At 62.1% G+C, this 57,671-nt stretch carries 46 protein-coding genes and 2 riboswitches (2 of these 48 running past the window's edge); of the genes, 35 read left to right on the top strand and 11 right to left on the bottom strand.

The annotated features are described in order from the left end of the window. The 16 genes from DSOUD_RS14340 to DSOUD_RS14265 form a co-directional block, all read left to right on the top strand. Positions 1 to 1,317 carry the 3' portion of a UDP-N-acetylmuramoyl-tripeptide--D-alanyl-D-alanine ligase gene (locus tag DSOUD_RS14340; protein WP_053551652.1) on the top strand. It extends 78 nt beyond the left edge of the window, so the window shows 1,317 of its 1,395 coding nt (coding positions 79–1,395); its start codon lies off the left edge, out of view; its stop codon occupies positions 1,315 to 1,317. A gap of 9 nt (positions 1,318 to 1,326) precedes the next feature. Then, complete coding sequence (mraY, locus tag DSOUD_RS14335) at positions 1,327 to 2,403, top strand: phospho-N-acetylmuramoyl-pentapeptide-transferase (protein WP_053551651.1); 1,077 nt, start codon at positions 1,327 to 1,329, stop codon at positions 2,401 to 2,403. Position 2,404: 1 nt separating this feature from the next. Continuing rightward, entirely contained in the window at positions 2,405 to 3,769 is a 1,365-nt protein-coding gene (murD, locus tag DSOUD_RS14330) for a UDP-N-acetylmuramoyl-L-alanine--D-glutamate ligase (RefSeq protein WP_053551650.1), read from the top strand. Next, positions 3,769 to 4,875: a putative lipid II flippase FtsW gene (gene ftsW / locus DSOUD_RS14325; RefSeq protein ID WP_053551649.1), complete on the top strand. Its 1,107-nt coding sequence runs from the start codon at positions 3,769 to 3,771 to the stop codon at positions 4,873 to 4,875. Before murD ends, ftsW begins: the two co-directional genes overlap by 1 nt. After that, positions 4,872 to 5,948: an undecaprenyldiphospho-muramoylpentapeptide beta-N-acetylglucosaminyltransferase gene (gene murG / locus DSOUD_RS14320; protein WP_053551648.1), complete on the top strand. Its 1,077-nt coding sequence runs from the start codon at positions 4,872 to 4,874 to the stop codon at positions 5,946 to 5,948. The genes ftsW and murG overlap by 4 nt, the downstream gene beginning before the upstream one ends. Before the next feature lie 196 nt (positions 5,949 to 6,144). Continuing rightward, on the top strand, positions 6,145 to 7,521 hold the full coding sequence (gene murC / locus DSOUD_RS14315; RefSeq protein WP_053551647.1) for a UDP-N-acetylmuramate--L-alanine ligase: 1,377 nt from the start codon (positions 6,145 to 6,147) through the stop codon (positions 7,519 to 7,521). Then, a complete protein-coding gene (gene murB, locus DSOUD_RS14310; RefSeq protein ID WP_053551646.1) occupies positions 7,522 to 8,421 on the top strand; it encodes a UDP-N-acetylmuramate dehydrogenase in 900 nt (299 codons plus the stop codon). It begins immediately after the preceding gene. Between the two features lie 194 nt (positions 8,422 to 8,615). Next, complete coding sequence (locus DSOUD_RS14305) at positions 8,616 to 9,542, top strand: D-alanine--D-alanine ligase (RefSeq protein ID WP_053551645.1); 927 nt, start codon at positions 8,616 to 8,618, stop codon at positions 9,540 to 9,542. Between the two features lie 44 nt (positions 9,543 to 9,586). Beyond that, positions 9,587 to 10,423 (top strand): cell division protein FtsQ/DivIB, encoded by an 837-nt coding sequence (locus DSOUD_RS14300; RefSeq protein WP_053551644.1) that lies wholly within the window; start codon positions 9,587 to 9,589, stop codon positions 10,421 to 10,423. Between the two features lie 66 nt (positions 10,424 to 10,489). Next, the gene (gene ftsA / locus DSOUD_RS14295; protein ID WP_053551643.1) at positions 10,490 to 11,719 is read left to right on the top strand and encodes a cell division protein FtsA; all 1,230 of its coding nucleotides are present in this window, start codon (positions 10,490 to 10,492) and stop codon (positions 11,717 to 11,719) included. A gap of 86 nt (positions 11,720 to 11,805) precedes the next feature. After that, entirely contained in the window at positions 11,806 to 12,954 is a 1,149-nt protein-coding gene (gene ftsZ, locus DSOUD_RS14290) for a cell division protein FtsZ (RefSeq protein WP_053551642.1), read from the top strand. Between the two features lie 278 nt (positions 12,955 to 13,232). Beyond that, complete coding sequence (locus DSOUD_RS14285; protein ID WP_053551641.1) at positions 13,233 to 14,957, top strand: radical SAM protein; 1,725 nt, start codon at positions 13,233 to 13,235, stop codon at positions 14,955 to 14,957. 144 nt (positions 14,958 to 15,101) lie between these two features. Continuing rightward, positions 15,102 to 16,550: a hypothetical protein gene (locus DSOUD_RS14280; RefSeq protein ID WP_053551640.1), complete on the top strand. Its 1,449-nt coding sequence runs from the start codon at positions 15,102 to 15,104 to the stop codon at positions 16,548 to 16,550. Positions 16,551 to 16,815: 265 nt separating this feature from the next. Next, complete coding sequence (locus DSOUD_RS14275; protein WP_053551639.1) at positions 16,816 to 18,123, top strand: hypothetical protein; 1,308 nt, start codon at positions 16,816 to 16,818, stop codon at positions 18,121 to 18,123. Positions 18,124 to 18,161: 38 nt separating this feature from the next. Beyond that, positions 18,162 to 18,632, top strand: a complete 471-nt coding sequence (locus tag DSOUD_RS14270; RefSeq protein WP_053551638.1) for a hypothetical protein — start codon at positions 18,162 to 18,164, stop codon at positions 18,630 to 18,632. A 26-nt stretch (positions 18,633 to 18,658) separates the two neighbouring features. Beyond that, the gene (locus DSOUD_RS14265; RefSeq protein WP_053551637.1) at positions 18,659 to 22,096 is read left to right on the top strand and encodes a hypothetical protein; all 3,438 of its coding nucleotides are present in this window, start codon (positions 18,659 to 18,661) and stop codon (positions 22,094 to 22,096) included. 215 nt (positions 22,097 to 22,311) lie between these two features. On the opposite strand, the gene DSOUD_RS14260 is transcribed toward DSOUD_RS14265, so the two are convergent. Beyond that, positions 22,312 to 23,079, bottom strand: coding sequence for a cytochrome c3 family protein (locus DSOUD_RS14260; protein ID WP_053551636.1), 768 nt, complete (start codon positions 23,077 to 23,079; stop codon positions 22,312 to 22,314). Between the two features lie 174 nt (positions 23,080 to 23,253). Between DSOUD_RS14260 and tpx the strand changes: the two genes are divergently transcribed. Beyond that, positions 23,254 to 23,772: a thiol peroxidase gene (tpx, locus tag DSOUD_RS14255; protein WP_053551635.1), complete on the top strand. Its 519-nt coding sequence runs from the start codon at positions 23,254 to 23,256 to the stop codon at positions 23,770 to 23,772. Positions 23,773 to 23,858: 86 nt separating this feature from the next. Here the strand turns inward: tpx and DSOUD_RS14250 are convergent, their stop codons facing one another. The 6 genes from DSOUD_RS14250 to selA all read right to left on the bottom strand — a co-directional run bounded on the left by DSOUD_RS14250 (position 23,859) and on the right by selA (position 32,845). After that, positions 23,859 to 25,907 carry a TolC family outer membrane protein gene (locus DSOUD_RS14250; RefSeq protein ID WP_232426548.1) on the bottom strand — a complete coding sequence of 683 codons (2,049 nt, stop codon included), beginning with the start codon at positions 25,905 to 25,907 and terminating at the stop codon, positions 23,859 to 23,861. Positions 25,908 to 26,338: 431 nt separating this feature from the next. Beyond that, positions 26,339 to 27,319, bottom strand: a complete 981-nt coding sequence (locus tag DSOUD_RS19015; protein ID WP_198300322.1) for a c-type cytochrome — start codon at positions 27,317 to 27,319, stop codon at positions 26,339 to 26,341. Positions 27,320 to 27,508: 189 nt separating this feature from the next. Then, positions 27,509 to 27,585: riboswitch (cyclic di-GMP riboswitch) on the bottom strand. A 67-nt stretch (positions 27,586 to 27,652) separates the two neighbouring features. Beyond that, positions 27,653 to 27,729: riboswitch (cyclic di-GMP riboswitch) on the bottom strand. Between the two features lie 230 nt (positions 27,730 to 27,959). Further along, positions 27,960 to 28,151: a Sec-independent protein translocase subunit TatA/TatB gene (locus tag DSOUD_RS14240; RefSeq protein WP_053551633.1), complete on the bottom strand. Its 192-nt coding sequence runs from the start codon at positions 28,149 to 28,151 to the stop codon at positions 27,960 to 27,962. 86 nt (positions 28,152 to 28,237) lie between these two features. Continuing rightward, on the bottom strand, positions 28,238 to 29,275 hold the full coding sequence (selD, locus tag DSOUD_RS14235) for a selenide, water dikinase SelD (RefSeq protein WP_082351293.1): 1,038 nt from the start codon (positions 29,273 to 29,275) through the stop codon (positions 28,238 to 28,240). Between the two features lie 172 nt (positions 29,276 to 29,447). Next, positions 29,448 to 31,367, bottom strand: a complete 1,920-nt coding sequence (gene selB, locus DSOUD_RS14230) for a selenocysteine-specific translation elongation factor (RefSeq protein ID WP_053551631.1) — start codon at positions 31,365 to 31,367, stop codon at positions 29,448 to 29,450. Further along, positions 31,364 to 32,845 carry an L-seryl-tRNA(Sec) selenium transferase gene (gene selA, locus DSOUD_RS14225; RefSeq protein ID WP_232426452.1) on the bottom strand — a complete coding sequence of 494 codons (1,482 nt, stop codon included), beginning with the start codon at positions 32,843 to 32,845 and terminating at the stop codon, positions 31,364 to 31,366. Before selA ends, selB begins: the two co-directional genes overlap by 4 nt. A 92-nt stretch (positions 32,846 to 32,937) precedes the next feature. Here selA and DSOUD_RS18555 point away from each other — a divergent pair, with 92 nt between their 5' ends. The 8 genes from DSOUD_RS18555 to DSOUD_RS14185 all read left to right on the top strand — a co-directional run bounded on the left by DSOUD_RS18555 (position 32,938) and on the right by DSOUD_RS14185 (position 43,868). After that, positions 32,938 to 33,378, top strand: a complete 441-nt coding sequence (locus DSOUD_RS18555) for a hypothetical protein (RefSeq protein WP_157671884.1) — start codon at positions 32,938 to 32,940, stop codon at positions 33,376 to 33,378. Between the two features lie 242 nt (positions 33,379 to 33,620). Beyond that, positions 33,621 to 34,871, top strand: coding sequence for a TolC family protein (locus tag DSOUD_RS14215; RefSeq protein WP_053551629.1), 1,251 nt, complete (start codon positions 33,621 to 33,623; stop codon positions 34,869 to 34,871). Beyond that, positions 34,868 to 36,289, top strand: coding sequence for an efflux RND transporter periplasmic adaptor subunit (locus tag DSOUD_RS14210; RefSeq protein WP_053551628.1), 1,422 nt, complete (start codon positions 34,868 to 34,870; stop codon positions 36,287 to 36,289). Before DSOUD_RS14215 ends, DSOUD_RS14210 begins: the two co-directional genes overlap by 4 nt. Before the next feature lie 9 nt (positions 36,290 to 36,298). Next, the gene (locus DSOUD_RS14205; protein ID WP_053551627.1) at positions 36,299 to 39,388 is read left to right on the top strand and encodes an efflux RND transporter permease subunit; all 3,090 of its coding nucleotides are present in this window, start codon (positions 36,299 to 36,301) and stop codon (positions 39,386 to 39,388) included. Positions 39,389 to 39,578: 190 nt separating this feature from the next. Next, on the top strand, positions 39,579 to 40,676 hold the full coding sequence (locus DSOUD_RS14200; protein ID WP_053551626.1) for a Glu/Leu/Phe/Val family dehydrogenase: 1,098 nt from the start codon (positions 39,579 to 39,581) through the stop codon (positions 40,674 to 40,676). Between the two features lie 135 nt (positions 40,677 to 40,811). After that, positions 40,812 to 41,966 (top strand): acyl-CoA dehydrogenase family protein, encoded by a 1,155-nt coding sequence (locus DSOUD_RS14195; RefSeq protein ID WP_053551625.1) that lies wholly within the window; start codon positions 40,812 to 40,814, stop codon positions 41,964 to 41,966. A 1-nt stretch (position 41,967) separates the two neighbouring features. Continuing rightward, the gene (locus DSOUD_RS14190) at positions 41,968 to 43,260 is read left to right on the top strand and encodes a thiolase C-terminal domain-containing protein (RefSeq protein WP_053551624.1); all 1,293 of its coding nucleotides are present in this window, start codon (positions 41,968 to 41,970) and stop codon (positions 43,258 to 43,260) included. 128 nt (positions 43,261 to 43,388) lie between these two features. Further along, the gene (locus DSOUD_RS14185) at positions 43,389 to 43,868 is read left to right on the top strand and encodes a Zn-ribbon domain-containing OB-fold protein (RefSeq protein WP_053551623.1); all 480 of its coding nucleotides are present in this window, start codon (positions 43,389 to 43,391) and stop codon (positions 43,866 to 43,868) included. A 41-nt stretch (positions 43,869 to 43,909) separates the two neighbouring features. Here the strand turns inward: DSOUD_RS14185 and DSOUD_RS14180 are convergent, their stop codons facing one another. Genes DSOUD_RS14180 through pdhA form a run of 3 tightly spaced genes read right to left on the bottom strand, consistent with a single transcriptional unit; the run spans position 43,910 to position 47,179 of the window. Next, positions 43,910 to 45,085, bottom strand: a complete 1,176-nt coding sequence (locus DSOUD_RS14180; RefSeq protein ID WP_053551622.1) for a dihydrolipoamide acetyltransferase family protein — start codon at positions 45,083 to 45,085, stop codon at positions 43,910 to 43,912. Positions 45,086 to 45,123: 38 nt separating this feature from the next. Further along, positions 45,124 to 46,101, bottom strand: coding sequence for an alpha-ketoacid dehydrogenase subunit beta (locus DSOUD_RS14175; protein ID WP_053551621.1), 978 nt, complete (start codon positions 46,099 to 46,101; stop codon positions 45,124 to 45,126). Between the two features lies 1 nt (position 46,102). Further along, a complete protein-coding gene (gene pdhA, locus DSOUD_RS14170; RefSeq protein ID WP_053551620.1) occupies positions 46,103 to 47,179 on the bottom strand; it encodes a pyruvate dehydrogenase (acetyl-transferring) E1 component subunit alpha in 1,077 nt (358 codons plus the stop codon). A gap of 119 nt (positions 47,180 to 47,298) precedes the next feature. Between pdhA and DSOUD_RS14165 the strand changes: the two genes are divergently transcribed. The 8 genes from DSOUD_RS14165 to DSOUD_RS14130 all read left to right on the top strand — a co-directional run bounded on the left by DSOUD_RS14165 (position 47,299) and on the right by DSOUD_RS14130 (position 55,055). After that, positions 47,299 to 47,874 carry a four helix bundle suffix domain-containing protein gene (locus tag DSOUD_RS14165; protein ID WP_053551619.1) on the top strand — a complete coding sequence of 192 codons (576 nt, stop codon included), beginning with the start codon at positions 47,299 to 47,301 and terminating at the stop codon, positions 47,872 to 47,874. Positions 47,875 to 48,300: 426 nt separating this feature from the next. Further along, on the top strand, positions 48,301 to 48,948 hold the full coding sequence (locus tag DSOUD_RS14160) for an isochorismatase family protein (protein WP_053551618.1): 648 nt from the start codon (positions 48,301 to 48,303) through the stop codon (positions 48,946 to 48,948). 37 nt (positions 48,949 to 48,985) lie between these two features. Next, positions 48,986 to 50,179 (top strand): nicotinate phosphoribosyltransferase, encoded by a 1,194-nt coding sequence (gene pncB, locus DSOUD_RS14155; protein WP_053551617.1) that lies wholly within the window; start codon positions 48,986 to 48,988, stop codon positions 50,177 to 50,179. A gap of 17 nt (positions 50,180 to 50,196) precedes the next feature. Continuing rightward, positions 50,197 to 51,924, top strand: a complete 1,728-nt coding sequence (locus DSOUD_RS14150) for an NAD+ synthase (protein WP_053551616.1) — start codon at positions 50,197 to 50,199, stop codon at positions 51,922 to 51,924. 2 nt (positions 51,925 to 51,926) lie between these two features. After that, a complete protein-coding gene (locus tag DSOUD_RS14145) occupies positions 51,927 to 52,535 on the top strand; it encodes an NUDIX domain-containing protein (RefSeq protein WP_053551615.1) in 609 nt (202 codons plus the stop codon). A gap of 86 nt (positions 52,536 to 52,621) precedes the next feature. Continuing rightward, positions 52,622 to 53,032, top strand: a complete 411-nt coding sequence (locus DSOUD_RS14140) for a hypothetical protein (protein ID WP_157671883.1) — start codon at positions 52,622 to 52,624, stop codon at positions 53,030 to 53,032. A gap of 105 nt (positions 53,033 to 53,137) precedes the next feature. After that, on the top strand, positions 53,138 to 54,484 hold the full coding sequence (locus DSOUD_RS14135; protein WP_053551338.1) for an IS1380 family transposase: 1,347 nt from the start codon (positions 53,138 to 53,140) through the stop codon (positions 54,482 to 54,484). Between the two features lie 232 nt (positions 54,485 to 54,716). Beyond that, a complete protein-coding gene (locus tag DSOUD_RS14130) occupies positions 54,717 to 55,055 on the top strand; it encodes a DUF4261 domain-containing protein (protein ID WP_053551613.1) in 339 nt (112 codons plus the stop codon). 147 nt (positions 55,056 to 55,202) lie between these two features. Here DSOUD_RS14130 and DSOUD_RS14125 read toward each other — a convergent pair whose 3' ends face one another. Then, positions 55,203 to 55,943 (bottom strand): NrtR DNA-binding winged helix domain-containing protein, encoded by a 741-nt coding sequence (locus tag DSOUD_RS14125; RefSeq protein ID WP_053551612.1) that lies wholly within the window; start codon positions 55,941 to 55,943, stop codon positions 55,203 to 55,205. A 267-nt stretch (positions 55,944 to 56,210) separates the two neighbouring features. Between DSOUD_RS14125 and DSOUD_RS14120 the strand changes: the two genes are divergently transcribed. Both DSOUD_RS14120 and DSOUD_RS14115 read left to right on the top strand, forming a co-directional pair. After that, positions 56,211 to 56,984: a protein phosphatase 2C domain-containing protein gene (locus DSOUD_RS14120; protein WP_053551611.1), complete on the top strand. Its 774-nt coding sequence runs from the start codon at positions 56,211 to 56,213 to the stop codon at positions 56,982 to 56,984. Between the two features lie 2 nt (positions 56,985 to 56,986). Further along, a protein-coding gene (locus DSOUD_RS14115; RefSeq protein ID WP_053551610.1) for a protein kinase domain-containing protein crosses the window boundary here: on the top strand, positions 56,987 to 57,671 show its beginning. 1,001 nt of this gene lie beyond the right edge of the window; only the first 685 of its 1,686 coding nucleotides appear in the window; the start codon lies at positions 56,987 to 56,989; the stop codon falls past the right edge of the window.

Genomic DNA, 57,671 nt, shown 5'->3' with positions numbered 1-57,671 from the left:
GGCATCTCCACCGACAGTCGGAGTGTGGGAGCCGGGGACCTCTTTGTCGCACTGCGCGGCGGCAATTTCGACGGTCATGATTTCCTGATCCAGGCGGCGCGGCGTGGCGCCGCGGCCTGCCTCTGCGAAGAGGTCGTGGCAGGTTTTCCCCTGCCGGTAGTGCGGGTCGCCGACACCCTGACCGCCCTCGGCGACCTGGCTGCCGGGGTCCGGACCGCCCTGACGGGACCGCTGGCCGCCGTCACCGGCTCCTCGGGGAAGACCACCACCAAGGAGATGCTGGCTGCAATCCTCGCCCTCACCGGGCCGGGTCTCAAAACCGAAGGGAACTTCAATAATCTGATCGGTCTCCCCCTCACCCTGTTGCGCCTCGAACCCGCGCACGGCTGGGCCGTGTTGGAGATGGGGATGAGCGCCCGGGGAGAAATCGCCCGCCTGGCCGCCATCGCCCAACCGACCATCGGGATCATCACCAACGTCGGCGAGGCCCATCTCGAGACCCTTCACGGCCTCGACGGCGTCGCCCGGGCCAAGGGAGAGCTCTTTGCGGCCCTCCCCGCCGGCGGAACCGCGGTGATCAATGCCGATGACCAGCGGGTGGCGGGACTCCCCGTGGCCAACGGCGCGCGGCGGATCCTCTTCGGCGTCTCCAAAGACGCCGAAGTGCGCGCCGAGGCCATCGAAGTCGGCGGCAAAGCGGTTTCCTTTCGGCTGATTCTCCCCGAGGGAACCTACGCGGTCCGGCTGCCGGTGACCGGACGCCACAATGTCAGCAACGCCCTGGCCGCCGCCGCTGCCGCCCTGGCCATCGGCGTCGCCGGGGAGATCATCGCCCGCGGGCTCGGCTCCTTTTGCCCCTGTCAGGGTCGGATGGAGCTGGTTTCCCTGCCTGGCGACGTCAGGATGATCGAGGACACCTACAACGCCAATCCCCTCTCGGTCAAGGCCGCCCTGCAGACCCTCGACGAGATGGGAGGAGCGGGACGGCGCATCGCCGTTCTCGGCGATATGCTCGAACTCGGCAGCGCCGCCGCCGACCTCCACTGCGAAGTCGGGGCGGAGGCCGCCCGCCGCTGCGACCTGCTCATTCTTCTCGGCTCTCACGCCGCCGACGTGGCCCGGGGCGCCCTCAAGGGGGGTCTGGATGCGAAGAAGGTCTTCCTGGCAACAAACCACGGCGAGGCGGTGGCCCTGGTGCGGGGGATGCTGCAGCCCGGCGACCGGATTCTGGTCAAAGGGTCCCGGGGCATGAAAATGGAAACCGTCTGTGCCGCTCTGCGCGGCGACGACGGGCAACTGGCAGCGAACCATTCTTAGGGAGCGACGATGCTGTATCATCTGCTCTATCCGTTGCACACAGATTTTTCCGTCCTGTACGTCTTCAGGTTCATCACCTTCAGGGCGATCTATGCGACGATAACGGCATTGGTGATCTCCTTTGTCCTCGGCCCCTGGCTCATCGCCAAGCTCTCCAGGCTGCAGATCGGCCAGACGATCCGCAAGGTCGGACCCGAGTCCCACTTCAAGAAGGAAGGGACGCCGACCATGGGGGGGATGCTCATTGTCCTCGCCATCGTTCTGCCGACGCTCCTCTGGGCCGACCTCCGCAACCTCTACGTCTGGGTCACCCTTTTCGTGACCGTCGGCTTCGGCGCCGTCGGTTTCGTCGACGATTACCGCAAGGTCAAGAAAAAAAACAGTGAAGGCCTCTCGGCACGGAAGAAGATGCTGTGGCTGGTCCTCATCTCTCTGGTGGCCGGGGTCGTTCTCTACCTCTATCCGCCCTTTCAGACCACCCTGTCGGTCCCTTTCTTCAAGGGGGTGCGTCCGGCGCTGGGGATGCTCTATGTCCCCTTCGCCATGCTGGTGATCGTCGGCGCCGGAAATGCCGTCAATCTCACCGACGGCCTCGACGGCCTGGCCATCGGTCCGATGATCATCGCCTCGGGGACCTACCTCGTCTTCGCCTACCTGGCCGGCAACGCCCGCCTCTCCGAGTACCTGCAGATCAGCAGCGTCCAGGGAGCCGGCGAGTTGGCGGTGCTCTGCGGGGCGATGATCGGGGCGGGGCTCGGTTTTCTCTGGTTCAACTCCTACCCGGCCCAGGTCTTCATGGGGGATGTGGGGAGTCTCTCTCTCGGCGGGGCCCTCGGGACGATCGCGGTGGTCACCAAGCAGGAAATCGTTCTGATCATCGTCGGCGGCATCTTCGTCGTCGAGGCCCTGTCGGTCATTTTCCAGGTGACCTCCTTTCGCCTCTACGGCAAGAGGATTTTTCGCATGGCGCCGATCCACCATCATTTCGAACTCAAGGGATGGCCGGAGCCGAAGATCATCGTACGCTTCTGGATCATCAGTATCATTCTGGCCCTGGTGGCCCTGTCGACGCTTAAATTGAGGTAGCATGCAACGGGACTGGTCGGGAAAAAGGATCGTGGTGGTGGGGGCCGGCAAGACCGGTCTGGCGCTCTGCGCCTACTTTTCCGACCGCGGCGCTCTCGTCACCCTCTCCGACCGGCGCGCCGCCGCCGACATTCCCGGCCTCTCACCCCTGGTCTCCCGGGGGGTGGTCCTCGACTGCGGGCGCCACAACGCGGCACTCTTCACCGCCGCCGACGCCGTCGTGATCAGCCCCGGAGTGTCTCTTGAGGTGCAGGCCCTGGTCGCGGCCCGAAAGGCCGGAGTTCCGATCCTCGGCGAGATCGAGGTCGCTTCTTACGAGATCGAGGCCCCCCTGGTGGCGATCACCGGGACCAATGGCAAATCGACCACCACCACAGTGATGGGGGAGGTCTTCAAAGCCTGGGGGCGTCGGACCTTCGTCGGCGGCAACCTCGGCACGCCGCTGATCGAGGCCGTGCAGGAATCCGATTGGGATTATCTGGTGGCCGAACTCTCCTCCTTCCAGCTTGAGGCGATTGAAACCTTCCGCCCCCGCTACGCGCTCCTTCTCAACCTCAGCGAGGACCATCTCGACCGCTATCCCGACATGCAGAGCTATGTCGCGGCCAAGATGAGGGTCTTCGAGAACATGACGGCCGACGACGTCGCCGTACTCAACGCCGGCGACACCCTTGTGATGGCGGCAGCGGCACCCCTCCGTTTACGCCAGGTCCTCTTCTCCTCCGCTGAGGTTCTCGCCGAGGGGATGGGGTTCGACGGCGATTCCATCGTCTGGCGCATGGCGGGAGAGGAAGAGCGCTTTGCCGTTGCCGAACTGCAGCTGCGCGGCCGGCACAACGTCGAGAACGTCATGGCGGCCCTGATCCCCCCCCTCCTCGAAGGTTGCCCGCCGCACCTTGCCTGGGAGGCCGCCTGCGCCTTTCCCGGGCTCGATCACCGGATGGTGCAGGTCCGGGTTCTCGACGCGGTGACCTGGTACAACGACTCCAAGGGGACCAACGTCGGCTCCGTCGTCAAGAGCCTCGAGGGGCTCGCCTCTCCGGTGACCCTCATCGCCGGCGGTCGCGACAAGGGGGGGGATTACGGTCCTCTGGCCGCTGCCGTGCGGGAAAAGGTCGCCCATCTCATTCTCATCGGCGAGGCCGCCGAGCGGATGGCGGCCGATCTCGGCGCCCTCACCGATACGGTCCGGGCCCCCTCCCTGGAGGAGGCGGTGGTGCTGGCCAGGGATCTGACCCCGCCGGGGGGCTCGGTCCTGTTGTCGCCGGGATGCTCGAGTTTTGACATGTTTTCCAGCTACGCCGAACGCGGCGAGGTCTTCGTCCGCGCCGTGCGCGCGCTGCCGGTGCGGACAACGGGGGAGTGATGGAAGTGCGCAAGGGGTTCGATACCACGATTCTGCTCCTGGCGGTGGTTCTCACCTGCTTCGGCGTGGTCATGGTCTATTCCTCTTCCTCGATCATGGCGACCAGGAGCCACGCGGACGGTTTCTACTTTCTCAAGCGCCAGGGGACCTTCGCCGTTGCCGGGTTCCTGGTGATGGCCATGGCCATGCACTTCGATTATCACCACCTGCGCCGCATCGCCGTCCCCTTCCTCCTCTTCTGCGGGGCGCTGCTGGTCCTGGTGCTGCTGCCGGGCGTCGGCAGCCATGCCGGGGGGGCCGACCGCTGGATCCGCATGCCGGGATTTTCCGTTCAGCCCTCGGAGCTGGCCAAGCTCGGGCTGGTGCTCTACATGGCCCATTCCCTGGCCAAAAAAAAGGAGAAGATCAAAACCTTCAAGCTCGGCTTCATCCCCTACATGGCGGTTCTGGCCTTCCTGCTCGTATTGCTGCTGATGCAGCCCGACCTGGGGAGTGCCATGACCCTGGGGCTGGTGGCCATGGTCATGCTCCTGATTGCGGGAACGCGCCTCTCCTACCTCTGTTCGGTGGTGATCCTGGCGCTCCCCTTCCTCTATTTTCTGGTGATGAACGTCGATTACCGTCGGCGGCGGATCCTCACCTATCTCAATCCCTGGGAAGACCCCATGGATGCCGGCTTCCAGATCATCCAGAGCTGGATCGCCTTCGGCACCGGCGGCTTTTTCGGCAACGGCCTCGGCGAGGGGAAGCAGAAGCTTTTCTTTCTCCCCGAGGCGCATACCGACTTCATCTTCTCCGTCGTCGGCGAAGAGCTCGGCTTTGCCGGTGTTCTGGTCGTGACGGCGATGTTTCTGATGCTGGTGATGCGGGGGATTCGTACCTCCCTCGCCGCTCCCGACGACTTCGGACGTTACCTGGCCTTCGGCGTGACCCTGCTCATCGGGCTGCAGGCGTTCGTCAACGTGGCGGTGGTCATGGGACTTCTGCCGACCAAGGGCCTGGCCCTGCCCTTTTTATCCTACGGCGGAACCAGTCTTCTCACGACGCTTTTGGCGGTGGGGATTCTCCTCAACATCTCCCGTCACGGGGAAGGAGAAGTGCAATGAGGATGCTTTTGGCCGGCGGCGGAACCGGCGGACATCTCTTCCCGGCCGTGGCCCTGGCGCAGCGGCTGCAGGAGATCGAACCCGATTCGGAGATCCTCTTCGTCGGCACGGCGCGGGGGATCGAGGCCCGGGTCCTCCCCGATCTCGGGCTGCCGTTGAAAACCATCGACATCAAGGGGCTGGTCGGGCGCGGCTGGGCGGGGAAGGCGGCGATGCTCCCCCAGATGGTCAAGAGCGTCTTCCAGTCGCTAGCCATTCTCGGCGAGTTCCGCCCGGAGGTGGTGGTCGGGGTCGGCGGTTATGCCGCCGGGCCGGTCCTCCTGGCGGCACGGATCAAGGGGATCCCTTTTCTGATTCACGAGCAGAATGCCTGGCCCGGCCTCACCAACAGGATGCTGGCCCGCTGGGCCGCGCGGATCTGCCTCTCCTTTGCCGACGCCGACCGGGCCTTTCACTTTGGACGCACCATCCTCACCGGAAACCCCCTTCGCGCCGGCATGGAGGATTGCCCTCCGATCCCCGAAGGGAAGGAGACGCTGCTCGTCTTCGGCGGCAGCCGCGGCGCCCGGGCGATCAACGACGCCCTGGTTGCGGCCCTGCCGTTTCTCGAAGAATTCAAGGGGACGCTGGAGATTTTGCACCAGACGGGGAGCGAGGACCTGGAGAGGATTCGCCAGGGCTACCGGGAGGCCGGTTGGGATCCGGAGAGCGTCGTCCCCTTCATTCAGGACATGGCCGGGGCCTATGCCCGGGCCCACCTAGTGGTCTGCCGGGCCGGGGCGACGACCCTGGCCGAACTGACCGCCTGCGGGCGGCCGGCGATCATGATCCCCTACCCCGAGGCCGCCGCCGATCACCAGACCGTCAATGCCCGGGCCCTGGCGCGGCGCGGCGCCGCCCTCCTGCTGCCGCAGCAGGAACTCACCGCCGAGCGTCTCGGGCGCCTGATCAACGATCTGCTCCACGATCGGGCTCTCCTCCTCTCCATGGGGGGGCTGGCCCGCTCCCTCGGGCGGCCGGGGGCGGCGGACCGCATCCTCGAGCAGTGCCGGGCCATCGTCGGGGAGAGCTGACGTTGCGTTTTGGATTGAGGACCAAGGTCACAATATTGACGCAGAGGCGCTGAGACGCCGAGACGCAGAAAAAAAATAGAGGAATAGCGAGAGCTTCAAGGTCGTGGTCTCCTCTCCACCTCCGCGACTCAGCGTTGAAAAAATTTTTCGACCTGAAGAGCCAGGATTTAGGGTTTTTATAACAAAGTGGGGATTTATGTACGGACGCATCCGCAAAATACATTTTGTCGGCATCGGCGGTATCGGCATGAGCGGCATCGCCGAGGTCCTGCTCAACCTGGGGTACGGGGTCTCCGGTTCCGACCTGCGCGAAACGGAGATCACCCGGCGTCTGGAAAGCTTCGGCGGCCAGATTGCCTACGGCCATCGCGCCGAGAACGTGGAAGGGGTCGATGTGGTCGTCACCTCGACGGCGGTGAAGGCCGACAACCCCGAGGTCCTCGAAGCCCATCGTAAGTTGATCCCGGTCATCCCCCGGGCCGAGATGCTGGCCGAACTGATGCGTATGAAGTACGGAATCGCCGTCGCCGGCACCCACGGCAAGACCACCACCACCAGCATGGTGGCGACCGTCCTTTCCCACGGGGGGATCGATCCGACGGTGGTCATCGGGGGCCGACTCGATTCCATCGGCTCCAACGCCAAACTCGGCCAGGGGAAATTCCTCGTCGCCGAGGCCGACGAATCGGACGGGTCGTTTCTCAAGCTCTCTCCGACCATCGCCGTGGTGACAAACGTCGATGCCGACCATCTCGACTTTTACCGCGATCTCCAACATATCAAGGAGACCTTCGTCGACTTCATCAACAAGGTCCCCTTCTTCGGCCTGGCCGTCCTCTGTCTCGACGATCCCAACATCCAGGCCTTCATCCCCGAGGTCCGCAAGCGATTCGTCACCTATGGGCTTGCCGCCCAGGCCGACTTTCACGCCACCGAGATTGCCCACAGCCAGGGGCACACGGCCTTCACCGTCCATCACCAGGGGACCGTTCTCGGCCGCATCACCATCGGGATGCCGGGACAGCACAATGTGCTCAACGCCCTGGCCGCCGTGGCCGTCGCCATGGAACTGGGACTTCCCTTTGCGACCATCGCCGAAGGATTCCAGGATTTCGGCGGCGTGAACCGCCGCTTTCAAATCAAATACGACGAAGGCGAGATCATGGTCGTCGACGACTACGGCCATCACCCCGCCGAAATCAAGGCGACCCTCGCCGCGGCCCGGGCCGGCTGGGACCGGCGGGTGGTGGCGATCTTCCAGCCTCATCGTTACAGCCGCACTGCGGCGCTCTTCGACGAGTTTCTCACCGCCTTCTATCAGGCCGATCACCTGGTGGTCATGGATATCTACGCCGCCGGCGAGGAACCGATCCCCGGGGCGGACGCCCAGGCCCTCGCCGAAGGTGTCACCGGACACGGGCACAAGGACGTGCATTACATCGCCGAGCGCGATGCAGTTGTCGCTCATCTGACGGCGCAGTTGCGACCCGGCGATATCGTCATCACCCTCGGCGCCGGCAACGTCTGGCAGGTAGGGGAAGCGCTCATCGGCCGTCTCAGGGAAAAAGGGTAGGTGGACTCGCTCTTTGAAAAACTGAACCTGGTCCTTAAAGGGAGGGTGCTGATCGACGAACCGCTCATGCGCCACACCACCTGGCGGGTCGGCGGTCCGGCCGACTTCTTCCTCGTCCCGCAGAGCCGCAGGGAGCTCTCGGCCGTCCTGGCCATCCTCGGCGAAGCCGGCGTTCCCTGGGAGGTGATCGGAGCCGGGAGCAACCTCCTGGTCCGCGACGGCGGAATCCGCGGGGCAGTGATCCATACCGGAGGACTGCGCCGCTGGAGTCGAAGGGGAGATGGGAGGATCCGGGCCGAGGCGGGATTGCCGCTGACGACCCTGATCCGGGAGAGCGCGGCCCTGGGATTTTCCGGACTCGAAATGCTGGCGGGGATTCCCGGGACCGTCGGCGGCGCCGTCGCCATGAACGCCGGGGCCGGAGGCCAGGAGATGGCCGGAGTGGTGGAAGAGATGATTCTTGCCGGCCCGGGCGCCGAGGAGCCCTGGAGCGCCGCCGAGTGTGCCTTCGCTTATCGCTCCTGTACCCTGCCGGCCGACCGGATCGTTGCCGAGGTGAGTTTGCGCTTTACTCCCGACGATCCTGAAGCGCTGCAGGAAGAGATCGCTCGGCGATTGATTCACCGCCGGGCGGCCCAGGGGGTCGGCGGACCCAACGCCGGTTCGGTCTTTAAAAACCCCCCCGGGGAGCAGGCCTGGAAACTCGTCGAACGGGCCGGAATGCGCGGTGCCAGCCAAGGCGGTGTCCGGGTCTCGGAAAAACATGCCAATTTCATCGTCAACGACGGCAGGGGGCGCGCCGGGGACATCCTGACCCTGATGGAGAAAATTCGCCAGGCGGTCCTGGCCAAGACCGGCATCGAACTGGAATCCGAGGTGCGGATCCTCGGCGAGGAGTAACTATTCAGCAACTAAGCGAGTGCATGTGGTCTGCAGCCATTGCCTGCGTCCAACGTTGTCACTTAACTTCCCGCAAGCAACAGCTGCAGCCCACATGCTGTGCCATTGAGTAAGGGAACTGAATAGTTACGGCGAGGATTGAATCGAATGTCACGAAGAAAGGGGGCGCAACAGGGTCCCCCGGAGAGAAGAGGATGACGCGAGAGGAACTGAAAAGCAAAAAGATCGCCGTCCTGATGGGGGGGCGCTCCGCCGAGCGGGAGATTTCCCTGCGCACTGGCAAGGCTGTTCTCGGCGCCCTGCAGGGAGCCGGTTACCGGGCCGTCGCCATCGACGCCGGCCGGGATCTTGCCGCGCGCCTGACCGCGGAGGAGGTCGAGGTCGCCTTCATCGCCCTGCACGGCCGCTACGGCGAGGACGGAACGGTCCAGGGAATGCTGGAGATGATGGACATCCCCTACACCGGCAGCGGCGTCATGGCCTCGAGCGTCGCCATGGACAAGGTGGCGACCAAGAAACTTCTTCTCTACCATGAGCTGCCGACCCCCGGTTTTCTCCCCTTTTTCCGTGGCGGCGACCTCGAGGCGCTGGTGCAGGATTGCCGCCACTTTCCCCTGGTCGTCAAGCCGGCCCGGGAAGGTTCGACCATCGGCGTGCATATCGTGCAGGACGCCGAGGGGTTGCGCCGGGGGGTTGCCGAGGCCCTGGAGCACGACGATCTCCTTCTGGTCGAAGACTATATCAGGGGGATGGAAATCACCGTCGGCGTCCTCGACGATCAGGCGCTGCCGATCATCCAGGTGGCCCCCAAGGGAGGGTTCTACGACTTTCACGCCAAGTACACGGCGGGTCAGACGGAATACATCCTCCCCGCTCTCCTCGATGCGCAGGTCTACGGGCGTATTCAGGAGGCGGCGGTGAGCGCCTGCCGGATACTCGGCTGCCGCGGCGCCGCCCGGGTCGATTTCATGGTTCGGGAGCGAGAGTTTTACTGCCTCGAGGTCAATACCATCCCGGGGATGACCGAAACCAGCCTCCTCCCCAAGGCCGCCGCTCACGCCGGGATCTCCTTCGGCGAACTGACGCTGCGAATTCTCGAAGGGGCGGGGTTGCACAAGTAACAAAAGCCGGCGAACCCGAGGCAGACAGGGAAGAGGTATTTGACGTGCGGGATCTGAAATCCCCAAAATCGGGACGAGCCAAGGAAAATCGTCGCAAGAAGACGAGGCAGCGACGGGACTGGAAGAGGATCTTCCCTCTCGCCCTGCGCATCGCCGTCTTCGTCGGCAGCTGTGCCCTGGTGGTCAGCGGCGGTATCCTGGCGGCCCGGATGACTGCGGAACTCGGATACTTCTCCGTCGACACCCTGCGGGTCGAGGGGGAGAAGCGGGTGAGCAGCGAAGAGATTCTGGCACTCTCGGACATCGCCCCGGGAACGAGTATCTTCGACCTCGACCTGGAAATGATCGGCAGCAAGATTGCCGGCGACCCCTGGATCGCCACGGCCGAGGTCGAGCGTTCCTTTCCCCGGGAGGTGGTGATCCGGGTGACCGAACGTTTGCCGCGAGCGGTGATCAACCTCGGGTATCTTTACTACGTCGATGCCGGCGGGGAGATTTTTAAGGTCCTCGAGGCCAACGACAGCCTCGATTACCCGGTGATCACCGGAATCGAGCGCAACTTCCTGCTCGAAGAACCGGCGGCGGCCCGGCAGCAGCTGGTCAATGCGGTGGCGGTGCTCGATGAGCTGGAGAAGCGCACGCGTTTCAATCTCGATGATGTCTCCGAGCTGCACTACGATCCGGCCGAAGGACTGATTCTTTACACCTATGTCGGCGGCGTGCCGGTCCGTATCGGTTACGGCAACTATGCGGAAAAACTCGACCGGCTGGAGCAGATCTACCGGGACCTGGCGCCGCGGCTGCTGGCTCTCAAGTATATCGATCTGAACGTGACCGACCGGGTGATCGTCCGGCTCGACACCGGCCGGGCCAGCGGCTGACCACCATGAACCGCAGGCTGGCCGGCGAAGGGATGAACCGGAATATTCAGGGGGAAGGGGAAAGATATGAGCAATAAGCGAGAAAATCTGATTGTCGGCCTCGATATCGGGACCACCAAGATCTGCGCCATTATCGGCAACCTCACCGACGAAGGGCTGGACATCGTCGGCATCGGCACCAGTCCCTCGAAGGGGCTGCGCAAGGGGGTGGTGATCAATATCGAAAGCACGGTCAGCGCCATCCGAAAGGCGATCCAGGAAGCGGAGCTGATGGCCGGCTGCGAGATCAAGTCGGTCTTTGCCGGGATCGCCGGCGGGCACATCAAGGGGTTCAACTCCCAGGGTGTGATCGCCATCCGCAACCGCGAGGTCAACAACGACGACATCCGTCGGGTGATCGACGCCGCCAAGGCCCTGGCCATTCCCATGGACCGCGAGGTGATCCATATCCTCCCCCAGGAATTCATCATCGACGACCAGGACGGCATCAAGGAGCCCCTCGGCATGAGCGGGGTGCGCCTCGAGGCCAAGGTGCACATCGTCACCGGAGCCGTGGCCAGCGCCCAGAACATCATCAAGAGCTGCAACCGCGCCGGGGTCGACGTCGCCGACATCGTCCTTGAACAGCTCGCCAGCTCCGAGGCGGTCCTCTCGGCCGACGAGAAGGAACTCGGGGTCGCCATCATCGACATCGGCGGCGGCACCACCGACATCGCCATCTTCGTCGACGGGGCCATCAAGCACACCGCCGTCCTCTCCCTGGGGGGGAATCATCTGACCAACGATATCGCCGTCGGCCTGCGCACCCCGATGGCCGAGGCGGAGAAGATCAAGCAGCGTTACGGCTGCTGCCTCACCTCCATGGTCGGCAAAAACGAGACGATCGAAGTCCCCTCCGTCGGGGGGCGGGAGCCGCGGGTCCTGTCGCGCCAGCTCCTCGCCGAAATCCTCGAGCCTCGGGTCGAGGAAATTTTCACCCTGGTCAACCGGGAGATCGTCAAGAGCGGCTTCGAAGACATGATCGCCTCGGGGGTGGTGATTACCGGAGGCACCTGTATCCTCCCGGGGATGCCGGAGCTGGCCGAGCAGATTTTCAATCTGCCGGTGCGGCGCGGTCTTCCCCGCGACATCGGCGGCCTGGCCGACGTGGTCAATTCGCCGATCTACGCCACCGGCGTCGGGCTGGTCAAGTACGGCAGCCGCAACATGCAGGCCAAGAACTTTTCCATCGGCCAGGAAAATATTTTCGACAAGGTGACCCGCCGGATGAAGGAGTGGTTCGGCGAATTTTTCTGATTATTTTGTGCTTTGCGGCAGGAATGTAAACCCGGGGTCGTCGGTGCGGAGAATCGCCGGCCCGTCTAAGAGAACGGAGGGAGTCTATGTTCGAATTCGATGAAAGTATTGACCAGACGGCCAAGATTAAAGTGATTGGCGTCGGCGGCGGCGGCGGCAATGCCGTCAACACCATGATCCTCTCGCACGTCGTGGGGGTGGATTTTGTCGCCGCCAACACCGATGCCCAGGCCCTGAAAAACAGCAAGGCGCCGATGAAAATCCAGCTCGGCGGCAAGCTGACCAAGGGGCTCGGCGCCGGCGCCAACCCCGAAGTCGGCCGCGAGGCCGCCATGGAGGATCGCGCCCGCATCGCCGAAATTCTGGCCGGGGCCGACATGGTCTTCGTCGCCGCCGGCCTCGGCGGCGGCACCGGCACCGGAGCGGCGCCGATCATCGCCGAGGTGGCCCGGGAAATGGGCGCCCTGACCGTGGGCGTGGTCACCAAGCCCTTCTCCCGCGAGGGGAAACAGCGCCTGAAAAAAGCCGAGGAAGGCGTGGCGGCCCTCAAGGAAGTGGTCGATTCGCTCATCGTCATCCCCAACGACCGCCTTCTCGGCCTGGCCGGCAAGAACATGAGCATCCTCGACGCCTTCAAGCCGTCCGACGATGTGCTGCGCCATGCGGTGCAGGGGATTTCCGACCTGATCACCACCAGCGGCCTGATCAACGTCGACTTTGCCGACGTCAAGGCGATCATGAGCGAGCGCGGCATGGCGATGATGGGGGTCGGTATCGGCGAAGGGGAGAAGCGGGCGGCGACGGCGGCCCAGCAGGCGATCAGCAGCCCGCTCCTCGAGGACATCGACATCTCCGGCGCCAAGGGGGTGCTGGTCAATATCTCCGGTTCCTCGAACATGACCATGGAGGAGTTCGACGAGGCCTCGCGCATCATTCATGAAAAGGTGCACGAGGACGCCAACATCATCATCGGCCTGGTGATCAACGAAGAACTCGGCGACACCATCAAGATCACCGCCATCGCCACCGGCTTCGGGGCCTCCTTCGAAAAGGGGAAGCGCCACGCCGACGAGCTCAAGAGCAAGGTGGCCATGGCTATGGGGAAGGTCGACCGCGATCTGCCGACCTTCATCCGCGAGCGCCAGAAGGATTCGCCCCGCGCTTTCCGGACCCCGGCCGGAGGAGACGATCAGGAATACGACATCCCGACCTTCCTGCGCAAACGGGTCGACTGAAAGAAGAAGTTTCGGCGGGCCGAAGGCTCTCCGGGTTCGGTTTTCTACAAACGGATTCTCCCTCCGCGCAAGCGGTGTAGGACAATTGCAACCTTTCTCCCCTGTGCCGGTCTCCGCCTGGTTCGCAGTGGAAATTTGTGAGGACATTTATTCAAGACGACTCCCTCGTCATCGGGGACCGCAGCCGCGGTCCCCTTTTTCTTTCCTGCAGGGCGCAGATCGGGTAAGATCACCGCTCGGGGATGCACCCCGAACACTGCAGGACGGGCCGATCAGACATGTCACGAAAACTCATCGACAAGGCGCGGGCGCGCCTGCAGGCCGAATGCGGCGGCGAGGCCAAACCCTGGGGGGGCCGCCTGCGGATCGCCCTGGTCTATCCCAACACCTATCACCAGGCCATGAGCAACCTCGGCTTCCTCTCCGTTCACCATTGGATCAACCTCCGGGACGACGCCCTCTGCGAGCGTTTTTTCCTCCCCGATCCCGAAGACCTCGCCGAGCACATTAAAAGCGGTTATCCCCTCTTCTCCCTCGAGTCGGGACAGTTTCTCGCCGACTTTGACGTCGTCGCCTTTTCGATCCCCTTTGAAAACGATTATCTCCACCTGCCGACCCTCTTCGAACTCGGGCGCATCCCCCTCTTTGCCGCCGAGCGCAAGGAGAGTCATCCCCTGATTCTCTGCGGCGGTATCTGCGCCTTTCTCAACCCCGAACCGCTGGCCGGGATCATGGACCTCTTTGCCGTCGGCGAAGGCGAAGTCATCCTCCCCCCCCTCCTCGAAGCCCTCGTCGCCGGGGAACCGACCCGCGCCGACCTCCTTCGCCGCCTGGCCGCAGTCCCCGGGGTCTATGTTCCGTCCCTCTACCAGGTCGACTACCATGCCGACGGGACCCTGGCCTCCATCCGCCCCGAAGGAGGGGCGCCCCCGCGGGTCCCCCGCCAGTGGATGGCCGATCTCGACGGGACACAAAGCCGCTCCTTTATCCTCACCCCCGACACCGAATTCTCCGACATGGCCCTCACCGAGATCTCCCGGGGATGTTCCCGGGGGTGCCGGTTCTGCGCCGCCGGCTATCTCTATCTGCCTCCGCGGGAGCGCAGCCTCGCCAATCTTCTGCCGCAGATCGAGGCCGGACTCTGCGAGCGCGGCAAGGTCGGCCTGGTCAGCGCCGCCGTCGCCGATCACTCCCAGTTCGAGGAGATCAGCGCCGCGATCCTTGCGCGCGAGGGAAAAATTTCTGTCGCCAGTCTGCGCATCGACTCCCTGGGTGAAGCCGAGGTGGCGGCGCTGCACGCCTCCGGCCACCGCACCGTCGCCCTGGCTCCGGAGGCCGGCAGCCAGAGGATGCGCGACCTGATCAACAAGGGGCTCGACGAAGAGCAGATCCTCCACGCCGTCGATCTCCTCGCCGGAGGGGGGATTCCCAACCTCAAGCTCTATTTCCTCATCGGACTTCCGACCGAAGAAATGGCCGACATCGAGGAGATGCTCGAACTCACCGTCGCCATCCGCGAGCGCTGGATCGCCCACGGCAAGAAGGCCGGGCACCTCGGCAACATCACCCTTTCGGTCAACCCCTTCATTCCCAAACCCTTCACCCCCTTTCAATGGGCGCCGATGGAGAAGGGGAGCAGCCTCGAGAAGAAGGTCCGCCGCATCCGCTCCGTCATCGCCCGCCTCCCCAATACGACGGTCTTTTTCGAGTCTCTGCGCAGCGCCACACTGCAGGCCTTCCTCTCCAGGGGGGACCGCCGTATCGGAGAGACCCTCCCCCATCTGGCCGCCGGCAAGAACCTCAACGCCGCCTGCCGCGCCGTCGGTCTCGACCCGTCCTTCTACGTCCATCGCCAGCGCGGCGAAGATGAACTCTTCCCCTGGGAGGTCCTCGACAGCGGCGTCGAACGGGACTATCTGTGGCGGGAATACCGGCGCGGCATCGAGGGGGTCTTCACGCCGCGCTGCACCCCGAGTTGCCGGCGCTGCGGGGTCTGCGGGTGAGGAACGGTGCCGCATCGTCTTGGGTGGTGACAGGGAAGGGTGGAATGGTTTAATATGTCCCTGTTAAGTACCCGGACGCGGGATGACTCCGCGGTCATTCGGGGCACCCGGTGGATATCAACCCTGGAGAGGAGTTGTGTGAGAATGAAGGTTTATAGAATCTTGTGGAGTATTGCCGTCCTGACCCTTGCTTTGACCTTCGCCGGCTGCGGCGGCGGTGGCAACGATGGAGTTGTGCCGCCCCCGACCTCGCCGATCCTCGGGGAGGTGGTTCCCGACAGCAACGGCGTGACCGCCTTCAACCAGACGATCGAGGCGATGGATTTAGATTTCGCCATTCCGCCCTTTCCCGGACAGGCCAACTACTGGGACCTCGGCACCGACTTTTCCCTCGGTGATGGAGGGGACGATCAGTTCGATGGCGCCCTGCAGTTGGCGATCGACGGTGCGCCTTTTCCCGGAAACCAGCTCTACAGCGAACTCGCCTTTCTAACCCCCTACCTCTCGACAGCCAATGGCGTCAAGGTGGCCGCGGTGGCCGAATCCTCCCCGGACTTCCCTTCTCTGAGTGGCCTCTATTCGGCATGGCTGGCCGGAACCTCGGATTCGCGCCTGCAGCGGACCATCGATCTGAGAAATGTTTCGGGAACCCTGATCCTGACCTGGAACGACCAGGTGTTCGCCGATTCGGGTGATATCGCCGACCCTTCCAATGTCCCCTATTATCAGGTGGTCGTCCGTGACGCCTCAACGGGGTTGGTCCTTGACACACCTCTCCTTTATGCCACCTCGACAACCTTTAATCCTTCTTCCGCTCCCAACCATACGGCCGATCTCAGTGCCTACGCCGGTCAGATCATCATCCTCTCCTTCGAAACCCGGGGCACCAACCTCATCGGCTATGCAACGGTCGACGATGTCTCCCTCACCAGCAACGGCGGCGCAAATCTGCTGGTCAACGGCGATTTCGAAACGGGCGATCTCAGCGGCTGGACGACCAATGCCCCGCAGGAGCTGCAGAACGTCACTTCCGGCGTCCGTACACTGGAAGGTCTGAATGTGACCCGCTCTTTCTACACCGTCCCCAATCGTCTCTGGGGGCGCTGGGTCGATGTCTTCGAAAACCCGGGGGTAACTCCGATCACCGTGTCCGTAACCTACACCACCGACCTCGGTCACGATAATGGGACTCCCGGCGCCGGCACCGGAATGATCGCCTACACCCCGGGAACGACCGGGGCCCTCTCCTCCTGGGATAATCTGGCCGGCGACCGGGACCGCGACCTCGGCCTGGTCTTCGGCCGCGCGGAAGCGGTACTCTTTGACGCTCCTTCCGCGATAGGACTCGCCGATGGTGACGATCTGATCACGGTCACGTACAACCTCACCGTCCCCGCCCTCGGCCGCAGGGCCCTGGTCAACTTCGTGGTCATGAACGGCATCGATACCGGCGAGATTTCCAGCGTCACCGCATCGACCCGCCCTGTTGAAATCGATGCCGAAAACATGAAGATCCTCAGTGGGTACGGTACCGACCCCCAGTATCAGGAGGGGATGACCCAGGAACAGATCGAAGCCGTGGTCAATTTCTAGTTTCAGGGAAAAAATATTTCATCTTGTCAAGGCAGGGCTTCGGCCCTGCCTTTGCTGTTTTATAGAATAATTTCAAGCCCCTCTGTCTGCTCCCTCCCCTTCAGACGGCCAGGCGCTTTCCTTCGCTAACAAAATCCTCCCCCTCTTGCCAAAACACTTTTTGTTGCTATTGTGAAAACTATTCGTCCTGGAGCCCTGATTGATTCGGGACCGGGCGCAAATGACGATCCGTTTCCCTGCCCAGGCTAGCCGCAAGGAGGAATCGATGGAAAAACGACCTGATACGCAGCCGTACCTGTCCGGCCGGAGACTGCTGTGGGGATCCCTTCTTCTCCTTCTCCTTTTCTGTCTCCCCGGACCCCTCGCCGCCGCCGAATACCGCATCGATTCCCAGACCCTCTTCCAGTTCTTCGAAAGGGATACCTCCAGCGGCGCCGATCAGGCGGTGATTCCGGCCTACGAGTATCTTCAGGCCGACGTGGGGAGCCTCCAGGAGAAGGGGCTCTCCTTCCATTTTTACGGCTGGGGGCGTTACGATTTTGCCGACAACGACTACTACGAAGATGCCGACGCCGGCGAAATTCTCTACGGCTATGCCCGCTACAGCGCCGATGTGAGCAATCTCGACCTGCGCCTGGGACGCCAGTATATCTTCGAAGGGGTCGCCAGCGATGCCGTCGACGGACTGCGCGTCGGCACGGATCTCGGCAGGTACCTTACCTTTTCGGCCTACGCCGGGCAGCCCGTGTCCCTCGATGCCGTCGACGGCCGCGACGGCGACAGCATCTACGGCGGGCGCCTCGGCCATCGCCTGGGGGGCCGTTATGAACTGGGGCTCTCCTACAAGGCGATCAACAACGACAGCGACCTCGACGAGCAGCGTCTGGGACTCGATCTCTCCCTCTTCTTTCCCACCGGCGTCTCCCTCTCCGGTTTTACCGTCTACAACCTGGAGACCGACGGCTTCGGAGAACATTCCTACGACGTGCGTTTTACCGTCGGCAGCTTCGATTTCCGCCCCTTCTACCAGCGCTTTGACTACGAGGATTATTTCTCTGTCGGCAAGGAGAGCGCCAACCCCTTCCGTTTTCTCACCGGAACAGGGGAGATCCTTTCGGTGTACGGCGCCGATGCCGTCCTGCATCGATTCGCCGATGTGGATCTCGGGCTGAAGGTGAAACTCTACGATTACGACAAACGCGGCGATGCCTCCCAGTACTATGCCGGGGTGCTGACCTGGCACGGCAAGGACCTGACGAGTCTCGGCGGCGAACTCGGGGTGATGTCCGGCGACGCCTCCGAAAACAAATACATACTGGCCCGGGGTTTCTTCTACTGGGATCAGCTTCCGCCGTTGCCGGGGGCGTTCGTCAGCGGTGATGTGGTCTATGTCGCCTACGATCAGGCCATCTATGCCGATGACGACAGTTCCCTCTTCCTTTCGCTGGGCGTGGGAAGCAAGTTCCTCAAGGAGGCCCTGGAGCTCAAGCTTTCCGGCGATTACAGCGTCGATCCATATTTCGATAAAGACCTGCGCGGCCTGCTGGTGGCCACTTTTGCCTTCGGCAGCTGAGAGGTCCCCTTGCCCATTCAGACCCCAGGAGTCAAACGATGATAAAAAAAGCCTGTTCTTCTCTCCTCTGGGTTGCCGCGTCCCTGACCCTTCTTGCCGCCTGCGCCACCCTCCATGGCGGTTCGGTCCTCCCGGACAGGCATCCGGAGGAACTGCCGGCCGGCGAGCGTCCTACCTGCACCGAGTGCCATGACCCCAAAAGCGAATCCCTGAACTATGAACAGTTCAATCATACGGTACTCTTTGCCGATACCCACCGCCAGCAGGCCTACCAGAACGAAAGGGTCTGCAGCCTCTGCCATCAGACCAGCTTCTGCAACGACTGCCATGCCACCCGCGTGGAGCTCAAACCCTCCATCAAGAATCAGACGGAGACCTATCGGCGCATGCCCCATCGCGGGGATTATCTCAGCCGCCATCGCATCGACGGCAGGGTCGATCCGACCTCCTGCTTTCGCTGTCACGGCAATCCCAAAAACGCCCAGACCTGTATCCCCTGTCACGGCTAGGCGCGGTTGACCACAAGGAGGGACCCATGCAACGGCTCTTCGGATTGACAATCCTGGCATTTCTGGCGATTCTGGCCGGCGGCTGTTCCGACAGCAAGACCGGCGCCCCCACGACCACCAGCGCCCATCCTGCCAACTGGCTGGACCTTCACTCCAGTGATCCGGAGGCCGCCGGGCTTGCCGACAGCTGCCGGGTCTGCCACGGCGCCAACTTCGAGGGGAGCGGCAAGGCGGTCAGCTGCTTCGACTGCCACGCCTCCGGTCCTCCCTTTGCCCTCCATCCTTCCTGGTGGAACGGCGACGCCTTCAACGAACACCGGCATTTTCATAATGCCGTTGATCCGGCGGAGCGGATCAGCTGGACCACCTGTGCCACCGCACTCTGCCATGGCACCGCCTTGCAGGGGGGGAGCGGCACCGCGCCGAGCTGCTTCTCGGCCACCTTCACCAGCGGCCTCGGGATAACCAACAGCTGCCACGCCACCGGGCCCCTTCCTCCCCATGAGATCCCCTTCGTCGATCCCGCCCTGCACGGCGCCAAGGCCAAGGATGAGGGGGGCATCAATGAAAGCATGGGCAACTACTGCATCTACTGCCACGGAAGGCCGGCCAACCAGTTCGACGGCGGGTTCGTCGCCGACCCGGCGATCCTCAACAATGCCCAGGCCAACTGCTCCAGCTGCCATCCCGATGCGACCGCCCATCCGACCAACTGGGTACGGGCTGACAACGCGGTACGTTTTCACAGCACCGTATCAACCCAAACGGTCGCCCAGTCCTGCGCCCTCTGTCACAATACCCAGGTGCCGGGTCCCGGCCTCTTCCCCAATGCTCCGAGCTGTTTCTCCACCAGTTTCACCAATGCCAACGGCCTCACCAACACCTGTCACGGCACCGGCCCCATCGGCGCTCCCCATGCCGTCCCCTTCATCGACCCGGCTCAGCACGGTCCGGCGGCCAAGGCCGACCTGGCCTTCTGCCAGACCTGCCACGCCACCGCCGGCGGCCAGGGGAGCAACCCGACCTTCAACGTTCCCATCGGCAACCTTCTCAATGGCTGCGAGGACTGCCACCAGGCGGGGACCGCCCATCCGACGGGGGCCGATCGCTGGACCTTCCATTTCGACCAGACCGGCACCCGACGCACCCACTTCGCTTCCGGGAACGTCCTTGCGGCCTGCGCCCTCTGCCACAATGTCAGTGCCGGGGAGACCGGCGGAGCCGCTCCCGCCTGCATCGTCTGTCACGTCTCCGCTCCTCAGTTCCAGCTGCAGTGCACCGTGTGCCACCTCAGCCCTCCGACGGGGGCGGCCGACGACACCGGCGCGACGACCCCCGTGGCCCATGGCAACGTGGCCGCCATCCCTCTGCATGAAGATTGCGCCATCTGTCACGGCGCCCGGGACGACGGCACCGGCCAGTTGACTGGCAAGGCGGCGGATTACCAGCTCTTCAATTCCGGAACGCCGGCTCTCAGCCAGGGGGGGGATCACCTCGACGGCCTCATCGAAATGAACGGTCCCACCGGCACGGGCGCCGGGTACAACACCACCAACTTCGGCTGCGACAATGCCTGTCACGGCAACGACCCGACCCACCAGCTCCCCAACGCCTCGGGTCTGACCGTCGAATTCGGCAACTTCGGTTCCGGAAGCGCTGCCTGCGATACCTGTCACGGTTATCCGCCGGACGGCAATCCCGACCTGACAGGCGCCACCCCGGTCAATCACCTCTTCGGCAATCTCGGCGCCACCCTGTTGGCCAGCCACAACGACTGTCTCCTCTGCCACGGCACCAGGGACGACGGCACCGGCTCTCACAGCCCGGCCGCCAACTACGATGTGGCCACCGACCACAACACCGGCAGCATCAACATGAACTCGGCCACCCAATACAACCAGACCAACTTCGGCTGCGACCTGGCCTGCCACGGCAATGACGCGGCCCATCAGCTCTCCGATTCCGCACTCCCTGTCGTCCTGGCCGACTACGGCGGCGGCGGGGGCGCCGGAGCCTGCTCCGCCTGCCACGATACCGGTGTCGGCGGGGCGCCGGTTGTCATCGAAAATACCTCCTCCCACGCCAGCCTGACCTGCGAGGCGTGCCATACGGCCCATAACGCGGGGACGGTGATCGTCCCGAACAACGCGGCCGTCGGCATCAATTACGGGATCGATCACGGCAACGGCATTTCCCTCGGCGGGAGCGCCACCACCGGCACGACCGAAGCGGAAATCTGCTGGAACTGCCACGCCGGCAGCGCCGGACCTCCGAGCGAATGGGGCGTTCTCAGCGACACCAACGGCGGCGCCCCCAACTACAATCACGGCACGCTGAACCAGCCGAACTGGGTCGGCGCCACCTGGACCAGCGGCTCGGCCCTCTTCGGCTACAAGACCGGAACGATCCAGTCCACCCACTCCGCCAATCCGGCGGCCTCGGCAGCCGGAGTCGACGCCGTCGGCACCATCCGCTGCAGTTACTGCCACGACGTCCACAACATCGGCGCCCAGGGCTTCCGCAGAGCTTACGACAACGGCGGCGTTCCCCCCTATCTCTGCGGCACCTGGATGGGGAACCCCTACCGGGAGGACGGTGCTCCCCTCGCCAGCATCACCTACAGCCCGACAGTCAACCGCTTCGGCGCCGTTCCCCGCGGCAGTACCGCCAGCATCGTCCTCGGCGGCTACCAGATCGACCAGAACAACGGCAATCCGACCAGTACCTGGACGGCCAACACCTCGGCAGGGCTCTGCGAATTCTGCCACGGCAACGGCGACGGCACCTGGTCGGCTGCGGAGATCAACGGCATCAACGAGTTCGGCACCGCGGCCAACGCCTGGATCGGCAGCAACGGCCACGCCAACGCCGTTCTCGGAGGCAGCGGTCCGGGCGCCAACATCTTCCGCAACAGCGACCGCACCGCCAGCCCCATCCTCAGTGGTACGGCCGGCGCCGGCAACCCGACCATGGCCTACCTGCATGCGCTCGGCAGCCGCGGCTACGGCTGGCGCCCAGTCGACATCAACGGCACCGAAGGCTGGTACCTGAGCCCGTCGATGAATCTCAATGACCGACCCTACGGGTTCAACTACTACAACTGGGGAGCGACGGTGGACGAGAGCACCACCGACCTTTCGTACCACAAGTTCTCCTGCTCCAAGTGTCACAATCCCCATGCCTCGCGGTTGCCGCGCCTGATGATCACCAACTGCCTCGACACCAAGCACAACACCTGGGACACCCAGGCCGCTGTCGACACCATCCCGACGGTCAACAGCAGTGTCGGCACGGCGGTCAGTCCGGAGAACCGCAACACGACCTTCTCCAATTCCACTTCGGCACAGAACTGTCACCGCCTCAGCGACCCGGCCCAGCCGCAGGCCATGGGGACCGGCTGGAACCTGGTGACCCCCTGGGGCGCCGCCGGCGGTACGGCACCCGACAACGGCACCATTCCCTAACCCATAACCGGCAAAGGAGGTTGAGACATGCGCAGGTATCAGAAACCGGCAATCGTCGGCAGCAGCACCGTTCACCCCTGCTAGGGGAAGATTTCAGGGACTCCTGAGTCGTCAAAAAAAGAACGCCGGGCCCTCTGGCCCGGCGTTCCTTTTTTATTCTGTGTGCACCCGGTGGAATCGGGTTCGGCTTTCCCTGCCGCTGGGGGAGAGGAGCCTTACTTGAGATGGCAGGTTGTGCAAAGGGCGCTTCTGCTGTTGCTCATGACCAGCAGGTTCGCTCCTTTCGCATAGATATCATGGCAGGAGAGACAACCGACCTTCCCCTCGTAAAGGACGATTTCCGGCGGCAGAGCATCTTCTCTGCGCAGATCCTCCTTGCGGTCGGCCGCCATCCGGTAGTTCAGTCCGAGGTAGTGGCCTGCGCATTCCCCCTTGTGTCCCAGGAGGCAGAAGTTGGCGTGGGGACCGTTGGTTCCGTCATGGCAATTCATACAGAGGACAGAGGCGTCGTCGAGAGTTCCCTCGTCGGATCCCTCCCTTGAGGCGAGTTGGGGATGGGCGAGGAGGACGGCACCCTGATGGCTTTTTCCGGCGACGGTGCTCTGGTGACAGCGCTTGCAGAAATCCGATCCAGCGGAATCTTCTCGGAGCAGGGCTCTGGGGTAGGGGGGGCCGGCGGGATGGGGATCGTGACAGGTGGCGCAATTGAGCCGCCCGGCGTCGTCGAGCCAGAAGCCTGGAGGTAGCGCGATCTCGGGGATGAAGTTGGTGGGGTGCGAGGCCGCGCCGGAGAGTTGGTGGCACTGCAGGCAGACGCCTCCGACGTCGCCGACAAAAGAAGAAGCGCCCCCTGCCGAAGGGTCTGAAATATGGCAGAGCCCGCATTGACCGGCAAAGTCGTGGGACGAGACGGCCCTTGCCTGGGGAGCGGAGACACCGAGCATCAAGAGGATGAGGAAGGAACCGTTCCGTATCGCATTCATCGTCGCCTCTCTTTGTTAGGCAGAAGGTTTGAAAAAATTAAGTATTATTACGATAGCTGTCCGGGGACAAATAGCAAGGCCTTCAGGGGGACGTGAGAATCTCCCTTGACACTCCGGCAGCTCCGGTTAAAATTATGACCGTTTCGATAATCTTTAAAACAAGGAGATCATTTCATGGCACAGGAGCGTACCGGCGTCATTCTCTTCAAAGGCAACCCGATGACTTTGCTCGGCCCGGACATCAAGGTCGGAGACAAGGCCCCCGATTTTCGCGTGGTCGACAACGGTCTGCAACCGGTGACCTTAAAAGACGGGGCAGGGAAGGTTCAGCTGATCACGGTCGTCCCGTCCCTCGACACTCCGGTCTGCAACACCATGACGCGCAAGTTCAACGAAGAAGCGGGGAAGCTCACAGGGGATCTGGCGGTCTATACCATCAGCATGGACCTCCCCTTCGCCCAGAAGCGCTGGTGCGGCAACGCCGGCATCGAGAAGGTGAAAACGCTTTCCGACTATCAGGACCGCTCCTTTGGCGAAAATTACGGCGTCCTGATCAAGGAGCTCAAGCTTCTGGCAAGGTCGGTTTTTGTCATCGGTAAGGATGGCAGGATTGCCTATCGGGAAATCGTCAAGGAAGTGACCGCCGAGCCCGATTATGCCGCCGCCCTTTCGGCGGCGAAGAAACTCCTCTGAGTCTTCTGCGGAAAACGAAAAAAGCCCCGGCCGTCGCCGGGGCTTTTTTTTGTCCGAAATCCTGGGGGGGAGGAAGAGCTGGTGTCTCACGGAACGATGGCGACCACCCGGGCCTGAAGTCCCCGGGTGGCCAGCCGGGAGGCCGTCGCATCGGCCGCCTCCCTGGTGCCGAAGCGGCCGGCGGTGAGACGGTAGGTGGGGAGGTTGACCGTGGCTTTTTCCAGGGTCGACTTCACCCCGAGGTACGCCAGGCGTTTTTCTTCACTTCTGGCGCCCTTCTCGAGGAGGTAGGACCCGGCGTAAACCTTGAAACCGCCCTTGTCCCTGAGGATAAAGGAGTCGGCCTTGATCCGGCGCAGGGCGTCAAGCCTGTTAAGGGCCGCTTTCTGGCTCGGATAGCTGCCGGTCAAGAGGCGGATGACTTCCCCCGTTTTCTTGGGACCATATTCGAGGACAGGGGTCAATCCCGCTTCCATTAAAGCTTTCTGGACTTCGGCCAGGGCGGCATTGGTGACGAAAACGTCGATCTTGAGGGTGAAGCCGGTCCTTGTCCCCTTGGCGTCCGTTCCTCGGTCCGGTCCGGCGACGGCTGCCGGGGGTGCAGGTTCGGTCATTGTTCTTTCTGCTGGAGCGACCGGGGCGTCTTGCCGGGACGGGCCCGGTGTCGCCATTACCGCCATTTCAGGGACGGGAGGAGTAAGCGGCGATGGCGGAACGGCAGGCGATCGCAGCACGTCGGCGGCCACAGGTCCGTCCGTCTGCGGTGACCTGCGGGTAAGCGTCTCCGGGTCGGAGGTATCGACCTGGATGTTCAGCCGCTCGAGGAGGACCCCGATGTCGCGCCAGAGGAGGGCGACGGCGTAGGCGAAGGTTTCCGTGGCGTCGGACTGGGCATTGCGGGCGGCGATCAGATCGTTTTCGGCATTCAGGACATCCTGAACCGTCGCGGTCCCGCTCTTCCTCTGGTTGCGATATTCGGCCAGGCGCTCCTCGGCAAACCGTACGGACTGATCGTTCGTCTGCAGTTGCAGGCGGGCCGAGATCAGAGAGCGCATGTCCGATTCGACGGAATTGTTGACCTGCCATTCGAAGGCGGTGATCCTGTTGCGCAACTGCTCGGTGCGCAGGCGGCTCTGGCGATAGGAGTTTTTCGCCGCGGAGTTTCCCAGGGGGAGGGAGAATTGCAATCCGGCCGACCACCAGGCGCCTTCTCCCTGGCCGATCTGCTGGAAACTGTTGCCGATGCTGCCGTCAATGCCGCTGAACCCGCCGCTGGCAATCATCGAGAGATCGGGGAGAACCTGGTGGCGGGCGACCTCTTCCTGCAGGAGGGCCGATTCGAGGGACAGCCGAAGTTGCTTAAGATCGGAGCGGGATTCCAGCGCCGTAGCAAGGGCCTGTTTCTGCGATTCCGGAGGTTCCTCCCGGGAGGGGGGATCCACCGGAATAATCGGAGTTTTTTCCTCCATACCGATCAGGTAGCGCAGATGAGCCTCCTGGTCCCGGAGGTTGCGTTCGGCATCGACCAGATCCTTGCGCCGCTGGGCCAGGGCGTACTCGGCATTGGCGACTTCCACCCGCTGCAACTGCCCTGGCCGGGTATTTCTCCTGATGTCCTGGAGCAGATCCTGCACGGAGGTCAGAGCGGCCTGTCTTGATTCCAGGACCCTGCGCAGCGAGTAGAGCCGGTTGTAGGAGGTGACAACGGAGAAGACGGTATCGGCGAGGAAAAAACGGAACCTTTCCAGGGAGTCCTCGAGAGAATTCCCTGCCAGGGTGATGTTGAGTTCCATAACCTTTTTGCCGAAATTCTTCAGCAGCGGATGGGAGATGGTCAGTCCGACGGATGATTGCCAGTCTTCGGTGGAAATTGAGGCGTTGTCGGATTCGGCAGTGGTATAACCGGCCTGGGTCGATGCGGAGATGCTCCCGCCGGTGGGGAGGTACTGGGTCAGGCCGAGGGTGCCGATGGAGCTGCTCGTTCGAAAATCTTCGCCGGGAAAGGTGGTCTTGCCGGTGGAGGCCGAAGTGGAGAAAATGGGATTGTAGATCGCCCGGCTCTGAGCCAGGTTTGATTCGGCAATGGCCGAGCTGAGAGCTTCGACTCGCAGATCTATGTTCTTGCGGATCGCCATGGCCACGGCGGTCTCCCGGGTCAGTTGGACCGGGTCTGCGGCCGCCGCCTCCGGGGTGGTCAAGAAAAGAACAAGGAGAGGGCCGGTGATCAACCCGCAAAAGAAGGCCCGTCCTCGACGGTGCCCTCGCCGAACCGGCGGTGCGAGGGGCTGTAGGGAAACGGGCGGAAGCGGAGTGAACTGGGTCACTGGGAAACCCTCCGGGAAGAACCGGGGTTGGGGTCTTTTTAGCCTGCCGGGACGGTTGTCCCGGAGCGTTCTGTGCTCTAAGGTCTCGGAATTATGCCATGCTGGCGGTTGTTTTCAAGGGCCGGCCGAAGCGCAAAAAAAAACGCCACCTCCGCGGGTTCGGAAGTGGCGATCATGCGCCGTATCGGGATGACAACGACCTTCCGGTGCCCTCCCCGAAGGAAGGGCACCGGCCGCAGTTATCAGTACTGGGAAATGGCCGTGAGCTGGGCAGCGGTCAGAGAGCCGAGGAAACCCATGCCGCCTTTGTTGTTATTGATGGCGCTCTGGGTGGCAGAGACGGGCTCGCCGCGCATCCCCTGGCCATGGCAGCCGGAGCAATACTGGTTGTAGAGCGCCATGCCGTCGAGGGCCGGAGCCGGAGCAGGAGCAGGAGCAGGAGCAGGAGCAGGAGCAGGAGCAGGAGCAGGAGCAGGAGCAGGAGCAGGAGCTGCCTGGCTGTTGAGGTAGGAGGCCAGGGCGGTTTTTTCCGTCGAACTCAGACTACCGGTATTGTGGGCGGTGGCGATCTTGGAACCGTCGCCGGCGAGGTTCATCTTCGAGGTGCCGGTGAGGGTGTGGCAGCCGGCGCAGCTGTTGCTGAAGACCGCTTGCCCATTGACCGGAATCGGGGTCGGGGTCGGGGTCGGAGTCGGAGTCGGAGTCGGAGTCGGAGTCGGAGTCGGAGTCGGAGTCGGAGTCGGAGTCGGAGCTGTCTGGCTGTTGAGGTAGGAGGCCAGGGCGGTTTTTTCCGTCGAACTCAGGCTGCCGGTATTGTGGGCGCTGGAGACCTTGGAGCCATCGCCGGCGAGGTTCATTTTGGAGGTGCCGGAGAGGGTGTGGCAGTTGGCGCAGCTGCTGTTGAAAACCGCCTGGCCGTCGGCCGGAACTGGCGTGGGCGTCGGAGTCGGAGTCGGGATCGGAGCAGGAGTCGGGATCGGAGCAGGAGCAGGCGTGTCGTCGTCGTCCCTGTCATGGTTCTTGTAACGCTTCCAGCGTTGGTCGCGATCCGACCTGTGGTCGTCGTCCCGCTCTGAATTGTAGGCGGTTCTTATCTTGCTGAACCTGGAATATTCCCGGTCGCGGTCCCGGTCGGAATCGGCAAAACCTGCCGTGACTATGCCGGCGACCAGCAGGCTGGCGATGCCGCAAATTGCCAGGATTTTCTTTGAGAACTTAATCATTGGACGAATCTCCTTTTTTTCATTTGGTGTTGGTTGATCCTCCAGCGCACTACATGCAGCAAGATCTTCTTCCTGATCCTGCATCAAGGTTTTGCACGAGCCTGGTCCGTATCACCTCCTTTTTTCCCGCTCCGGCGGGTTTTATCTCCGGACATGAAAAAGCCGGATTGCCGAATATCCTGGTGATATTTCGGCAACCCGGCTGTCTCGAGGAGACCCTGTAGGCTTTCCGCCCCACCCTCGCGAGTGGTTTAGTATTATCGTCTATCGTCAATCTTCTCGTGACAGAAGAAGCCCATAAAAAAACCGGATTGCCGAATATCATTGTGATATTTCGGCAACCCGGCTGTCTCGATGAGACCCTGTAGGCTTTCCGCCCCACCCTTGCGAGTGGTTTAGTATTGTCGTTTATCTTTCTCGATTAAATTTTAGGTGACGATAGTGCAGGAAAAAAGTTGTGTCAATAAAATTTTTACTTAAATTTTGGAGTTGGCATGATATTTGATTTCAATAAGGAGCTAAGTAGCTTTAATCAGTTGGATTAAGGGCGGTTGTCCAGTGAGGTGGGGGAAATATTTTTTCCAGATACACCGTCCTTGGGTCGGAAACGTCCGGAAGGGACGTTCGAACCCTGGGCGGATCACTTCTTCTTCCCTTTTTCCCGCAGCAGATCACCGAGTTTGAGGGGGTCGCGCAAGGCCTGCCGGGTTTCGTTGACCTTGCGGTGGAGGTCGAGCCCCCGGCCGATCATGGCCCTTACCGGGCCGACACCGAACAACAGGATGACGACACCGAGCAGCAGGGTAATCTCCCAGATTCCGAAACCGAACATGTTGTCTCCTTGGGGATGGTTTGTTGCTCAGGAAAACCCTTTGGGGGCCGGGGTCTCCAAAAACATGCCGCCTTGGACCGGCCGTTTCAAAGCAGTCGCAGACTTCCCGGCGGTCCGGCTTCCACAGCGCCGATCTTCCAGGCGCCGCATCCGGCTTCAAGAAGCCTGCGGCGCAGCTCTGCGCATTTTCCCGGCGTTACCGCCAGCAGCAGTCCCCCCGAGGTCTGGGGATCGGCGAGGAGGTCGACCAGGGCCGCGGGGAGTTTCCCGCCGCCTGCCACGTGCGGGAGATAGAATTCGCGGTTGCGGTAGCTGCCGGCGGGAACCAGCCCCAGCCCCGCCATCTCCAGCACCCGAGGGTAGAGGGGGAGAGCGTCTCCCTGCAGCGCCAGGCAAACGGCGCTGGCTTCGGCCATTTCCAGGGCGTGGCCGAGGAGGCCGAAGCCGGTGACGTCGGTGCAGGCGGAGACGCCGACGACCAGCATGATCTCGGAAGCGAGGCGGTTGAGACTCGCCATGCCGGCGATCGCCTCGGTGAGGTCGCTGTCGGTGAGAACCTCCCCCTTGAGGGCGGTGGTGAGGATCCCGGTGCCGAGGGGTTTGGTGAGGATCAGGCGGTCGCCGGGTCGGGCCCCGACGGTGCTGACCATCTTCCTCGGGTCGACGAGCCCGGTGACGGAAAGGCCGTATTTCGGCTCGTCGTCTTCGACGGTGTGACCGCCGACGATCACGGCACCGGCCTCCATGACCTTTTCCGCCCCTCCCTGGAGGATCGCCGTCAGCACGGAGATGTCGAGGCAGGCGGGAAAGCCGACGAGGTTGAGGGCGGTCAGCGGCCTGGCTCCCATGGCGTAAATATCCGACAGGGCGTTGGCGGCGGCGATGCGGCCGAAGTCCCGCGGATCGTTCACGACCGGGGTGAAGAAGTCGAGCGACTGCACCAGCGCCCGGTCGTCGTCGAGGCGGTAGACCCCGGCGTCGGCAAAGGGGATCGATGCCGAGAGAAGATTCGGGTCGTCAGATTTCGGTAATTGACACAGGACCTGTGCCAGCGGCCCGGGGGCCATCTTGGCGGCTCAACCGCTGCTGCGGGAGAGGGCGGTCAGCTTGATGTTCTCGGTCATGGGGTCACCTCCTTTCAGGGAATTTTCAGCAACTTGCAAAGCTTGTGACAAACAAGGGTTGATGAGCGCTCAAAAAAGTGATTCTCACCACGGAGGCACAGAGATCGCGGAGAAGATCGATCTGCAATCGTGGGGTTCCCTCGGTGTCTCTGTGACTCTGTGGTGAGGCTTATCAAGGTTCCGTCGGGAGTTTCCACGCCACCCGCTCGTCCCCCTTGCGCATGGTGTACTTGAGGGCGTCGAAGTGCTCGAGAAGGGCCTGCATCGGTTTGCGGGCGCTGCCGAGGGTGTCGCGGAACTGGCCAAGGGTGAGGGTCGGCTGTGTAGCGAAATGGACGCGCAGCGCCTTGACCGCCAGGGCATAGGTGGCTTCGTCGAAGAAGCTCTCTTCGTTAAGCTTCACCAGGCGCCCGGTGCCGAAGAGGAAGGTGAGGCATGTTTCGGCCCGGGCCGGGTCGAGGCCGAGCCGCTCGAGCATCTCCTGCTTGTTCTTGGCGAGAAACCCCGCCTCCCTGTAGGCTGCCTCGATCTGCTCGATCTCCCGGGCCTGTTCGGCGCTGGGGGTCGGAACGAAATCCGGCCGTTTCAGCCATTCCCCCTGTCCGGCGAGTTCTCCCTCGGAAATGAGTTCCGTCAGGAGTTGATCGAACCCCTTGGGGGCAAGATTGCCGGGGAGGACGCCACGCAAGGTGGCGTGAGGGATGCCGGGGGCCAGGGGGTTGGCGTCGTGAAAGCGTCCGGTCTCCTCGATCAGCCGGTGCCGCCAGGAGGCCAGGGTCTCGGCGTCGACCCACTGCTCGGCAAGGGGCATGATGCGCCCTTCGTCGCGGAGTTTTTCCAGATGGTCGCCGATCCGCTCCCGTCCCAGCCCCGAGAGCTGTTCCAGGTCCTTGATACGGGCGACGCCGAGAGCGGAGAGTTTCTGCAGCAAAAAGGCCTTCTCCCCCGATTCGAGCTCGGCAAGACCCTGCATGATTTCGGCGCGGAAGCGGCGGTGCTTGAGAGGCGCCGGGTCGAGAACCTTGCCGCCGCCGATGGTGGTCATCGGCGAGTAGGAGCGGACGATGTAGCGATCCTCGCGGTGGGCGACCAGGGGGCGGTCAAGATGAATCTGGACGATGGCGCTCTCTCCCGGTTTGAGTTCGTCGCGGTCGAGGAGGGCGATGACCCCCACCACCCGGGCGGTGCCGAGGTAGAGATGGACGGGATCGCGAAAGTGCAGGGGGCGCGGGGCGTCGGAGAGGAGGGTGAGGCGGGCGTCGATGCGCTCGGTCTGCTCGAAGATCCCCGGGGTGCCGACCACCGAGCCGCGCTGCAGGGCGGAACGCTCCAGCCCGGCGAGATTGAGGGCCACCCGCTGCCCGGCGCAGGCCGCCTCGACCTTGCGGCCGTGGACCTGGACCTCGCGGACACGGCACTTTTCTCCCGGCGGCTGAACTTCTACCGTTTCACCGGGGCGCACCGTCCCCGAAAGGAGAGTGCCGGTGATGACGGTGCCGAAGCCGGGGACGGAGAAGGTGCGGTCGACGGGGAGGCGCAGGGGGCCGGCGGGGTCCTTGGCCGGCAATATGTTCAGGGTGGCCTCGATAGTCGAGAGAAGGTCGGGAAGGCCGGCGCCGGTGAGGGCGGAGACCCGGCAGAAGGGGGCCCCGGAAAGAAAGGTGCCGGCGACCTCGTCACGGATCTCCTCCTCGACGATGTCGATCCAGTCGTCTTCGGCCAGGTCGCACTTGGTCAGGACGACGATTCCCCGGGGGATTTCCAGGAGCTGGAGGATCTGCAGGTGCTCCCGGGTCTGGGGCATGACACCCTCGCCGACGTCGATGACCAGCAGCACCAGGTCGATGCCGCCGATGCCGGCGAGCATGTTGCTGATAAAGCGCTCATGGCCGGGGACGTCCACAACCCCGGCGACCTCCCCGCTCGGCAGGCGAAAGGGGGCGAAGCCGAGGTCGATGGAAATCCCCCTCTTCTTCTCCTCGGCCAGGCGGTCGGTCTCCACCCCGGTCAGGGCGCGGATCAGTGCCGTCTTGCCGTGGTCGACGTGGCCGGCGGTGCCGATGACGATATGGCGCTCGGTTGTGGTGGTCATCTTGAGGAGCGATCCTCCTTGAGGGCGGCGCACAGGGCGCTCACCAGGGGTTCCTCTTCCCCGGCCTGCAGGGTGCGCGGGTTGAGGAGGAGGCGGTTTTCCTGCACCCGCCCGATCACCGGCACCTCGCCGAGCCGCAGGCGCGCCGCCAGGGAATCGACGGAGATCCCCTGCGGGGTGACGGCGACGGCGTAACCGGGGAGGAGAGTCAGGGGGAGGGCGCCTCCGCCGACCTGGGACGGCTCGGCGACGATCTCGACTCCGGCTTTTTCGCCGAGGGCGCGGCGGAGCTTGCGCGACAGGCGCAGGGAGCGCTTTCTGATCTCTTCGGCGGGGGCGGCGAGCATGCGCAGTACCGGGATCTCCCGCAGCGCCCCCTGCGGATCGAGATAGGCGCGCAGGGTCGCTTCGAGGGCGGCCAGGGTGAGCTTGTCGCTGCGCAGGGCGCGGGCCATGGGGTGGGACCGGATCGCCTCGATGGCCGATTTGCGGCCGACGATAAGCCCCGCCTGGGGACCGCCGAGGAGCTTGTCGCCGCTGAAGGTGACCACGTCGATCCCGGCGGAGACCGCCTCGGCGACCGTCGGCTCCCGGGGGAGGCCGAAGGGGGAGAGGTCGAGGAGCATGCCGCTCCCCAGATCTTCCATGACGGGGATGTCGTGCTGGCGGCCGAGGCCGACCAGCTCGGCGGCGGAGACTGAGGAGGTGAAACCGACGATGCGGTAGTTGCTGGTATGGACCTTGAGGAGGAGCGCGGTCTCTTCGCCGATCGCCTCCCGGTAGTCGGAAAGGTGGGTCTTGTTGGTGGTGCCGACCTCGCGCAGCCGCACCCCGCCGGCGGCCATGACGTCGGGAATGCGGAAGGCGCCGCCGATCTCCACCAGTTCGCCGCGGGAGACGATGGCCTCCCTGTTCCTGCCCAGGGCGGTGAGGGCGAGGAGGACGGCGCCGGCGTTGTTGTTGACCACCGTTGCCGCCTCGGCGCCGGTCAGGCGGCAGAGAAGTCTCTCGATGTGGGTGTAGCGGTGTCCCCGCTCGCCGCTTTCGAGGTCGAACTCGAGGTTGGAATAGCCGCGGGCCACCGCCGCCGCGGCGGCCAGGGCCGCCTCACTCAAGGGGGCGCGGCCGAGATTGGTATGCAGCAGGGTGCCGGTGGCGTTGATTGCCGGCCGCAGCGACGGCGCGAGCCTGGTGCGGGCGAGGACGGCGGCGCGCCGGGCGATTCCCTGCGGCGAGAGATCGCACTCCTGACCGCCGGCGAGAATCTCCCGGCGCACTTCGGCCACCGCCTCCTGGGCCGCTTCGAGAAGGAGGGTGTGGGGGGAGTCTTCGGCCATCTCCGCCAGGGGGGGCGCATGGAGGATCCGGTCGATGGCGGGGAGTTCGCGCAGCAGGTCGTTTTTGGTCATCATGGCCATTGTCGGGTCGGGGAGAGGGGGCGTTTTCGCCAGTTGGAACGGTAGCACAATCGACGCCATGTCACAACATCCATGCCGTTCCCCGGCAGGGGGGGGAGCGCGAGGGACGACGGCAGTTGCAATTTTTCCGTCTTTCGGGTAGGTTGCAAAAGATGCGATTAAAACTTTCCCGGCATATCGTTGCCATCGGCAGCCTCCTCCTCTTTCTCCTCACCGGCCAGGTCGGGGTGCAGGGGTATGTCTGGTGTCTTGGGGACGAAGGCCATGCCGCTCTCGAGTCTGTCGCCGGCTCTTCCTGCGCCCCGGGGGGGAATGCGCCGAATCGACCCTGCCAGGGGGATGAGTTTCCCGACCTTTTCGCACAGCAGGAGAATTGCGGTCCCTGTTTCGATATCCCTGCCTCCCTTGAGGCCACCTGCAGGATCACCCGGGAACAGAGGGATCTTTCCGCCCCTCTCGACCTTCCGGCCATCCTTGCCGTTTCCGCCGTCCCCTCCTTCGCCCGGGTTCCTCTTCCCAACCGCTGTCCCCCACCCCCACCCCGTATCACGCAGACCCTGCTTTTCCAGCGCACGGTCGTCCTTCTGACCTGATTCACCCCCCTCCTTTTGCCCGCACATCCGGAGATTTCCATGAAATCTCGGGGTTTTTTCTGTTTTTAATCCAAAAATCCATTAATTTTTTGATCCTTGGAGGTCAAACCATGCCGCAAAAGGCCCTGGTTGCTTTCGGGACCCTGTTCGGGGTCGGGCTGCTGTTCCTGTCCGTACCTGCCTGGTCCTCTGATGCGCAACGTTCGACAGCTCCCCTCCGTCGGCCCGTCGACGCGGAGCCAATGGCAGCAATACAAGGAAATACCGCCCCGTCGTCGCCCCTGACCTTCGAGGAGGCGCTGCAGAAAACCCTGGAGCAAAGTCCGAAGCTCAGGATCTTTTCCCGGGAAGTCGACGCCCGCCAGGCCGAAATTCGCCAGGCCGGTCTTCGTCCCAATCCCGAGCTCGCCCTTGAGGTGGAAAATTTCGCAGGCAGCGGTTCCTTCTCGGGAACCGACAGCGCCGAGACGACCGTCATCATCAGTCAGCTTTTTGAACTCGGCGGCAAGCGCGGGCATCGGCAGGACCTCGGTCGCCTGGAGCGGGAACTGGCTGAGGGCGAGTATGCCGTCGCCCGGGCCGAGGTCTGCGCCGAAACCCGCGACCGATTCGTCGCCGTTCTGGCGGCGCAAAAGAGACTCGCTCTGGCCGAGGAACAGCTCGACCTCTCCCGGAAGGTGCTGCAGACCGTCGAAGAGCGGATCGGCGCCGGAGAAACCGCGGCCCTCGAGGGGGTCCGGTTTCAAACCCTGGTCGCCGAGGGGAACCTTCGCCGGGAGAGGGCCCTCGAGGAATTGTCCGTGGCGCGGCTCCTCCTGGCCACGGGCTGGGGAAGGGACACCGTCGATTTCACCTCCGTCCGCGGGACCCTTGAGGTGGACCGCGCGCTCCCCGACTTTCCGGAGCTGGCGGCCAGGCTCGAAGAGAGCCCGGTGGCGGCCTTGCGGCAAAGGGAGGCGAGGCGGGCCGCCGGCGTTCTGGCTCTGGAACGGTCCAGGGGGATTCCCGACATCACCCTGAGCCTCGGCGCCCGAAACGACGGCGATACGGGGGACAACGGTGCGGTGGCCGCCATCGCCTTTCCCCTGCCGATATTCGACCGCAACCAGGGGGCGGTCGCAGCGGCGCGCTCCCGCCGGGCCAAGGCCGAGGAAGCGGCCCGGGGCGCCCAGCTTCGGTTAGCCGCCGAACTAACCGCCGGCTTGCAAAAACTGCGCACGGCCCATGGAGAGGCGGCCATCCTCCGCGACGAGATTCTGCCGGCAGCCCGGAATATTTTCGATGCCGTGACCTTCGGGTATCAGGCCGGCAAGTTCGGCTTTCTCGAGGTCCTCGATGCCGAACGGACCCTCTTTGCGGCCAAAAGTCGCTACATCGACGCCCTCTGTGCCTATCACGGAGCGGTTTCGGAACTCGAGCGTCTGCTCGGAGATAAACTCTGGGCGCAGGACGATCTTTTAGCTTTCACCGAAAATAAACGAGGTCAGTCATGAATATACGGATTCTTGCCACGTCCATCGTCACCGCCCTGATCGTTGCCGGTTTGGCCTGGGGCGTCCTCCGGGCCGATCCCCCGGCCGCGGCCGTTGCCGCCATCGACGACCCCCACGCCGGGCACGATCATGGTTCGGAAAAAGCGGCGGCGCCCCATCCCGGCGAGGAGGTTGACAGTCTCTTTGAAGACGAGGACCACGAAACTCATGCCGGAGAAGTCGATCCCCATGCCGGGCACGATCACGGTGATCCGGGGGAGGAGGAATTCTGCCCGGAACACCGTGTCTTCGAAGCCGAAGACGCCCTCTGCCAGGGGGGCCGGATCGGGGAGCTTCTCCCCGGCCAGGGGATGAAGGTCCGACTGGCCGCCGCGGATGCGGCGGCCAGGGCCGGCGTCACCCTCAGCCGGGTGCAGACCCTTTTCCCGGGCGAAGGATCGGCCATCCCCGGGCGGGTGGCGTTCAACCGCGGCCGCCTCGCCCGCATCACCCCCCTGGCAAGCGGCGTTGTCCGGCGGGTCCGGGTCCGGACCGGCGCCCCGGTGGCCAGGGGAGAGATTGTCGCCGAGATCGCCATGCCGGAGATCGCCGCCCTGAAGTCCCAGTTCCTGGCGGCCCGGGCACGAGAAGCTCAGACGGAGGCGACCTATCGGCAGGAAGAACTTCTTCTGCAGCGGGGGATCACCTCCCGCAGGGCATTTCAGGAAGCCGAGGCGGAGCAGCGGGCGGCACGAAGCGCCTCGGGGCAGTTTCGCCAGCAGCTGCTGAACTTCGGACTCTCCCCGGCCGATCTCCTGCAGCTCGTGGACGGCGGGGACGGCAGCGCTGTCGTCCCCCTGCGGGCGCCCTTTGCCGGCACGATCGTGGAGATGAACACGGCAGTCGGTGAAGCGGTGGCGCCGGGTACGCCCCTTTTTACCCTGGCCGATCTCGATCTCCTGTGGGTCGAGCTGTCCCTGTCCGAATCGCAAATTTCTCAGGCCGAGGTCGGAATAGAGGTTCAGGCTCGTTTCAAGGGGCTCCCCGGAGAAATATTTTCCGGGCGGATTTTTCAGGTCGGGGCAGCCGTCGACGAACGGACCCGGAGCCTCAAGGCGCTGGCCGAGGTGGCAAATCCGGGGCATCGGCTGAAGGTGGGGATGTTCGGCAAGGTGGCCCTGCTGGCAGACGATCAGGCCCAGTCCCTCGCCCTTCCCGTCGATGCCCTCCAGAGCATCGACGGCCTCCCCTTTGTCTTCGTCCAGCTGGAACCGGATCTCTTCGAGCTGCGTCGGGTGACGGCCGGCGCCCAGGCGGAGGGGATGGTGGCGATTCTCGCCGGTCTCTCCCCCGGCGAGGAGGTCGTTTCCAGTCAGGGGTTTGCTCTGAAATCTGAAGTTCTCAAGGCGCGCCTCGGCGCGTCCTGTGCCGATCACTAGGGGGGGATGATGCTGGAAAAAATGATAGCGGCCGCCCTGCGCAACCGCCTGCTCGTCGTCCTCCTTTTTCTCGTCGCCTTCGCCGCCGGTCTCTGGGCGCTTGTGAACCTCCCCGTCGATGCCTTTCCCGACACGACGCCGGTGCAGGTGCAGATCAACACCATCGCCCCGTCCCTGGGGCCGGAGGAAATCGAAACCCAGCTCTCGTTGCCGGTGGAACTGGCCGTATCCGGCCTGCCGGGGCTGATCCAGGTGCGCTCCATCTCCAAATTCGGGCTCTCCCAGGTGGTCGCCATCTTCGAGGACGAGATGGCGATCCTCGATTCCCGCCAGCTGATCATGGAGAGGCTGGCCGGCGTCGAACTCCCCGAGGGGATCGCCCGCCCCGAGCTGGGGCCGATTTCCACCGGACTCGGCGAGGTCTTTCATTACGTGCTGCGTTCCGAGAACCCCAATCGAACGTTGAGCGAACTGCGCACCCTTCACGACTGGGTGGTCAAGCCGCAGCTCCGCAAGGTCCCCGGAGTGGCCGAAGTCAATTCCTGGGGGGGGCTGGAGAAGCAGTTTCACGTCATCGTCGCCCCCGAGGCGCTCATCAAGTACGGCCTGACCTACGAGGCGGTCGCCACGGCCCTGCGCGCCAACAACGCCAACGTCGGCGGCGGCCAGGTGGTGACCGGCGGACAGACGCTGCTGGTGCACGGCTTGGGACGGGTCTCCTCGGTGCAGGAGATCGCCGACATCGTCGTCGTCGCCCACCAGGGGGTCCCGGTGCTGATCCGCGATGTCGCCGAGGTCGCCATCGGTCACGAACTGCGCCGCGGCGCCGTCTCCGCCGGCGGCAAGGGGGAGGCGGTTCTCGGCCTCGGCTTCATGCTCATGGGGGAAAACAGCCGCGAGGTGACCGGCGCCCTCAAGGCGGCCCTGGAGAGGGTGAAAACAGCTCTACCCGAAGATGTCCTGCTGGAGATCGTCTACGACCGTACGGAACTGGTCGACCGGATCATCGAAACCGTCAAGCACAACCTGGTGGCCGGGGCGATCCTGGTCATTGCCGTTCTCTTCCTTCTTCTCGGCAATCTGCGCGCCGGTTTGCTGGTCGCCGCCACCATCCCCATGGCCATGCTCTTTGCCGCCCTGGGGATGCATGAGATGGGGATCGCCGCCAGCCTTCTTTCCTTGGGGGCCATCGATTTCGGCATCCTCGTCGACGGCTCGGTGGTCATGACCGAGGCCAACCTGCGCCGCCTGACCGAACGGCAGATGCAGCTGCAGCGCCCCTTGAGCGTCGCAGAACGCTTCGATACCATCCTCTCCTCCAGCCAGGAGGTGGTGCGGCCGATCGTCTTCGGCATGGGGATCATCGTCCTGGTTTTCCTGCCGGTTCTCACCCTCGAAGGGATCGAGGGGAAGATGTTCAAGCCGATGGCCTGGACCTTCATCTTTGCCCTGGTCGGGGCCCTGCTGGTTGCCGTCTTCCTTTCTCCGGTCCTCTCCTTCCACTTTTTGCCAAAAAAACTCTCCCTTCATGAACGGCGGGTCGATGGCTGGCTGAAGCGATTTTACGGGGGGTTGCTGCAAAGGGTCCTGGAATGGCGCCGGCTCTTTCTCGCCGTGGTCTTGGTCGTTCTCCTGGGTGCAACCTTCCTCGGTTTTCGTCTCGGCGGCGAGTTTCTGCCGCGCCTCTCCGAGGGCGCCCTGGTCGTCTCCGTGGTGCGACTGGCCGGAGTCTCCGTCGAGGAGTCCGTTGCCTACAACACCCAGATGGAAAGACTTCTGCTACAGGAGTTCCCCGACGAGATTTCCCACATCTGGAGCCGCCTGGGGAGCGCCGAGGTGGCCACCGACCCCATGGGCACCGAACTCACGGACATCTTTTTGACCCTCCATCCGCGCGATCAATGGACCAGGGCCGAAAGCCAGGCCGAGCTGACCTCCGAGGTGGAAGAGGCTCTGCACGGTCTCCCCGGCATCCGCATCGTCCTCTCCCAGCCCATCGAATTGCGGGTCAACGAGATGCTCTCGGGGATTCGCGGCGATGTCGGCATCAAGATTTACGGCGATAAATTCGATCGCCTCGAGGCTCTGGGCGAGGAGGTGGAGCATCTCCTCTCGGGGATACCCGGCGCCTCCGATGTCGCCGTCGAGCCGATCACCGGCCAGCCGACCCTGCAGATCGCCATCGACCGCAAGGCCCTCGCCCGTCACGGTGTGGCCGCCCGGGAAGTCCTCGACGTGATCGCCGCCGTCGGCACGCCGAAGGTCGGCGAGGTCTTCGAGGGGGAGCGCTCCTTCCCCCTGGTGCTGCGCCTCCCCGACGCCCAGCGCCAGGATCCCGAGGCCTTGGCCGATACCCTGATTTCCACGGCAAGCGGAGCGATCCTCCCCCTCAGGGATCTGGCCGAGGTGCGCCAGGTCGATCGTCCCTCGACCATCAACCGCGAATGGGGGCGGCGCCTGATCAAGGTCAGCGTCAACGTCCGCGACCGGGATATCGCCTCCTTTGTCGCCGAGGCGCAGGCGAAGGTTTCCGCCGGGGTCCGCCTGCCGGAAGGGTACCTCATGGAATGGGGAGGACAGTTCGAGAACCTGCAGCGCTCCCAGCACCGGCTGATGCTGGTGGTGCCGCTGACGCTGCTGCTGATCTTCCTCCTCCTCTACTTCAGCCTCAAGCGCCTGCGCGACGTGCTGATCATCTATACCGGCATCCCTCTGGCGGCCATCGGCGGCATCGTCGCCCTTTATCTGCGGGGGATCCCCTTCAGCGTCAGCGCCGCCATCGGTTTCATCGCCCTCTCGGGGATCGCCGTGCTCAACGGGCAGATGCTCGTTTCGGCCATCCGCGGGCTTCTCGACGAGGGGCTCCCCCTCCTCGAGGCGGTCACCGGCGCCGCCAAACAGCGCCTCGTTCCGGTGCTGGCCACGGCGGTGACCGACGCCGTCGGTTTTCTCCCCATGGCTCTCTCCGTCGGGGTCGGCGCCGAAGTGCAGCGCCCCCTGGCCACCGTCGTCGTCGGCGGGGTCTTCACCTCGACGCTTTTGACCCTCTTCCTGCTGCCGATCCTTTATCTCCTCTTCCACCGCCGGGAAAGGACCTGATCCGGCACGACCCGGCATATTTTTAATGGAAAGGCCAAATGAGGCCGGCTCCTTCGGGAGCCGGCCTCATTGTTTGTGACGGAGGGAGGAGAGGGGGAGGGAACCTCGACGGCGCTCGGAGGTCAGGGAGAGGCCCCTGAAAAGCTCCGCTTACGGCTGCACGCCGGAACAAGTGCGCTACAATGAACACATGAAGATCCCCTTCGATGACATCGGACCCGCCAAGATCCTGCAACTCTACGCCCCGCAAGTCCCCTTCCGGGCGGTGGTGGTGGTCGACAACACGGCCCGCGGACCGGCCATCGGCGGGGTGCGGGTCTCGAAGGATGTGGACATCGAGGAGGTCTACCGCCTGGCGCGGACCATGACCTTCAAGAGCGCCCTCGCCGACCTCCCCCACGGCGGCGGGAAGGCAGGGATCATCGCCGATCCGAAGGATCCGAACCTGGAGCGGATCTTCCGGGTCTTTGCCCGCATGATCGGTGATCTGAACGAATACATCCCGGCACCCGACATGGGGTGTCACGAAGAGTCCATGGCCTGGATTTATGACGAAATCGGCCGCGTGGCCGGGCTCCCCGAGGAAATCGGCGGGCTCCCCCTCGACAAGCTCGGCGCCACCGGCTTCGGTCTGGCCGCATGCGCCGAAATCGCCTGCGGGCATGCCGGTCTGAAACTTTCCGGGACGCGGGTCGCGATCCAGGGCTTCGGCAGCGTCGGCAGGGCCGCGGCCCGATTTCTCGCCGCCCGGGGAGCGGTCCTTGTCGCGGTCAGCGACTCGCGGGGAACCCTGTACAGCCCGGGCGGACTGTCTGTGGAAAAACTCCTTGCCGCCAAGGAAGGGGAGGGGACGGTCACGGCCTGCGGGGAAGGGAAGGTCCTGCCGGGAGAAGATATCTTCAAGGTGGACTGCGACATCCTCATTCCGGCCGCCACCCCGGACGTCATCCACGAGGGGAACGCCGGCGAGATCAGGGCCCGCCTCATCCTCGAGGGGGCCAACATCCCGGCGACGGCGCGGGCGGAGGGAATCCTCGCGGAGCGGGGGGTGCTGATCGTTCCCGACTTCATCGCCAATGCCGGCGGTCTGATCATGGCCGCCATGGAATACGCCCGTCGGACCGAGGCGGAGGCCTTTGCCGCCATCGGCGAGAAGATCCGCGCCAATACGGGGCTGATTCTGGAGAAGGCGAAAAGCGAGGGGATCCTGCCGCGGGAGGCCGCCGAACGTCTGGCTCGCGAGCGGGTCAGAGACGCCATGCGCTACCGGGAATATACCTACGCCTGAAGATTGAAAGATCTCCTTCCCCCCGAAAATTTCCCCTCCTCCGTTTCTTTGTATGGCCCGGGCCGGGGGTCTTTTTGACAGACCGGGAAACGCTTCTATAGTCTTTTCGTAAGGCCTGCCTGCAGGAGACGGCTCATGGATTTTGCCCTCACGGAAGAACAGCTCGTTTTGCGGCAGAGAGTCAGGGACTTTGCCGAGGCGGAACTTTCTCCGGGGGCCGACCGCCGGGATAGCACCGGGGAATTCCCCCGGGAGGCCATGGAAAAGATCGGCAAGCTCGGATGGATGGGGCTGATCTTCCCCCCCGAGTACGGCGGCTCCGGAAGCGATTTCCTCAGCTACACCCTGGTCGTCGAGGAGTTGTCCCGCATCGATGCCTCGGCCGCCATCACCCTCCTCGCCCACAATCTCTGCGCCTCCCATATCTTCGCCTTTGGTTCCGAGGAACAAAAGCGGCAGTTTCTCTCCCCCCTGGCCAGGGGAGAGGCGCTCGGCGCCTGGGCGCTCACCGAACCGGGCGCTGGAAGCGATGCCGCCGCCCTTCAGGCCGAGGCTCTCCCCGCCGACGGCGGCTGGCGCATGACGGGGAACAAGTACCTGATCACCAACGGCTCCCGGGCAGAAATACTGGTCGTCATGGCCTCCACCGATCCTTCCCGGCGGGCCCGGGGGATCTGCGCCTTTATCGTCGCCGGAGATTCCCCCGGGCTCAGGCGAGGAAAGAACATCGACAAGCTCGGTTTCCGGGCCAGCGACACCGCGGCTCTCCTCCTCAAGGACGTCTTCGTCCCCGCCGATCGGCTCCTGGGCGAGGCCGGCAGCGGGTTCTCCCAGACCATGCAGGTCCTCGACGCGGGGCGCCTCGGCCTGGCGGCCATGGCGGTGGGGATCGCCCGGGGGTGCCTGGAGGGGAGCCTCGCCTACGCCCGCAAGCGCCAGGCCTTCGGACGGCCCATCGGCGACTTCCAGGCGATCCGGGGGATGCTCGCCGACATGGCGACGGAAATCGACGCCGCCCGGCTCCTCCTCCGTCGGGCCGTCTATCTCAGGGACACCGGAGAGCCCTATACCCGCGAGGCGTCCATGGCCAAGCTCTTCGCCTCGGAGACGGCCATGCGCGCCGCGACCAGGGCTGTCCAGATCCACGGCGGCGCCGGCTATACCCGGGCCTATCCGGCGGAGCGGTACTTCCGCGAGGCCAAACTCTGTGAAATCGGCGAGGGGACTTCGGAGATCCAGCGGATGGTCATCGCGCGGGAGCTGCTGAAAACCGCGAAGGAAGGGGTCTGACATGCGGCCGGTCTATATGATTGCAGGCGGTATCACCAAGTTCGCCAAGGCGCTCCCGGAGAAGGACTTCCGCCTCATGGTGAAGGAAGCCTTCGACTATGCCCTTGCGGACGTCCCGGCTCTGCGCCGGCAGGATATCGACGGCAGCGTCTGCTCCTATTTTTCCGACCACTTCACCCGCCAGCTCATGGCCGGGGCGATGGTCCAGGATTACCTGGGGCTCAATCCCAAACCGTCCCGCCGCATCGAGGGGGGAGGGGCGACGGGCGGACTCTGCTTCCAGTCGGGGTGGGAAGCGGTGGCCTCCGGGCGGATGGAGGTCTCCCTGGCCCTGGGGTTCGAGACGATGAGCCGGGTCAACACCTGGAAGGGGAACGAGTTCATCGCCCTGGCCTCGGACACCAACTTCGACTACCCGGTCGGCGGGTTCTACACCGGTTATTACGCCATGATGGTGCGGCGCCACATGCACGAGTTCGGCACCACCGTCGAGCAGATGGCCCGGGTGGCGGTCAAGAACCACGTCAACGCCCTCCACAACCCCTACGCGCAGAGACCGGGCCGGCTCACCATCGAGGACGTCCGCTCCTCGCCCATGGTCGCCACCCCCCTCACCATCCTCGATTGCTGCCAGATGTCCGACGGCGCCGCCGTGGCGATCCTCGTCTCCGAGGAGATGGCGCAGAAGCTGGGGGTGCAACCGGTGAGGATCACCGGCGTCGGCTGCGGCACCGACGCCATGCGCATGGCCGACCGCCCCCACGGGAAGGTCCCGCTCCTCCCCCACGAGAACGAAGCGGACTACGCCGATCTGAAATACCCGGGGGTCCACTCCTTCCGGGGCGGGCGGACGGCGGCGGCGCTGGCCTACCGCATGGCAGGGATTGCCGATCCGGGCCGGGACCTCGACTTCGTCGAACTCCACGACGCCTACACCTCCTCCGAGATCCAGACCTATGAAGACCTCGGGCTCTGCCGGTACGGGGAAGGGGGGAGCTTCGTCGACTCCGGAGCGCCCTTTTTGTCCAACCTTGACTACGGCCTGGAATTTGCCGCCGACGGGCGCTGGCCGCGCCTCCCCGTCAACCCCTCCGGTGGCCTCCTCGCCTGCGGCCACCCGGTGGGAGCCACGGGGCTGATGCAGGCCGTCTTCGCCTTCTGGCAGCTGCAGGGGACGATCGCCCGGCATCTGGGGGACCCGACCCTGCAGCTCCCCGACCCGAAACGGGGGCTGATCCACAGCCACGCCGGGACGGGGACGTATGTTACGGTGTCGATTCTGGAGAGGGGTTGAGGGGCAGAATATAGAATATAGAAGGGAGAAGGGAGAAGGTAGAATTGAGGAGAACAGCTTCGGGTTGTCAAACTTCTGTATTCTGTATTCTACATTCTGTGTTCTTCTCCAGATAAAGAGGTGCCCATGTGGATAAAAACATAAAGCTGCCGGAAACGGAAGAGGGAACAGTTCTCTTCAAAACCGACCCGATCATCATCAAACACCACTATGAGGTCGATTACCTCCACTCCTATGCCCAGGATTCTCCTTTTTTTGCCGGGCTGGCCAATCGGAAGCTCCTCGGGAGCCGTTGTGGGGCCTGCGCGATCACCTACGCCACGCCGCGCGGTCACTGCATGGAATGCGGCGGGGCGACGGAATGGGTCGAGCTGCCGCAATCGGGGCGGGTGCACACCTACACCACCTGTCACTTCGGCGGCGAGGCTTTTCTCAAGGAGACCCCCTTCACCCTCGTTCTCGTCGAGTTCGACGGCGTCGACACCCTCTTCCTCTCCCGCCTCCTCGGCGCCGAAGGAGACGAAGTCTCCATCGGCATGCCGGTGCGGGCGCGCTTTCTGCGCAACAGCAAATTTAAGGCAACGGACGTCTATTTCGTCCCCGCCTGAGCAGGGGGTTCGACGCCTTTATTCTCCCTTCTCCCCCCGCTTCAAGTTTCAAGCAGAATAAGATCCGGATTCTCGATGTATTCGATCAGGGCGTTGAGGAAGCGGTGGGCGGTGGCCCCGTCGATGATCCGGTGGTCGAAAGTCAGAGAGAGGGGGACGACGGGGCGCGCCACCACCTCCCCGTCCCGGACCACCGGCACCTCATCGATCCGCCCGATGCCGAGGATCGCCGCCTCCGGCGGATTGATGATCGGCGTTCCCCAGATGCCGCCGAGGGCGCCGTAGTTGCTGATCGTGAACGTCCCTCCCTTCAGTTCGCCTGGGCCGATTTTGCGCTCCCGGGCCCGCAGCGCCAGGTCCTGCAGGGCGGCGGCCAGCTCGAGGATGCTCAATTGCCGGGTGTTGCGCACCACCGGCACGAGGAGTCCGTCCGGGGTGTCGACGGCAAACCCGATGTGGACCTGCCGGTGCAGGATGATTTCGCCCCTGTCCTGATCTAGGGTGCTGTTGAGCAGGGGAAAGCGCTCCAGCACCAGCGTGAGGGCCTTGACGATGAAGGGGAGCCAGGTCAGGCGGATACCGCGCTCGGCGGCAAGGGCATGTTCGCGCTCGCGCAGACGGCGCAGGGCGAGGGCGTCGGCCTGTTCCATGACGGTGACGTGGACGGCTCTCGCCGCCGAAGCGGCCATCGTCCTGGCCATGGTCCGGCGCACCCCCCGCAGGGGGATCCGCTCGGCCTCCTGGCCTTTTTCCTTTTCCCCGGCCTTCGCCCGGATCTCCTCTTCGGTAATCCTCTCCTGCGAGGCGCGGCCGCGAAGCTGCCCCAGGTCGACGCCCAGCTCTGCGGCCAGTTTGCGGTCGCGAGGGAGAACGGGCGGCGTCTCCGCGTCCCCCCCGTGGTCGGGCCCGCTCTCCGTCGCCTCTTCGAGCTCGCCGACCACCCCGGCGGCAAAGGGCTCCCCCTTCTCCGTGACCGCCGGCCGGCTCTCTTCGATGAGCGCCAGCACCGTCCCCACCGCGACCACCTCCCCGACCTCGCCGCGCAGCTCGGCCACCACCCCCGCCACGGGGGACGGCAACTCCACCACCGCCTTGTCCGTCTCCATCTCGATGAGCGCCTGATGCTCGGCCACTGTCTGTCCGACCTCGACCAGCCAGCTGCGGATCTCGCCCTCGGCGATTCCCTCCCCGACGTCGGGAAATTTGAATTCAAACATCGCGCGCTCTCCTGAAAAGGGGATAAACGGAAATCACTTCAAAAGCTCATTATCTCCCGCGCCGCCCGGACGATCCGGCCGGCGTCCGGCAGGTAGAAGTGCTCCCCCCGGGGGAGGGGCATGACGGTGTCGAAGCCGGTGATCCTGGCGACCGGCGACTTCAGCTGCAGCAGGGCCCCCTCCATGACCAGGGCGGAAATCTCCGCCCCCAGGCCGGCGGTGCGCGCCGCCTCGTGGACCACCAGACAGCGGCCGGTGCGCCGGACCGAGGCGAGAATCGCCCCGGTGTCGAGGGGGGAGAGGGTGCGCAAATCGATGATCTCCGTCTCCACCCCTTCGGCGGCCAGCGTCTCGGCGGCCTTCTGCGCCTCCCGCACCATCGCCCCCCAGGCGATGACCGTCAGGTCCCGGCCGGAGCGCACCTGCCGGGCCCGGCCGAGGGGAATGGGCTCCATCCCTTCGGCGACTTCCTCCCTGACGGCGCGATAGATCCGCTTCGGCTCGAGGAAAAGGACGGGATCGGGATCGCGGATGGCGCTCTTCAACAGGCCGCAGGCGTCGGCCGGGGAGGACGGGACGACCACCTTGATCCCCGGGGTGTGGACCAGCATCGCCTCGATGCTCTCCGAGTGGTGCTCCGGGGCGTGAATGCCGCCGCCGTAGGGGAGGCGGATCACCAGGGGGGCGGAGTAGACGCCGCGACTGCGGTGGCGATAGCGCCCGACATGGGAGATGATCTGGTCGAGGGCCGGGGGGAGAAACCCCATGAACTGGATCTCCGCCACCGGCCGCAGACCGAGGAGGGCCAACCCGAGAGCCACCCCGACGATCCCCGATTCAGCCAGCGGCGTGTCGATGATGCGCCCGGCTCCGAAGGCCTGCTGCAGTCCTTCGGTGACCCGGAAGACGCCCCCCTCGAGTCCCACGTCCTCGCCGAGGAGGAGGACGTCCGGGTCCCGGGCCAACTCCTCCCGCAGCGCCAGATTGATCGCTTCCACCAGGTTCAGGCTCGGCAATTCATTCCTCCTGCAGGCTGGAGAGGAGAGAGGCTTTCTGCCGGGCGAGGTGCGGCGGCAGCTCGGCGAACATGTAATCGAAGATATCTTCCGGGGCGGGGTCCGGGAAGGCTTCCGCCTTTTGAATACTTTCGGCGATCCACTTCTCGATGTCGGCGGTGATCTCCGCCTCCCAGGCCTCGCTCCACAGCCCTCGCCCCTGGAGAAAGAGGCGGTAGCGCACCAGCGGCTCGAGGGGACGCATCCGCTCCACCTCCTCGGCGCTGCGGTAGCGGCCGGGATCGTCGGAGGTGGTATGGGGGCCGAGGCGGTAGGTGATCGCCTCGATGAGGGTCGGCCCCTCCCCGGCGCGGGCGCGCCTCAGGGCCGCCTCCGTGGCCAGGTAGGCGGCAAGGGGATCGTTGCCGTCGATCTGCACTCCGGGGATGCCGTACCCCACCCCCTTGGCGGCCAGGGCGGTGGCCGCGCACTGGGCCTTGCGGGGGACGGAAATGGCCCAGGCGTTGTTCTGGCAGAAGAAGATGGCCGGCGCCTTGCTGACGCCGGCAAAGGTGAGCGCCTCGTGGAAATCCCCCTCGCTGGTGGCGCCATCGCCGAAAAAGCAGAGGACCGCGTCCTTCTCCCGGCGGTAGGAAATGCCCATGGCCAGGCCGGTGGCATGGAGAATGTGCGTCCCGACGGGAATCGCCACGGGGAGGAAACGCAGCGACTTCGGGATGCGGCTGCCTTCTTCGTGCCCCATCCAGTAGAGGAAAATTCGTTCGAGGGGGACGCCGCGGACCAGGGCCGCCGCCAGCTCGCGAAAGGAAGGGACGATCCAGTCTGTTTCGCTCAGCGCCAGAACGCTCCCCACCTGGCAGGCCTCCTGCCCCTCCACCGGCGGATAGGTCCCCATGCGCCCCTCCCGCTGCAGGGTGAGGCAGGTGCGATCCACCAGGCGCGCCGCCAGCATCCGGCGGAAAATAAGGCACAGCACCTCCTCATCCAAGGCAGGGAGAAGCGCCGGATCGGCATTCCCTTCCGGATCGAGGACCTGCAATCTTTTCCCCTGCAGGGGATCGTAATCGGCTAATTCCATAACCCTCCGACTGTTAATCCAAGATTAACAGGGGGGGAGAGCTAGGCAATCGGCAGGGGAGGAAATTTCTCGGGCGAAAGAAGGAAGAGGGGAGAGGGGAGAGGGGGAAAGGAAGCCGGGTGGCGGCGACCTCCAGCCAGACCGAGCTGCGCCTGGTGAACGTTGCCCGTGCCAGTCTGGATGAACTTTTGCTGGACTACGAAGATTTTCTGCGGCAGCGCGGCAAGCGGCAGTGGACAAAAGATGACGCAGAGGCAAAAGCGGTGCGGGAGGTCGGGAAAAGGTTGGAAAAAGATCCGACTAATCGGTCGGATGTTGCAGCCTACGCCGCCTGGTTGAGGCATTCTGACCCCGCAGTTTTCGCCAACGCGCTCATCTGCCTGATCCACCAGGCCAATTATTTGCTGGACCAGCAGATTGCCGGACTGGAGCGTTCTTTTGTCAACGACGGTGGCTACAGCGAACAGTTGGCAGCGGCACGGGTCAAAAGACGCAATTATCCGACCGATCCGTCGGATGAAAAACCAGCGCTCCCAGCCTGCCCGCTCTGCAGCAAGCCGTTGGTGCTGCGCACGGCAAAGCAGGGGAAGAATGCAGGTTCGCAGTTTCTGGGGTGTTCCGGTTACCTGAATGTAAAAGCACCAGACCGATTGATGAATCAGTTTGATGAGCTGTGGCGAGGGGGACGGTGGTGAATAGTTGATTAGCTCGGCACTTAGTTGACTAATCAATGTCCCCACCAGTAGAGGAGAGTCATGGGGTAACTCAAAGGATAACTTCATGATATGAAATGAAAACCGGTCTACTCGATAGATAATGAAATTTATAGACGCGATCCCAAGTGTTCCCTGAACCTGTTTTCTATTGTTCCCTACCCTTACCTCAACCTCTGGATTCTAGTATCCGGATCGGTCTCCGACCGTATTTCAACGGCAGTAAGTCACATTGATCGTTTCCCCTGTCTCCAGCCCGCGACTTGGTCTCTTCCCAATCGCCTATGTTTGTTGGGTTTTGCTTATCTTATGGCGATATTTTGCTGAAACGGCATTTTTTTACTTGACTACTAATTGACTCAGGGTCATTATGTGTCTAGCGATTCATGGCCTATTCAGGAGGGTGCGATGAAAAAGATAGATCGAAACACCTCGGCTGCATTTGATGTTGACGCACAGCGCGGCTTCACCCCGTTGTGCCCGAACGAACTCCCTGTTCCGGGTGGCGACACCATCGTTGAGGAGTTGAATGCCCAGGCCGTGTTCGCCAGGGTCCGCGTGGCCTCCAAGGATTGTCATCCCAATAAGGCTCCGTGGATTGCATCAAGCCCGGCCGAAGTGCTGACCCCTGTAGCGGGCAACTACCCAAACCTCGACGTCAAGTGGCCTGCTCACTGTGTCGTCGGAACCGAGGGCAATTTGCTGATTCCCGGGCTTCCCGGTGAAAACGACTACGATCTCGTCGTCGGTAAAGGCATCGACCCCGAAAAACACCCGTATGGCGCCTGCTATCACGATCTTGCCAATAGCGAAAGTACCGGCGTGATTGAGTTCTTGAAAGAAAACGGTATCAAGCCGGTCATTGTCGGAGGGCTGGCTACGGAGTATTGCGTGCACCAGACCGCAACTCAATTGCTCAACGCCGGTTTCGCTGTCGTCCTCAATCTTGGCGCATGTCGCGGTCTTGATGCGCAGGTTATTGAAAAAGCTGTCGAGGGATTGCGGAACCTCGGTGCGATAGTTATTGAATCCGCAGCAGAATTAAACGCAGCCTGAAAATATTTAGCAAATCGATTCAACAAGGAGAAGTAAAATGGCGAAGCACAATAAAATCATTCAAAGCCTGCTCGATCAGGATCTTTATAAACTGACCATGCTTCAAACCTATTACCACTTGTTCCAAATTGCCGATGACTGCGAGTTCAAATTCAAATGTCGCAATCCTGGTATTGATCTGGCGCAATTTGTCAGTGAAATCCGCGAGGAACTTGAGTACCTTTGTACCCTGAAGTTCACCGAAAACGAGCTTTGTTACCTGGGTAGGCTCGATTATATTAAAAAGGATTTCATCGACTTTCTCCGGCTTTTCCAGCTCAGCATGAAACATGTTCAACTACACGTCCAAGGTAAAGAGATCGATCTGAGGTTCAAAGGTCCCCTTGTCTATACGAGCATGTTCGAGATCTTCGCTCTGGCGATCATCAATGAGGTCTATTTCCGCAACACCGTTAAGGAACCGAACTGGGATTTGGCGGGTCACAGGCTTCTTGACAAGATCGCGTTGATAAAGAGCCATCCGGAGGTGGCCCGGTTTAAATTCACTGACTTCGGGACCCGGCGCCGCTTTAGTCGCGAGTGGCACTTACAGGTTGTCGAAACGCTCAAGAACCAATTGCCCGACAATTTTGTCGGCACCAGCAATGTTTACCTGGCCCGCGAGCTTTCCCTTACGCCGATCGGGACCATGGCACATGAATTCTTACAGGCCGCACAGGCAATGGGACCGAGACTGATTGACAGCCAGAATTACGCATTGGAGACCTGGGTTAAAGAGTATCGGGGTCGGCTGGGAATCGCCCTGACTGACGTGGTCGGAATGGACGCATTTCTGCGCGATTTCGATCTCTACTTCGCCAAACTGTTCGATGGCCTTCGGCATGATTCCGGTTGCCCGTTTGAATGGGCCAAAAAGGCCATCAATCACTACAGAAAGTTAAAAATCGATCCGATGTCGAAAACGCTTGTCTTCAGCGACGGGCTCGACTTCCCAACTGCTCTCAAGATTTACGATACGTTCAAGGGCGAAGCCAACGTCGCATTTGGCATTGGAACCAACCTGACCAACGATCTTGGGGTTCCGGCTCTGAACATCGTGATCAAGATGACCCGCTGCCGTAACCAGCCGGTGGCTAAAATTTCCGATAGCCCAGGAAAGGAAATGTGCGAGGACGATGCCTTCCTCCAGTACCTAGCCAGCGTTTTTCAAATTAAGCGCCTTCTAGCCTAAATTCGGGAGCCTCAGGCATGCTTATAGCTATCGCCCAGCTCAATTATACGATCGGCGACATTCAGGGGAATGCCACGAAGATTCTTCAGGTCATCGGCGACCAGAAAAACAAGGTCGATCTGATTGTCTTTACCGAACTGGCCTTGACCGGTTACTACCCCCAGGATTTGATCTTCTCGAATCCGGTGTGGCAAGCTGAAGAAGCCGCACTGGCAGAAATCTGCAAGGCGACTGAAAATTCGCGCGCTGCTGTCGTCATCGGTTGTGTGACGAAGAATCCCTTTGCTGGCAAACCGTTCCAAAACAGCATCAAGGTTTTCACCAGCGGGGCCGAGTCTTTTTGCTACTCGAAAAAATTGTTGCCCACCTACAATATTTTCGAAGAGGCACGGCATTTTTCTCCTGGTCAACAGCAAGGCGTCTGGCTTTTCAAAGGCTACAAACTGGGATTTTTGATTTGCGAAGATGGCTGGGGGCAGGCTGAACATAACCTTTATGCATCGCACCCCGTCAATGAACTCAAGGGGCAAGGCCTGGACCTGATCATCAGTGTCAACGCCTCCCCAAGCAACCTCGGCAAACAAAAGCAACGGCGCCAGGTGTTCAAAGACGTCGCTCTCACATGCAATGCGCCCGTTATCTACTCCAATCAGGTTGGTGGCAACGATGAGATCGTTTTCGATGGGGCCTCATTTGCCGTCAATAAATACGGTGAGATGGTTGGCATGATGGCCTCCTTTGAGGAAGCGATCGGCATCCTTGAGTACGACAAAGAGGAAGGGGCGGCGCCTCGTAAAGGTCAATTCACCAAAGCGGAAGGTTTCGGGCATTCCGAGATATCGATTGAGCCCAGGCTCATGGTCAATCAGGCCATGCTTGGCCTGCGGGATTACGTCGACAAGCTCGGTTTTCCCGGTGTTGTGGTGGGATCTTCTGGTGGGATTGACTCTGCCGTCACCCTGGCTTTGGCTGCCGGAGCCCTTGGCCCGGAGCGGGTCAAGGCCATTACCATGCCGTCGAAATATTCGAGCGCAGGCAGTGTCGACGATAGCGTGAAACTTTGCCAGAATCTTGGCATCGAGCTATTTACGCGACCGATCAAGGACGATTTTGATGTTGCCGTCCGCGAGTTTGAGGTAGCGTTCGGAGAAGTCCCGAGTGGTCTCACCCAAGAGAACATCCAGGCCCGGGTCCGTGGGCGAGTCCTCATGGAGTATTCGAACCACACTGGCTATCTTGTCCTCAGTACGGGCAACAAATCCGAGATGGCCGTAGGGTATGCAACCCTGTACGGCGATATGAATGGCGGCCTGAACCTCCTTGGTGATATGTACAAATGCGATGTTTATGCGGTGGCGCGCTGGTTCAACAATGCTTATCCCGAGATGCAGATTCCTATCGAGATCATCGATAAAGCACCGAGCGCAGAGTTGGCCCCCGGGCAGGCCGATACGGACTCGCTGCCCCCATATGAAATCCTTGATGCAATCCTGCGGATTTATATAGAATCTGACCTGCTGTCTGAGGAGGAACGCAATCTTTACCTCGAAACGCTAAAGGCCACATCCGACGCAACGATCAAACGAGTCTGCCGCATGATCGATCGCGCTGAATTTAAACGTCGCCAGGCCCCGCCCATTATCCGCATGCAGCGGCGATCTTTCGGCATCGGGCGTCATCTCCCGATCGTAGCCAAATATCCTGACATTAATAAACTCAGCGACCTTTCGCTGATGCTGAGGTAATCATGCTGACACACGAAAACGTCAAGATCCTTTCCCGAAAACTTGTAACCACCGGCTTCTTGAAGATCTTCAAAATCGAACTGACCCACAGTCTCTTTGCCGGGGGTGAATCGTCGATGGTTCGCCGGGAGCTGATGGAGCGCGGTCAGGCCGTCGCCGTCGTCCTCTTCGATGAACTTCGCAAAAAAGTGGTCCTGGTGGAGCAATTTCGGATTGGCGCCCTGGAAGACCCTCTATCTCCCTGGCTGCTGGAGTTTCCCGCCGGGGTCGTCAAGGAAGGCGAAAAGGATGAGGAAGTGGCATTGAGGGAATGCGAAGAAGAGATCGGTCGCAAACCGACGGCACTCTATAGAATCACCAACTGCTACTTGTCTCCAGGTGGGAGTAGTGAGCGCATCACCATTTTCTATGGCCTGATCGATTCGCATGGCCTCGATAACACGATCAAGGGGCTTGAATGTGAGCACGAGGACATTCGCGTTCGCGTCCTTGACGTCGATGAGGCGGTAAAAATGACCCAAGACGGACGCATTCGCAACGCTTCTACAACGTTGGGACTTTTCTGGTTGGCCAACAAGTTGGGCCTGACATCTGAGGTGTTCGTGCCTTAAAACAGAAAACCCTAGGCTATCTTACAAAGTTGGAAATCAAGATTCTGGGATGATTGTGTGGTTCCAGTGTTCGGAAAGAGGAAAACATGACACCAGAAATGATGATCTGCATCCCTGGACCATGGAATGACCGAACGGATTTCGTTCAGCGAGTCATTGTGCAATCCAAAGGAGACTTCATGTTTGCCGGTGGCATCTTAGCGAATCCGAGAGGGAAAGATCATGTGCCCCTGGAGTTCTGCGCTTCATACGATGACATGCGACGAGCATTCGAGATTGCTGGGCAAGGAAAGATGCCAGCAGACGTCCTAGATGCGATTGCCACCCACAAAAGTGTTGTCTATCTCCGGTTTCCTTTCGATGTCATCGGCCAGAAAAGTAGGTTGCTCAAGTTCACAACATTGATCCGAGACCTCGGCGGCTACGCTGTGAAAATCGAGTCGGCAGGCGTCGCATACACATGGGAAGTTTGGCAAGACCTTATCCTGAATCCGTGAGATTATAGTCATAAATTAGCCATCCAATGCATTCAAGTCATTGAATTTGTTGTCAATTATTGCTAGCATGCAACCCGTCAACATCTCACTTGGCGGGTGAATTCCATGAAGCGTTTCATCATCGAGAAATCCGAGGACGAGTTCTACACCTCCCACTCTGGCGCCGCTCTGATCGGGCTGTGTCTGAACCGCTACACCCCTTTGACCAAGCTATTATACGGGGTGTCCAAACTGAAAAAGGGAGCCATCGCCCACGCCGATGTGGTGCGCGGCTACATCGGGCTGCTCTGTCTCGGCAAGAGCGACTTCGCGGCCATCGAAGGCTTCCGCCAGGATCGTTTCTTCCGCGACGCTCTGGGCCTTGCGGAGGTCCCTTCCGAACCGACCCTGCGCCAGCGCATGAAGGAGCACGCCCAGGCGTTTCGGACCATCGTCAACTACAGCGTCACCGAGTTTCTGCAGAACTCCGGAGCGCTGTTCTCGGCCCTGGCTACCGGTCACGTGCCGCTGGACATCGACGTGTTCACGATGGACAACTCCGGGACCAAGAAGCAGGGCGTCTCGCGCACCTACATGGGCTTCGACGGCTTTGCCCCGATCGCCGCCTATCTGGCCCTGGAGGGGTGGCTGCTGGAGATCGAGCACCGCGAGGGCTCCCAGCACAGCCAGAAGAACTTTATCCCCTTTCTCGCCCGGGTGCTGCACAAGGCCCTGAAGCTGACGGCCGAACCACTTCTGGTGCGGATCGACTCGGCCCACGATGCCTGGGAGACCCGAATCGAACTGGCCGGCCACGAGCGGGTCGACTACATCCTCAAATGGAATCCCCGGGGGCAAGGCAAGACGCTCTGGCATCGGCGGGCCTTTGCCGAAGGCCGCATCAGCGAGCCGCGCCCGGGTAAACGGGTGGCGCTGCTGAGCGTCCGGGACACCCATCAGTGGACCGACGAGGTCGGCACGAAACGGGAGCTCACCTGCCGCCGGGTCGTGCGCGTCATCGAGCGCACTATCGACAAGAAGGGGCAGCTGCTGCTGGAGCCCGACATCGAGATGGAAGGCTGGTGGACCTCCCTGAAGCTGCCGGCCGAGAAGATCATCACCCTCTACGAGGATCACGGCACCAGCGAACAGTTTCACAGCGAACTCAAGACCGACATGGATTTGGAGCGGCTCCCCGCAGAAAATTTCGAGGTGAACAGCTTGGTCATGGCCTGCGCCGCGCTCGCCTACAACATCCTGCGCTTCATCGGCCAGCTCGGCCTGCTGGGCGACAAAACCCCGGTGCGACACAGCGCCAAACGACGGCGACTCAAGACCGTCATCCAGGAGCTGATGTACCTGGCTGCGCGCCTGATCGCCACGGGTCACCGGCTGTACCTGCGCTTCAGCCGCCACAGCGGGCTCTCTTTCGCGGCGTTCGACCGGGTCTATCGGCGCCTGGCCTACGGTTAGGCCACTCTCTCGGCCAACAGACCTGGCAAAAACCCGGGCACCGCAGTGTTCACAGCCGAACTCGTCCTGAAATCGGCACAAACCGGTGCGTAGCGGACAAACTGCCAAAGAGCGGAGGTTACAGAGGCTCTCAGAGAGCCGGTTTTTCAAAATTTGTACAGCCCCAGCCTCCCGAACTCACTTTTCTGGAGGAAAATCACGATGCGAGATTATTGCTCACGGATTCAGGCTTATGTCTTCAGATAATCCCTTTGATCAATACCGTGGTGTTGTGGTCTTGATCGGCGGCGAAGAACACTATTACTCCTGTGGGATGCACCATTTCAATCTTCCGGATTGTCAGATATCGCGACAAATCCCGATATCTGATGCGGCCGACACGATGAATCGATTTAACTATTATCAGATTGTCGAAAACCCCACTTTGGCATCCGGCCACACGTTCAGCTTGACCGAAGATACTCCCTTGTATCGACTCACACTGATCCCCGATGACAGACACGAAGACGATAAATTGTTTAGAAATTCGAACGGTATTTGGGACATGGAGAAAGTCGTACCAACGCATTGAGCACTACGCGACTGACGCTGCGAGAGAAGGAAAACAATGCCCCCAACTCAAGGCGAGATGGGGGCTTTGTTTTAATAACTAATCTCGGTGAAAACTTGCATCACACAAACCAAGTACTTGGAGCTTCAGCTTTCCCCTTCTTTTTCTCTATCTCCCACCTTCCAGATTCCTCTCAAAAACATGTTGGGCAGCCTCGCGAGCAAATCGATAAAGCTTTGCTGGGCGAGTGTCTCCTTCGCGAAAGCCTCCCGTTTCTTCAAGTAGATTTGTTCTGAGAAGCCGCCGCCGCATCATCGGGTTGTCAATATCCTCTTCGAGTAGCACTCGATAGATATTGATCAATTCGGTCAGCGTAAATTCCTCGGGCAGAACGTAGCCCGGCAGCATTGTATAGCGAGCCTTGTTTTGAAGACGTTCCAAGGCTTTTTTAAGAAGCTCTTCGTGATCAAACGCCAGAACTTCTTCAACCTGACCGTTTTGCACTGGGCGCCAGGCCACCTCGGATGCACCGGAGCCTGCCCTCAGCCTGACCTTCTCCGATGACATGAGTGCAAAATAAAGCACTGTCAAAGACCAACCGCGCGGATCACGTCCTTTGCTTCCGACCGTACCAACCTGCTCAAGATAAGGAGCATCGACACCCGTTTTGTCCTTGAGCTTACGCATGGCTGTCGCGTTCAGGTCGTTGTCTCCAACCAGATCGATAAAACCGCCAGGGAGCGACCATTTATCCATATACGGGAATTCATTGCGGCGGACTAACAAGACATTAAGGCTGCCGTTTATGACGGTAAAAATGGTGACATCCACCGTTGCAAGCGGCGCATCGAACTTTTTCGGATCATAGGAAGCAAGAAATTCAGCTTCTGAAGCTGGCAATTTTCCCATAAGTACATTTCTCCGGAACTGCGGCCACTCGCTATCCGCGATCATGCAACTAGTCATTTCCCCCTAACTTACAACATACATATCGTGAGCAGGTCAATAATTATTTTAACTCACAGTCACGAAGCCCGCCTGGTAACACAAAAAACACGCAAAAACGCCACCTTAAGCATTAATAACCCTGAGTCAATATTTTGCTTGACTGGCATATTGACTCTGTGTCAATTTATAGCCAGATAATGACTGTAGGTCAATAAGTGGGGAGCGTCAATGAACCGTTATGCCTTCGACACCTTTTATATGCAGGGGAGCACGCACTTGGTCTGTCAAGACTATGCTCTGGGGGGCATCGCGGACGGTTATCCCTATGCAATCGTTACCGACGGTTGCTCCGGTTCCAGGGACACCGATACCGGAGCCAGAATCCTGGCGAGATGTGCTGCATCGCTTGTCGCTTTGCTCGACAACAAGGACCCTGACATGGCGGCCAAGAATTTTGGCAATTTGACGATACGCCTCTCCCGAGAATTTCTCCTTCCTGGACTCGATAAATCTGCTCTTGATGCGACCTTAATCGTTTGTGTCGCGCTAGCGGACCGGTTTCGCGTCCTCGCCTTCGGTGACGGTGTCATCTTCGCATCCGCCAAGCAGCTTAACGCCATCATCGAATTTACCCACTCCGCCCCGTTTTACCTTAACTACCTGGAAGACGAAGAACGGCTTTTGGCTTATCGGAAAATCGGACCAAGAGTAAGGGTCAACGACGGTGAGTTCAAGAACCCTGAAGATAGGCCGCTACTTTTCGACTTCCCCTACGCCGAAACCGATCGGGTTGGGATCGGCAGCGATGGATGGCTGACATTTACGAATGAACACGGAAGCGTCGTTCCGGTTACCGATCTTGAAAATGAGTTACTTGCCTTCAAAACGACTGCCGGTGCGTTTGTCCAACGCAGGGTTCGCAATGGCCTGGTTAAAAAACTTCAAAAAAATGGATTCTCTGCCGCAGACGATATCTCCTTCGCGGCATTGGTCAAGGAGTGATCATGGCGATCTGGCTGCAATCAAATCCGGTTAAAAAGGTCAACTTAAACCATAACGACTTTGCCGCCGAAGGTGGCGAAGGCCAAGTCTATCTGCTCAATGACCATGCAATCAAAATATACAAAGATCCATCCAAGTGCCTTCTGAAAGGGAAACTAGACGAACTCGCAACTCTCGACCACCCGCAGATTATTCGCCCTCTTTTTCTGGCTGCCGACGACAAGGGCAAGGAGATTGGATATGCGATGAAGCGGCTGAACGAAACCATTAGCTTGTGCAAGCTCTTTACGAACGACTTTAGGGACAGGGTAGGCTTCAATGCCCAGAATGCGGCCGATCTCGTTAAAGAGATCGAAAACGTCCTCAAGCACATTCATAAACCCGGATGCCTGATGGTGGATGTAAACGACATGAACATCATGGTGGACGAGCAACAACTGCGGATACCGTACTTCATTGATGTCGATTCATATCAGACCCGAAGCTACCCTGCGGCGGCCATCATGCCAGCAGTCAAGGATTATCAGAGCCAAGCGCTGTCGACTCTGACCGATTGGTACAGCTTTTCAATCCTTGCCTTTCAGCTTTTTGTCGGCATTCACCCCTTTAAGGGGACGCATGCTCAGTATAAACGCGGGGATCTAGAAGGCCGCATGAAGGACAGCATTTCCGTCTTCAACAAAGACG

It is taken from the genome of Desulfuromonas soudanensis (assembly GCF_001278055.1).
Classification (GTDB): Bacteria; Desulfobacterota; Desulfuromonadia; order Desulfuromonadales; family WTL; genus Deferrimonas; species Deferrimonas soudanensis.
Note: the sequence above shows the minus strand (reverse complement) of the source record. Positions and strands in the feature narration are given on the sequence as shown.

Excerpts from the sequence above, each read along its gene's own strand:
- mraY (WP_053551651.1), top strand. The coding sequence starts at position 1,327 with ATGCTGTATCATCTGCTCTATCCGTTGCACACAGATTTTTCCGTCCTG.
- murD (WP_053551650.1), top strand. The coding sequence starts at position 2,405 with ATGCAACGGGACTGGTCGGGAAAAAGGATCGTGGTGGTGGGGGCCGGC.
- ftsW (WP_053551649.1), top strand. The coding sequence starts at position 3,769 with ATGGAAGTGCGCAAGGGGTTCGATACCACGATTCTGCTCCTGGCGGTG.
- murG (WP_053551648.1), top strand. The coding sequence starts at position 4,872 with ATGAGGATGCTTTTGGCCGGCGGCGGAACCGGCGGACATCTCTTCCCG.
- murC (WP_053551647.1), top strand. The coding sequence starts at position 6,145 with ATGTACGGACGCATCCGCAAAATACATTTTGTCGGCATCGGCGGTATC.
- DSOUD_RS14305 (WP_053551645.1), top strand. The coding sequence starts at position 8,616 with ATGACGCGAGAGGAACTGAAAAGCAAAAAGATCGCCGTCCTGATGGGG.
- ftsA (WP_053551643.1), top strand. The coding sequence starts at position 10,490 with ATGAGCAATAAGCGAGAAAATCTGATTGTCGGCCTCGATATCGGGACC.
- ftsZ (WP_053551642.1), top strand. The coding sequence starts at position 11,806 with ATGTTCGAATTCGATGAAAGTATTGACCAGACGGCCAAGATTAAAGTG.
- DSOUD_RS14285 (WP_053551641.1), top strand. The coding sequence starts at position 13,233 with ATGTCACGAAAACTCATCGACAAGGCGCGGGCGCGCCTGCAGGCCGAA.
- DSOUD_RS14280 (WP_053551640.1), top strand. The coding sequence starts at position 15,102 with ATGAAGGTTTATAGAATCTTGTGGAGTATTGCCGTCCTGACCCTTGCT.
- DSOUD_RS14275 (WP_053551639.1), top strand. The coding sequence starts at position 16,816 with ATGGAAAAACGACCTGATACGCAGCCGTACCTGTCCGGCCGGAGACTG.
- DSOUD_RS14270 (WP_053551638.1), top strand. The coding sequence starts at position 18,162 with ATGATAAAAAAAGCCTGTTCTTCTCTCCTCTGGGTTGCCGCGTCCCTG.
- DSOUD_RS14265 (WP_053551637.1), top strand. The coding sequence starts at position 18,659 with ATGCAACGGCTCTTCGGATTGACAATCCTGGCATTTCTGGCGATTCTG.
- DSOUD_RS14260 (WP_053551636.1), bottom strand. The coding sequence starts at position 23,079 with ATGAATGCGATACGGAACGGTTCCTTCCTCATCCTCTTGATGCTCGGT.
- tpx (WP_053551635.1), top strand. The coding sequence starts at position 23,254 with ATGGCACAGGAGCGTACCGGCGTCATTCTCTTCAAAGGCAACCCGATG.
- DSOUD_RS14250 (WP_232426548.1), bottom strand. The coding sequence starts at position 25,907 with ATGGCGATCCGCAAGAACATAGATCTGCGAGTCGAAGCTCTCAGCTCG.
- DSOUD_RS19015 (WP_198300322.1), bottom strand. The coding sequence starts at position 27,319 with ATGATTAAGTTCTCAAAGAAAATCCTGGCAATTTGCGGCATCGCCAGC.
- DSOUD_RS14240 (WP_053551633.1), bottom strand. The coding sequence starts at position 28,151 with ATGTTCGGTTTCGGAATCTGGGAGATTACCCTGCTGCTCGGTGTCGTC.
- selB (WP_053551631.1), bottom strand. The coding sequence starts at position 31,367 with ATGACCACCACAACCGAGCGCCATATCGTCATCGGCACCGCCGGCCAC.
- selA (WP_232426452.1), bottom strand. The coding sequence starts at position 32,845 with ATGGCGTCGATTGTGCTACCGTTCCAACTGGCGAAAACGCCCCCTCTC.
- DSOUD_RS18555 (WP_157671884.1), top strand. The coding sequence starts at position 32,938 with ATGCGATTAAAACTTTCCCGGCATATCGTTGCCATCGGCAGCCTCCTC.
- DSOUD_RS14215 (WP_053551629.1), top strand. The coding sequence starts at position 33,621 with ATGGCAGCAATACAAGGAAATACCGCCCCGTCGTCGCCCCTGACCTTC.
- DSOUD_RS14210 (WP_053551628.1), top strand. The coding sequence starts at position 34,868 with ATGAATATACGGATTCTTGCCACGTCCATCGTCACCGCCCTGATCGTT.
- DSOUD_RS14205 (WP_053551627.1), top strand. The coding sequence starts at position 36,299 with ATGCTGGAAAAAATGATAGCGGCCGCCCTGCGCAACCGCCTGCTCGTC.
- DSOUD_RS14200 (WP_053551626.1), top strand. The coding sequence starts at position 39,579 with ATGAAGATCCCCTTCGATGACATCGGACCCGCCAAGATCCTGCAACTC.
- DSOUD_RS14195 (WP_053551625.1), top strand. The coding sequence starts at position 40,812 with ATGGATTTTGCCCTCACGGAAGAACAGCTCGTTTTGCGGCAGAGAGTC.
- DSOUD_RS14190 (WP_053551624.1), top strand. The coding sequence starts at position 41,968 with ATGCGGCCGGTCTATATGATTGCAGGCGGTATCACCAAGTTCGCCAAG.
- DSOUD_RS14180 (WP_053551622.1), bottom strand. The coding sequence starts at position 45,085 with ATGTTTGAATTCAAATTTCCCGACGTCGGGGAGGGAATCGCCGAGGGC.
- pdhA (WP_053551620.1), bottom strand. The coding sequence starts at position 47,179 with ATGGAATTAGCCGATTACGATCCCCTGCAGGGGAAAAGATTGCAGGTC.
- DSOUD_RS14160 (WP_053551618.1), top strand. The coding sequence starts at position 48,301 with ATGAAAAAGATAGATCGAAACACCTCGGCTGCATTTGATGTTGACGCA.
- pncB (WP_053551617.1), top strand. The coding sequence starts at position 48,986 with ATGGCGAAGCACAATAAAATCATTCAAAGCCTGCTCGATCAGGATCTT.
- DSOUD_RS14150 (WP_053551616.1), top strand. The coding sequence starts at position 50,197 with ATGCTTATAGCTATCGCCCAGCTCAATTATACGATCGGCGACATTCAG.
- DSOUD_RS14145 (WP_053551615.1), top strand. The coding sequence starts at position 51,927 with ATGCTGACACACGAAAACGTCAAGATCCTTTCCCGAAAACTTGTAACC.
- DSOUD_RS14140 (WP_157671883.1), top strand. The coding sequence starts at position 52,622 with ATGACACCAGAAATGATGATCTGCATCCCTGGACCATGGAATGACCGA.
- DSOUD_RS14135 (WP_053551338.1), top strand. The coding sequence starts at position 53,138 with ATGAAGCGTTTCATCATCGAGAAATCCGAGGACGAGTTCTACACCTCC.
- DSOUD_RS14130 (WP_053551613.1), top strand. The coding sequence starts at position 54,717 with ATGTCTTCAGATAATCCCTTTGATCAATACCGTGGTGTTGTGGTCTTG.
- DSOUD_RS14125 (WP_053551612.1), bottom strand. The coding sequence starts at position 55,943 with ATGGGAAAATTGCCAGCTTCAGAAGCTGAATTTCTTGCTTCCTATGAT.
- DSOUD_RS14120 (WP_053551611.1), top strand. The coding sequence starts at position 56,211 with ATGAACCGTTATGCCTTCGACACCTTTTATATGCAGGGGAGCACGCAC.